Source organism: Dactylosporangium sp. NPDC051485 (assembly GCF_040682015.1).
In the GTDB taxonomy this organism is placed as follows: Bacteria; Actinomycetota; Actinomycetes; order Mycobacteriales; family Micromonosporaceae; genus Dactylosporangium.
This window is the reverse complement of sequence record NZ_JBFAZW010000069.1, coordinates 1-56,365: the sequence shown is the minus strand read 5'-3', so window position 1 is coordinate 56,365 and position 56,365 is coordinate 1. Positions and strand designations below refer to the sequence as shown.

The window sequence follows — 56,365 nt, the reverse complement described above, 5'->3', positions numbered from 1 at the left end:
TGCAGGCCGACCTCCAGCGCCGCCCGGGCCGCCCGGCCCCCGGAGCGGTCGATGGGGACCTGCCCGGTGCCGGCGAAGAACTGCTTCGTCAGCCAGCCCTTGATGCCCTTTCCGGTGAAATACTCCGCTTTGGCCGGGAAGGTGACGCGCCGCCGCACGCTCAGCGGCATGAAGATGGAGTCGGCGAAGGAGAGGTGGTTGCTGGCGATGATCACGGGTCCCTCGGCGGGGATGTGCTCGCGTCCCTCCACCTTCGGCCGGAAGACCAGCTTGAGGCAAGGTCCGAGGACGATGTACTTCAGGAGCCAGTAGAGCACGGCCGGCCTTTCGGGATCGCGCGACAATCGGTGATGACCGTCGCAAAGAGCGTACGAACCAGTACGGCACACCACAACGCACTCCCGGAACGGCGGCCGGGCATGTCAGGATTTCGGTCAGCGGTTTGTTTCGCGGCGCACCCGGCCGCCGCGATGGCCACCGCGGGGAGGGGCGAGCGGTGCCAGGGGGTGGGGCGCGGCGCGGCCGGCGGGACAACGGCCTGGTAGCGCAGGAGTACGCAGTGGTGGGCGACGTCGATCCGCGGGTCGGCGAGCATCTGCTCGAACTGCTGGGCGAGGGCGGCATCGCCGCCTATTTGCAGCCCGCATCGGATCTGCATCCGCTCACCCGCACCACGACGCTGCCGGCCCGGCCCACCGATCGGCTCTACGCCGACCGGGACCACCTGGCCACGGCCCGGGACTTCCTGGCCAAGCTGACCGCCGCGGTGCCCGAGCAGCACACCCCGGTCGAGTCGCCGGTGGAGCAGTCGCCGGTCGAGCGGCAGTCCGAGGACGAGGCCTTCGCCGCGATCGTGGCCGGCTTCCACACGACGGTCGACCCGACGGTGGCCACGCCCTGGCCGGCCGCCGAGAACCTGGACTCCTCCAGCACGGCCGCCGTGGACATGGACACCGAGCCGGCCCCGCGCACGTCGCTGCGCCGCCCGTCGGACGTGGTCGACCGGTCGCTGCTGGACAGCCTGGACACCTTCGGCAACGGGCTGCCGGACGACGCCGAGGAGGAAGAGGGGTACACCCCGCCTCCCCCGCCGCCGCTGCCCCGGGTCGCGCCGGCCACCATCGCCGCCGTGCTGGCCCTGGCGGCCGGGCTGGTGCTGCTCTTCTGGCCCGACCTGCTGCCGCTGGGCTCGCAGACCACGCTGTTCCTGGGTTTCGCCGGCGTGCTGGGCGGCTTCGTCACGCTCGTGCTGCGGCTGCGGCCCGGCGACGAGGAGGACGACGACCCGGACAACGGCGCCCGGGTCTGACGGCGCCCGCCGCCGGCCGCCGGCGGCGCGGCAGCCGCGGAGAGCCGGCCACAGCGCCACGCGCGAACCGCCAGGTGCCGGTCCGCACCCATCCAAGCCGGCCGCCGCCGGGCGGTGCAACGCACCCACGCCTGGTTCAATACCCCCGGCGCCGGTCACAACCACCTCACCCGCCACCCGAGCGCGCCATGCGCCGGTTCTGGCCTTTGCGACAAGTCGGGCGCGGACCGGAGCCCAGAAGCGAATCGCTAGCGAACCTTCTCCAGCCAGTCCGCGATCGCGTCGATCGGCTCCCGCCAGCGCGCGTCCAGCATCAGGTCGTGCCCCATGCCCGGGAAGAGCAGCGGCGAGCCGCCGTAGCGCCGCGCCACCCACTCCAGCGCCGAGCCCGACACCACCCGGTCGTCCGGGCTGCCGACGACGAGCACCGGCGGGGCGCCGACCGGGGACTCCGGCTGGTGGCGGCGCAGCAGCTGGCGCTGGGCGCCGGACGGGACGCGCTGCAGGCGCTGGGCGTAGGCCTGGCCCTGGTTGGCCGGCAGGGCGCGGCTGAACAGCTGCTCCCGCGACAGCTTGACCCGCCCGCCGAAGAGCCCCGGCAGGGTGCCGGCGGGGTTGCGGGCCAGCAGCCCGAAGGCGGCGGCGAGGCCGCCGAAGACCGGGGCGACCAGCACGCCCGCGCGGACCGGGTAGCGGGCCATGGCCATCGCCACCACCAGCGCGCCGGCGCCGTGGCCGACGAGGACGGCCTGGCGGGGCAGGGAGGCGGCGACCTGCGTGACGTCGTGGACGTAGTCGCGCAGCCGGGCGTCCGGGGCGGCGCCGCTGCCGCCGTGGCCGCGCAGGCTCATCGCGTAGGACGGGAAGCCGCGCTCGGCGGTGTGCTCCAGCCAGTGCTGGGCGAACGCCCAGGCACCGTGGCCGTAGCCCGGGACGAACAGCACCGGGGTGGCCGTGCCGTCGGGGTCCGGCTGGGCGTCCAGGACCTCGCGGCGCACCGGCCTCGGCGGGTCCGCCCACTCGTCAGCTCGCATCACCCGCGTGGTCAACGGACCGCCTCCAGCTCGTGCAGGGACTTCTGCAGCTCCTGCAGGTACACGAAGTGGCTCACCTCGAACCAGTGCCGGGTCGAGTCGGTCACCTTCCGCTGGGTGTAGCGGCGGTCACCATCGGCCCGCAGGCGGGCCCAGATGGCCTGGGCCCGGTCCGGCGCGGCGTCGAGCACGCGCAGCCACTGGGCGATGAACACCGTCTGCCAGTGCGCCAGCGTGAACAGCGCCGAGTCGGGCTGCAGCAGGCCCGCCACGGCCAGGGTCGGGTGGCTGCGCGAGAGCATCTGCAGGGCCAGGCGCGGGCGGCCGGCCGTGTCGGCCGACAGCAGCTCCGGGGCCAGGAAGTCGAACTTCGGCAGGTAGCCGGTGGCGAAGACGACCAGGTCGGGGTCGATCACCCGGCCGTCGGCCAGCGTCACCTCGTGCGCGTCGAAGCGCTGCACGTCCGGCACCGCGAGGATGTCGCCGTGGCCCAGGTAGTACGGCAGCTGGCTGTTGACCAGCGGGTGCATCTCGAGGATGCCGTGCTCGGGCCGGGGCAGTCCGAAGCGGGTCAGGTCGCCGACGGTCATGTTGATCGTGCGGTGCAGCAGCCACTGGCGCACCCGCACCGGCAGGCGCATGGCCAGGAGCCGGTCGTTGACCTGGTCGGCCGGGCGGCCGAGGGCGAACTTGGGGGCGTACCAGTAGCCGCGCCGGGTCGAGTGCCAGCACTTGGCCGCCTGCTGGGCCGCCTCGACGGCGATGTCGCAGCCGGAGTTGCCGGCCCCGATCACCAGCACCCGGCGACCCCGCAGCTGGGCGGCGTCCTTGTACTGGCTGGCGTGGATGACCTTGCCGCGGAAGTCGGCCAGGCCGTCGTACTCGGGCATCTTCGGCGACCAGTTGTGGCCGTTGGCCGCCACGACCGCGGCGTAGCGCATGGTGCGCGGGGCCCCGCCGCGGGAGCCCTTGACCGTCACGTCCCAGCGCGGCGGGCCGCCCGCGGGGTCGTCGGCGGGCTCGACCCGGGCCACCTCGGTGCCGAACCAGATGTGCTCGCGCAGGCCGAAGTGGTCGGCGTAGCGCTCGAAGTACGTGAGCACCTGGCTGTGGTGGGGGTAGTCCGGCCAGTCGTCGGGCATCGGGAAGTCGGGGAACTGGGTGAAGGGCTTCGACGAGATGAGGTGGGTGCTGGCGTACACCGGGCTGCGGTCGTGCCGCCAGTTCCACCCGCCGCCGACGCCCGTCTCGCGCTCGTAGCAGTCGACCCCGAACCCGGCCTCGCGGAGGTTCTTGATCGCCGTGAGCCCGGTCCCGCCGGCCCCGATCACGCAGACCGTGTCGCCCCGGTCGTACACGGGCTCTCCGTCCCGCCAGTGCGTCGCGTTTTCGGCAAGGTCGTCGAAGCGACCGTCAGCACTCACCGCGGCATCCTCTGTCGAGGAACCCCGATTTGTCCAGTCTTGGGGCTCAGCCCTCGAGCTCGAGGTCGGCGACGATCGGGAAGTGGTCGCTCGCGGCCCTGGACTGCGGGGTGTCGATCACGTCGTACTGCAGCACCGTGAACCGCTGGTCGGCGAAGATGGCGTCGAGGCGCTCGCGGGCCGCCGTGGCCGGGAAGGTCGGCCGCTCGTCGGTCCCCGCCGCGTCGGTCAGCCCGTCAGCGATCATCCGCCACGCGGCGCCGCCGGAGTTCTCGTTCAGGTCACCGGCGAACAGCAGCGGCTCCGGCACCTCCTCCATGTGCCGCTTGAGCATTTCGGCCTGGGCCGGGCGCTCCTGCGCGTCGGTGGACAGGTGCGAGCCCGCGGCCACGAAGGTGGACCGGCCCACGCGGCACCGCACGAAGGCGGCGCCGCGCATGTGCCGGCCGGGGGTCAGCGGGTAGCTCACGTTCCACGCGTCGACCGCGCGCACCCGCAGGTTGGTGAGGATCAGGTTGCCCAGGGCCGGCAGGCCGCCGCCGGCGATGACCAGCTCGAAGTCGCGGGCCAGGACCGCCGACTTCTGCCGCCACCGGAAGCGCCGCGGCGCCTCCTGCAGGATCGCGACGTCGGGTGCGGCCTCCCGGACCACGGCCGCGAGCGCCTTGCGGTCGTCCTTGCGACCGTGCAGGTTGTAGCTGAGCACCCTGATCTTCGTCATGTGCGGGCCAGGTCCGCCGCTCCGACGACGCCGGCGAGGTTGCCCATGAGCGCGGCGCGCACCTCGGCTACGGGCAGTCGGCCGCGCTGCGCGAGCTGCTCGGCGTAGCTGGCCCGGGCCGGCTCCAGCAGCAGGTCGCCGGCGTCGATCACGCCGCCGCCAACCACGATGACCTGCGGGTCGAGCGTCTGCACCATGTCCGCGAAGGCCACCCCGAGCCAGTGCCCGACCTGCCCGAAGGCGCCGATGGCGACCTCGTCGCCCTGCCGGGCCGCCTCGGTGACGGCCGGGCCGTTGATCGCCTCCGGGGCGCCCCCGGCCAGCTCCAGCAGGCGCTTCGCGTCCGCCGGGCGGGCCTTGGCGTCGGCCTGGGCGAACCGGACCAGGGCCTTGCCGCTGGTGTACTGCTCCAGGCACCCCTTGCGCCCGCAGCCGCACGGGTGGCCGTCCGGCACCATGACCGCGTGGCCGAGCTCGGCGGCCACGCCGTGGGCGCCGCGGATGAGCTTGCCGCCGATGATGATCCCGCCGCCGATGCCGGTGCCGACGGTGTACAGCACCATGGAGTCGTCGGCGTCGTGCGCCGCGCCGAAGCGGAACTCCGCCCAGGCCGCCACGTTGGCGTCGTTCTCCACCACCGTCGGAAGGCCGACGGCCTGCTGGATCCGCTCGCGCAACGGCTCGTTGCGCCAGGCCAGGTTGGGCGCGAACTGCACGATCGAGCGGGTCTCGTCCACCCAGCCGGCCGCGCCGATGCCGACGGCCTGCACGTCGTACGCGGTGGACAGCTCCTTGATCACCTCGATGATCCGGTCGGCGGTCTCCCCCGGGTCCTGGGCCGGTGTGTCACGCCGCGTCTGGACGAGCACGTCCCCCGCGGAGTCGACGACACCGCCGAGCACCTTGGTCCCGCCGATGTCGACGCCGATGGTCAGCCCCACTGCGGCAAGCTCCTCTCGTACCGGCTTACGCCGTGGTTGGGGTCAATCCTGTTCGACGTCGCTGTCGGTGGTATTTGACTGGTTCTGGGTGGCCGCACGCCAGGCGTTCGAGCCACCGAAGCTGCGCAGGAAGGATGCCACGCCCTCGGCGATATCGCCCGCTCCGGTGGCCAGCCGCTCGGCGACCTGCGGGTCGGGGTCGCGGGCGGCGGCGACGGCCTTGCACAGCGGGCAGACGCAGCACTCGGCCGAGCCGGTGGCGAATCCGGTGGTACTGCGGGCCGCCATCGACATCGCGGCCAGCGCGGCGGCCACCAGTCGCTCGGCCTCTTCCCTCGGGTCCCGGCTCATGCCGTCACCTCCGCTTCGCTCCGGCGCCGGCACGAGCCAAGGCTGAGCTCATTCCTCGCGGCCCCTCCGCTTCGCTGCGGACCGCTCATACCGCCACCTCCGCCTCGGACCGGCTCATGCCTGCTCCACCCGCCGCTTGAGCTCCTTGAGGGCCGTGTCCATGATCATCTTCTCGGCCTTGCGCTTGAACATGCCGAGCATGCCGATCGCGAGTTCCACCGACAGCGAATAGGTGACCGTGGAAGTACCGTCCTCATTCACGCTAATGTCGTAGGAGCCGTCCTGCTGCTTCTGCATCTTCGACGGTGCCACGAGGGTCCACTCGATGCGACTCAGGTCCTCGGCGTATGCGTACCGCAGGGTGTACTCGTCGGACACCGGGCCCGAATCGAGCACGAAACGGACCTGGCTGGCGTATCCGTCCTCGTACTCCTCGACCACCTCCGCCGTCTTCACCGCCGCGGCCCACTCCGGATAACGGGCGAAGTCGGCAATGACCGCGGCGACCCGCTCCGGGGTCGCGTCAATGACGATCGACTGCGTCGAAGTGTCGGCCATGCGTGGCAGGCTACCTCTGCCGCGACGGCCGCGGAGCGTCGGCTCGCCACCCCGGCGGGCCCCCGCGCGCCCGAACCCACCTACCGGTAGGTTCCGGGTACGGAACCAGAGCTGAAATGGAGTCGGACGTGCGCGAGTTCTCCGTTCCCGCCGCGGTCATCATCGCCGAGACGGCCACGCTGACCGACCCCGTCTGGGACAACGCCGCCGTTGCCCCGGACGCGGTGCAGTTCCAGCGCCTGATCGACGGTGCGTGGCAGGACGTCACCTGCGCGCAGTTCCGCGACCAGGTCGTGACGCTGGCCCGCGGCCTGCTGGCGGCCGGCATCGAGCCGGGCGAGCGGGTCGGCCTGATGTGCAAGACGCGCTACGAGTGGACCCTCATCGACTACGCGATCTGGACCTGCGGCGCGGTGACCGTCCCCATCTACGAAACCTCCAGCCCCGAGCAGGTGGCCTGGATCCTGCAGGACTCCGGCGCGGTGGCCTGCTTCGTGGAGACCGACGCCCACCGCGACGCCGTGGCGCAGGTGCGCGACGAGGCGCCGGCCCTGGCCCACGTGTGGCAGATCGACGGCGAGCGCGGCGCGGTGGAGGAGCTCGGGGCCGACGGCGCCTCGGTGCCCCGCGAGGACGTGGACAAGCGGCGCACGTCGACGTCCGCGGAGGACCTCGCGACGATCATCTACACCAGCGGTACGACCGGGCGCCCCAAAGGCTGCATGATCACCCACCGCAACATGCTCGCGGACATCGTCAACGCCATCCCGCAGCTGCGCTCGCTGTTCAACGAGGGCGCCCGCACGCTGCTGTTCCTGCCCCTGGCCCACTCCTTCGCCCGGCTGATCCAGATCGGCGTCGTGCAGGCCCGGGCCACCATGGGGCACACGGCCGACACGAAGAACCTGGCCGACGTGCTCAAGAGCTTCAGGCCGACGTTCGTACTGTCCGTGCCCCGCGTGTTCGAGAAGGTCTACAACACCGCCAAGCAGCGGGCCCAGGCCGACGGCAAGGGCGCGATCTTCGACCGGGCCGAGCGGGTGGCCATCGACTACAGCGCGACCCCCTCCCCCGGCCTGGTGCTCAAGGCCCAGCACGCGCTCTTCGACCGGCTGGTCTACAGCAAGCTGCGGGCCGCGCTCGGCGGCCAGTGCACCCGGGCCATCTCCGGCGGCGCCCCGCTCGGCGAGCGGCTGGCCCACTTCTACCGCGGCATCGGGGTGACCATCTACGAGGGGTACGGGCTCACCGAGACGTCCCCGGCGACCAACGCCAACCGGGACACCGGCGTGCGGATCGGCACCGTCGGGCGCCCGCTGCCCGGCGTGACCATCCGCATCGACGACGACGGCGAGATCCTGGTCCAGGGCGACATCGTCTTCAAGGGGTACTGGAACAACCCCGAGGCCACCGCGGAGGCGATCGACGCCGAGGGCTGGCTGCACACCGGCGACCTCGGCGAGCTCGACGACGACGGGTTCCTGCGCATCACCGGGCGCAAGAAGGAGATCATCGTCACGGCCGGCGGCAAGAACGTGGCCCCGGCCGTGCTCGAGGACCGCGTCCGGGCCCACGCGCTGGTCAGCCAGTGCATGGTGGTCGGCGACCGGCAGCCGTTCATCGCCGCGCTGGTCACCATCGACCCCGACGCCCTGCCGGCCTGGAAGCGCGACAACGGCAAGCCCGAGGACGCCGGCGTCGAGAGCCTGATCGACGACCAGCAGCTGCGGGCCGAGATCCAGAAGGCGATCGACGAGGCCAACCAGGCCGTGTCGAAGGCCGAGGCGATCAAGGTGTTCCGCATCCTGCCGCGCGACTTCACCGAGGCGACCGGCGAGCTGACGCCGTCGTTGAAGGTGAAGCGCAACGTCGTCATGAAGGAGTACGCCGCCGACATCACCGCCATCTACGAGCGCTGACCCCCATTCCGTGCTCCTGGTGAGAAGGGACCGCTGTTGACGGAGCTGGCCGCCGCCCCCGCCCGGGCCGAGGACAGAACCAACGTCCACGCCCGCCCGCGCCCGGCGGTCGTCGCGGTGCGCGTGTCCATGCTCGCGCTGGCCGCGACCCTGCTGCTGTCCGACGGCATCCGGGCGGCCGAGCTGCTCTGGCTCGCGCTCCTGGTCGCCGCGGCGATCATCGCCACGGCCGCGCCGCAGGGCCATGAGGTGGCCCGGCTCGGCCGCACGGCGGAGGTCCTCCTCACGGCCTTCGCCGCCTCCACGCTCAACGGGGACGCCGAGGCCCTCCTGGTGTACCTCCCGGTGCCGATCGTCGCCGCCGCGCTCTCCGAGGGCCGCCGGATGGCCGGCGCCTACCTCGCCGCCGCGGGGACGCTGCTGATCGTCGGCGGGGCGGTCGAGGGGCGGCTGGGCGAGCGGGCGTACCTGACCGCGGGCGCCGAGTGGCTGGTGGTCGCCGCCGTGGCCGCCTTCCAGGCCACGATCCTGCAGCGCATCCTGCTGGCCCGCCGGCCGGAGGACCCGCCGCAGCCCTACGCCGAGGCGACCCGCCTGCTCACCCAGCTGCGCAGCGTGGCCCGCCAGCTGCCGGGGGCCACGCTGGACCCGGGCGGCCTGGCCGAGCACCTGCTCGAGGAGGTCCGGGCCCTGGTGCCGTCCGTGCGCGGCGCCGTGCTGTCCGGCAGCGGCGGCGGCCGGCTGGTCGTGCTGGCCCAGGCCGGCGTCGAGCGGCTGGACTGGGAGACCGCGCTGGACACCGAGAGCAAGGTGGCCGACGCCTGGGCCACCCAGCAGCCGATCGTCTCGGGCCGCTCGCAGGCCCGCTCGGTGAGCAGCCGGCAGACCACGTCGTCGATGGTGGTGCCGCTCATCGCCGGCGTGCGCACCGTCGGGCTCATCGTGCTGGAGAGCGACGAGGCCGGGGCGTACCCGCCGTCGCTGGTCACCAAGGTCCAGGCCGTCACCGGCCCGGCCGCCCTGCGCCTGGAGGCGGCCCTGCTCTTCGACGAGGTCCGGTCCCTGGCCACCACCGAGGAGCGGCAGCGCCTGGCCCGCGAGATCCACGACGGGGTGGCCCAGGAGCTCGTCATGGTCGGCTACGGCATCGACAACGCCGTCGCCGCGCTGCCCAACGCCGAGGCGGCCGAGGAGGAGCTGCGCGTCCTGCGCACCGAGGTCACGCGGGTCATCACCGAGCTGCGGCTGTCGCTGTTCGAGCTGCGCAGTGAGGTCGACCGCTACGGCGGGCTCACCGCCGCCATCGCCGACTACGCCCGCACCGTCGGCGCCTCCGCCGGCCTGCGGGTCCACCTTTCCCTCGACGAGACCACCGCCCGGCTACCCGCCGCCGTCGAGGCAGAATTGCTGCGCATCGCCCAGGAAGCCATCACCAACGCACGGAAACATGCCGGCGCGGAGAATCTTTGGGTAACGTGCGCGGTCGATCCACCGTTCGCACAGGTAGAAATCTCCGACGATGGCAGCGGCATCGGTGAGAACCGCCCGGATGGACGCTATGGTCTTGCGATCATGGCCGAGAGGGCGGAACGTATCCGGGGCCGGTTGGAGATCACGCCACGAGTGCCGAATGGGACCACAGTGGCGGTTGTGCTCGGAACCGCACCGCGTGCGCGGTAGCGTGAAGGCACCCAGAGGGAGAGAGCACCGGGAATGTCTACTACCGCGACCCCGACGACTCGCACCAAAGTGCTGCTCGTCGACGACCACGATCTGATCCGCCGGGGGCTGCGGCACGCGTTCGAGCGCGACCGCCAGTTCGAGGTGGTCGGCGAGGCCGCCACCGCGGCCGAGGCGATCCGCCAGGCCGGCGCGCTCCAGCCCGACGTCGTGATCATGGACCTCCGCCTGCCCGACGGCAGCGGCCTGGAGGCCACCCGCGCCCTGCGCAAGACCAGCAACAGCATGGGCATCGTCGTGCTGACCATGTATGCCGGCGACGACCAGCTCTTCGGCGCCCTCGAGGCCGGCGCCTCGGCCTTCGTGCCGAAGACCGCCCCGGCCGACGAGGTCGTGGCCGCGGCCCGGCACGCCGCCTCGGCCCCCAGCGCCTTCACCGCCGCCGACCTGGCCGAGGCGATGAAGCGCCGGCTGGCCCCGAGCGGCCCGCAGCTGTCCCCCCGCGAGGGTCAGGTGCTGCGCCTGCTGGCCGATGGGATGAGCGTGGCCGGCATCGCCAAGCAGCTGTTCGTCTCGGAGTCGACCGCGAAGACGCACATCTCGAAGCTGTACGAGAAGCTCGGCGCCGCCAACCGCGCCCAGGCCCTGATGACGGCCCTTCGCCTGGGCCTGCTCGAGGCACCGGACGCCCCGAGCTTCTAACCTCGTTTCCTACCCCCAACAATTCGCGCGTACGGCCGGCTCGCCGTCACTTACCCCCGGCAGCCGGCCGCGCCAATCGCCGCAATCATTGCCACAAAATGGAATCCCCCTTGTGCTGATTGTCGGGGGCCGATCGGGCACTCATTGTTCACGTGCCTTTTTCACCGGCAAGAAGCGCATTCAGCCGAGCCGCCTGGCTCTCCCACCGCCATTCGGCCTCGACCCAGGCCCGCCCCGCGGCCCCCATTCGCGCCGCCAGTTCCCGGTCCCGCAGCAGGGTGATCAGCCGCTCGGCCACGGCCTTCACGTCCCGCCCCGGCACCACGAATCCGGTCTCCCCGTCCCGCACCGCGTCCGGCGCCCCGCCCGAGTCCCCGGCGAGCACCGGCAGGCCGGTGGCGGACGCCTCGAGGTACACGATCCCGAGCCCCTCGACGTCGAGCCCGCGCCGCCGCGTCCGGCAGGGCATCGCGAACACGTCCCCCGCCGCGTAGTGCGCCGGCAGGTCCTCCCAGGACACCGGCCCGGTGAACACGACGTCGCGCTCGACCCCGTGCTCCCGGGCCAGCCGCTCGAGCGTCCCCCGGTACGGCCCCCCGCTGACGATGAGCAGCGCCGCCCCCGGCACCGCCCGCTTGACCTGCGGCAACGCCCGGATGAGCACGTCCTGCCCCTTGCGCGGCACGAGCCGCGACACGCAGACCACCACCGGCCGCCCCTGTAACCCGTGCCGCGCCCGCACCTCACCGCCGTCGACGCCGGGCGAGTACGCGTCCACGTCCACCCCGGGCGCCAGCCGCTCGAGCGCGGTCAGCCCGCCGATCGCCCGGGCCAGCCGAACCCTCGTGTACTCCCCCAGGTACGTGACCACGTCGGCGCCCCGCGCGATGCGCCGCAGCAGCCCGCGCGCACCCGGCAGCGCCGCCCACCCGACCTCGTGCCCGTGCGTGAGCGCAACGACCCTTGCGATGTCGGCCCGCCGCCGCAGCCCGTCCGCGAGCAGCCCGAGCGGCGCCGCCGCCCCGAACCAGACCCGGTCACACCCCCGCCCGCGCGCGATCTCGGCCGCCCGCCGAGCCACCCGCGGCGTGGGCAGCAACATCCCGGTGCCGTCCCGCACCACCTCGAACGGCTGCCCGGCGTCGAACTTGCCGGCCCCCTTCCAGGTGGACGCGTACACGACGACCTCGTCCCCCGGCACCCGCACCGCAAGGTTGTGCACGAACTGCTGAATCCCCCCGGGCCGGGGCGGAAAATCGTTGGTCACCAGGAGGGTCCGCACCACCAGTGCTTACCAGCGCCAACCCGCCCCGCCCAACCCGGGTCCACTTCCCCGAGCCGCCGCGCACTGCTGCGAATGCCGACTGCCCGGACCGGGCATATACGAGCGTCGAGGCGACAGCCACAGCCCGAACGACCCGAACAGCGCGGGCGGCACAAACAGCGTGGGCGGGACAGACAGCGCGAGCAGCACGGACGACGACACAGACGGCGCGGACGGGACAGACGGCGCGGACAGCGCGGACGGCGATGGAAAGCGGATCAGCGTGCGGCCGGCGCCAGGGAGCAATCGGCGCGCGGCCGGCGCCCTAAACGCGGATCAGCGCGCGCTCGGCGCCTGGGAGCGGATCGGCGCGCGGGCGACCTGGGGCTGGACGCGGATGGGGTCTGGGCAGGAGTGGGGCGGCAACGGTCAGGGCCGAGCGGAACGGGAGCCGGGGCCGCGTGGGTCCGGGTGGGTGGGGACGGGGCAGGGTCAGGGGTGGGCGCGGGCCCAGGCTCGGGCAGCGGCCATGCGTTCGACGGCGGTGGGATGGGTGCCGAAGAGGAACTGCTCGACGGGGTTGGGGTCCGGGTCGCCCAGGTTGACCAGGGACAGGCGGCCCTGCATGGCCTCGAACTCGGCCGGGTCGCGGGTCAGGGCGAGGGCGTGCTCGTCGGCGCGGGCCTCGATGCGACGGGTGACCAGGGACTGGGCGGGGCCGGCGAGCAGGCCGCCGACGGTGGCGACGGCCAGGAGCAGGGCGATGGCGCGAGGCTCGGCGATGGAGTCGACGCGGGCCAGGCGGAGTAAGGCGGACCAGGAGCCCAGCAGGTACAGCACGCAGACCGCGGCGGCGGCGCCCAGGGCGCCCAGCAGGGTGCCGGTCAGGACGTCGCCGTCCTTGGCGTGGCCGAGCTCGTGGGCGACGACGGCCTCGACCTCGTCCGGCGGGGCCTTCTCCAGCAGGGTGTCGTAGACGACGATGCGGCGGGTCGGGCCCAGGCCGGAGACGTAGGCGTTGACCGCGCGCGTGCGGCGGCTCGCGTCGGCGATCAGCACGTCGCGGACCGGGACGCCGTCGCGGGCGGCCAGGTCCATCAGGCGGGTGCGCTGCTCGCCGGCCGGCATCGGGGTGAACTTGTTGAAGACCGGCTCGACCAGGACCGGGAACACGAAGGTGAGCAGCACGGCCAGGGCCGCCGCGCCGGTCGCCGCCCAGGCCCACCACCAGCGCGGGGCGAAGTGGGTGATGGTGAAGAAGCCGACCAGGACGATCGCGCCGATGACGGCGCCGACGGCGTAGCCCTTGAGCAGGTCGACCGTCCAGCCGCCCCAGCCCTGGGTGGACAGGCCGTAACGGCGCAGGATGGACTGGCGCCAGGCGGCCAGTGGCAGGGCCACCACCTCGCCGACCAGCGTCACGGCGAAGCCGCCGAGCAGGGCCCGGGCCAGCCAGTGGCCGCCGAACGGACGGCCGGCCTGCTCGACCAGCCAGGAGCCGGCCGGGGTCAAGCCCAGCAGCAGGGCGACCAGGAGGCCCAGCGCCAGCGACAGGTAGGTGCCGGGGCGCAGCGCGGCGTGGAACGCCCGGCCCTGGGACACGGCGTCGTGCGGCAGCGTGTCCAGGGCCGCCAGCTGGTCGGCCCGCGGGGCCGCCGGCGCCGACCACGGGACCCGCAGCAGCGCGACGACGGCGGCCGCGATGATCAGCGCGACGAGCGTGACGGCGGCCCAGGCTCGAGGGGTCATCGCGACAGCCTATGCATCACAACAGCCTAGGCGGCTCGCCCGCGGCGGCGCCGGGGTGAGGGAACGGGGGTGATCGGCGTCTTGTCGAAGTGGGTGGGCTCCAGCACGGTGACCTCGAAGCCGGCCAGCTCGAAGACCTCGATGGCCCGCACCTCCTCGGCACCGAGCTGGTGGAACGCGGGCGGCGTGTCGAGCAGCAGGGTCATCACGCAGTTGCTGCAGGCGTTGCCCCGCACCGAACAGCTTTCGCAGTCGACGAGCATCGCTCCTCCAAAACCGACGTGCCGGTGAACCGGATAGCACGAACGGTAACGGCGGGGTACGACAAAAATGAGAAACCGCAGCTCAGGACCGTGACAGGCGGCGCAGGAGCGTGTCGGACGCCAGCGGGTACGCCCCGTGCCGGCGCACCCCGTCGACGACCTCCTTGTCGGAGGAGATCACCACGATCGGCCGGCCGGCCGGCTCGGCCCGCACCAGGCGGCGGATGAGCTCGTCGGCGGTCTCGCCCTTCTTGGAGAACAGCACGCGCACGCCGCGCGGCGCCGGTGGCAGGCCGTGGACCCGCTCGGCGCCGTCGAACACCACGGTGACCTCGGCGCGGGTCTGCGCCACGAGCCCGCCGACGCCCGCGATCAGGCGGTTGCGCTGCTGCTCGAGCGAGATCTCGGCGTACCCCCGCTTCGTGACGTTGTAGCCGTCGACGATCATGTGCGCCTTGGGCAGGCTCAGCAGCTGGTCGAGGCGGGCGGGGTCGTCGGCGTCGAGCGCGCGGGCGGAGGCGGCCCCGGAGGCGCTCTCGGGCCGGTCGGCGGCGGTATCGGCGACGAAGTCGGCCGGGAGCTTGTCGGTCGGGTCGAGGGCCAGCTCGCGGCGCAGGCCGACGGCGGCCTGGCCGATGGTCTCCAGCAGCAGCCACAGCCGCGCGTCGTCGACCGCCCGCGCGTCCTTGGCGCTCTGCCGCTGCGCGCCGGCCGCGGTCTCGGCCTCGGCCAGGCGGGCCCGCAGGCGGCGCAGCTCGGCGTCGTGGTCGGCGGCGGTGCGCACCCCCCGGCCCTTCTCGGCCGAGAGCATGTCGGTGGCCTTGCGCTCCTTGGCCTGCGTCTCCCGCAGCGCCTTGCCCAGCGAGCGCACCTCGTCGCGCAGGCCGGCCGCCTCGTCGCGCAGCCGGGCCAGCTCGTCGCGCAGCTTGTCGGCCTCGACCTTGGCCACCGCGCGGTCGTGCTCGGCCCGGGCCAGGCGCTGCTCGACGTCGCGCACGCGCTCGGAGGCGACGGCGCCCTCCACGTCGGCCCGCACGGCCTCGATCGCGTCGCTGACGAGCCCGCGCCAGCCGTCGGGGCGGGCGAGATACGCCAGGGCGGCCACCTCGACCGGGTCGGCCGCCGCCGGCGCGACGCCCTCCAGGATGGCCGCGCCCAGGTCGCCGGCGTCGTTCACGACCCGCGTGGCCAGGCGCTGGCGCAGCAGCGGGTCGCCGGACAGCTGCATGGCGATGACCGGCCCGCCCAGGCGGGCGCGGCGGTTGGGGGCGAACTTGGCCACCCGGCGCAGCGGCATCGGGAGCTCGTCCAGCGGTACGCCACCCATGGCCCCCGCGGCAAGGGCGATCACCCGCTGGCGGACCGGCTCGGGCAGGACTGGCTCCTGGTCATCGGCGGTCTGCGCAGCGGTCACCGCGGCCTCGGGGTCGAGGTCATCGGGAACGTCGTACGCAGACATCACTCCAGTGTCGCATTCTCGACCACATTCGCCCGGGATGGTGTCCAGGACCGCCGCCTTACCCCGAAAGGCTAAAAGCTGACATATCCTTATTTCACCCGATTAGGTGTACGGCTGGTCAGGTGTACGGCTGGGTTCACGCGGAGGCGCAGGAGGTCGGGATGGCGGCACCGGTACCACAGAACGAGGCGGAGCGGCTTTCCGCTTTGCATGCGATGGCCATTCTGGACACGCCCCCGGAGGCCGACTTCGACGACATCGTCCGGATCGCCAGCGAGATCTGCGGCGCGCCAATCTCGCTGGTCACCCTGGTCGACGCCGAGCGGCAGTGGTTCAAGGCCAAGGTCGGCGACGTCGCCGTGCCCGAGACGCCGCGCGAGGTGGCCTTCTGCGCCCACGCGATCATGGGCCGCGACCTCATGGTGGTGCCCGACGCCACCGCCGACGCGCGCTTCGCCGACAACCCCTTCGTCCGCGGCGACGACGGCATCCGCTTCTACGCCGGCGCGCCGCTGCTGACCCAGGGCGGCGCCGCGCTGGGCACCTTGTGCGTGGTCGACCACGCCCCGCACCGGCTCGACCTCGACCAGATGCGCGCGCTGCGGGCGCTGGCCAAGCAGGTCACGGAGCTGCTGGAGCTGCGCCGGCTGGTGATCACCGACGAGCTGGAGCCGCGCCCACAGCCGCGCCCGGTCGACCTGGCGTACCTGACCGAGGCCCGCATCCGCGAGCTGCGCGGCATCGCCGACGCCCGCAACATCGCGATCACGCTGGGCCTCACCGGCGCGACGACGATCCACGCCGACCCGGCCAAGCTGTCCCGCTCGCTCGACTACGTGATCTTCAGCGCACTCAAGGTCGCCCCGGCCGGCGGGCGGATCGCGGTGCGGGTGCTGGCCGAGCCGGTGCCGGCGATCGAGATCAGACACGCCGGCGGCAGCATCCGGCCCGAGTGGCACACCGACCTGGCCGGCCTGCGGGGGGCCGACGAGCCCGTGCCGCGCGCCGTGGCCGGCATCCTGCGCGCGCACGGCGCCACGATCATGGACACCTCGGCCAGCTTCGGCTCGCCGGACGTGCGCTTCGAGCTGCGCTTCCCGCCGCACTGAGCTGCGCGGACGCGTTTTTGTCACACCCTGGCCGTAGGGTTCGGCCGTGGCCGAATACCACCAGGAAACGCTCGACACCCTCTTCGATGATCCCCGCGCGGCAACGCTCTTTTCCACCACGTTCGTCGTGGTCGACCTGGAGACGACCGGCAACGCGCCCGACGGCGGCGGCATCACGGAGATCGGCGCGGTCAAGGTCCGCGGCGGTCAGATCCTGGGCGAGTTCGGCACGCTGGTCAACCCCGAGGAGCGGCTGCCCGCCTTCATCACGGTGCTCACCGGCATCACGGAGATGATGCTGGTGGAGGCCCCGAAGCTGGACACGGTGCTGCCCAGCTTCCTCGAGTTCGCCAAGGGCGCCGTGTGGGTCGCGCACAACGCGCCCTACGACACCGGATTCCTGAAGGCCGCCTGTGCCAAGCACGGCTACCCCTGGCCCAAGCCGATCGTGCTCGACACCGCCGCGATCGCGCGGCGGGCGCTCATCGCCGACGAGGTGCCCAACCACAAGCTCTCCACGCTGGCCCGGCACTTCCGGGCGACGACCCAGCCGATCCACCGGGCCCTCGACGACGCCCGCGCCACCGTGGACGTGCTGCACGGGCTCTTCGCCCGGCTCGGCAGCCTCAAGGTGCACACCGTCGGCGACGTCATCGAGTTCGTGAAGGCGGTCAGCCCGGCACAGCGGCGCAAGCGGCACCTCGCCGACGGGCTGCCCGACAAGCCCGGGGTCTACGTGTTCCGGGGGCACAAGGACCGGCCGCTGTACATCGGGACGAGCTCCTCGATCGCCACCCGCGTGCGCAGCTACTTCACGGCGGCCGAGAAGCGGGCGCGCATCGACGAGATGCTCAACGCCGCCGAGCGGGTCGAGGCGATCCCCTGCGCGCACTCGCTGGAGGCCGAGGTGCGCGAGCTGCGGCTGATCGCCGCGCACAAGCCGCCGTACAACCGCCGCTCGAAGTTCCCCGAGCGCGTCATGTGGCTCAAGCTCACCACCGAGGCCTATCCGCGACTGTCGGTCGTGCGCGACCTGCACGCCGACGGCGGCGCCTACCTCGGGCCGTTCGGCTCGCGGCGCGGCGCCGAGCTGGCCGCCGCCGGGGTGTACGACGCACTGCCCATCCGCCAGTGCACCCACAAGCTGTCCCCGCGCACGCCCACGCCGGCCTGCGCCCTCGCCGAGCTGGGTCGCTGCCCCGCCCCGTGCGAGCACCGGATCTCGGCCGACGACTACGAGGCCGGGGCGGCCGCCCCGTTCCGCGCCGCGACGACCGGCGACCCGAGCCCGATCGTGCGGGGGCTCATGGCGCGGATCGAGACGCTCGCGGCGGCGGAGCGCTTCGAGGACGCGGCGACCATCCGGGGCCGGCTCATCGCGCTCCTGCGCAGCGCGATCCGGATGCAGCGGCTGGCCTCGCTGAGCAGCCTGCCCGAGCTGGTCGCGGCGCGCCCGTCCGCGGCCGGGGGCTGGGAGATCGCGGTCGTGCGGCACGGGCGGCTCGCCGCGGCGGGCGTTTCACCCCCGAGGGTGCATCCACAGCCGACGCTTGATGTGGTGTTGGCCACAGCGGAGACGGTGTTGCCCGGGCCGGGTCCGACGCCGCGGGCCTCGCCGGAGGAGACCGAGCGGATCCTCGCGTGGCTCGAGCGGCCCGAAACCAGGCTGGTCAAGACGGATGTGGGCTGGTCATCGCCGGCCGACGGGGCGGGGCGATGGCGGCCGTTCCTGGCCCGCGCGGAGGCCGCAGCCATGGTTCAGACCGATCTGGATGGGTAGGCACATCGGACGATCGCACATACTCAAATGACCGATCGGATGCCCAAGAGGAAACTAGGCTGGAACCTACCCAAACCCAGGCCCCCCCGGCCCGTTGGTGAGGAGGTGCCGCATGGAGCCCGGTCTGCAGTCCGGCGCGCCCTTCGGTGCGGCCCTCTCCCCGGCCGCTCCGGACAGTTTCCCGCCTGGCCCGGCCGCCGAGCCGTCCCAGCCGCCCCATGCGGCTGAGATATCCGCGCCGGCCGACCTCGGCCAGACCTCCAGTGGCCAGTCACCCGGCGCGGGCTCCGGACAGTTGCCTCCCGTTGGTCATGCGCCTGGCGCGCCGCCCGGTGGGCACGCGCTTGCCGTGAGCTCGGGTCCGTCGTTCGCCGTGCACTCCCCCGGCGCGCCCGGCCCTGACGGGGACTCGGTCAACGGTGGCTCGGTCGATGGCGGCTCGTTCGATGCTGGCTCGTTCGATGCTGGCTCCGCACCCGATGGCTTCCTGAGCGGCGGTGGTCCCGGCGTCGTGGGTGCAGGCGGTTCGCTGGCTGGTGGGTCGTTCGGCGGTGGCCTGGCCGGCCACGGCCCGCATTCCGGCTTGGGGCTCGCTCGTCCGGCTGTCCACCCGGGCGGCGGACTGTCGGGCAGCGGTGGTGTCGGTGATGGTGCGAGTGGCGTTGGTGCGGGTGTCGGGCCGGGTTCGGACCCGCATGCGGATCGGAACGCGACGCACAGCGAGTACATGGTGGACCCAGCGGCGTCGGACGGCAACCCCATGGAGTTCCCGAATTTCCGTGTCGGCCTGGCGACCGGGTTCATGACCGCCGCGACCAGCGACGATGCCCGACGGCTGCGGGACGAGGCGCTCGGCGCCCTCGACGGGGACGGGCCGGGCCGCGGGCCGATGACGATACGGGTCGAGGCGCTCGGCGGTGGGGGGTTCGCGACCAACCCGCCCGGGAGCGTCAAACCACCGGGCAGCAACGCCGCAGCCGGGAACGGGGGTGAGCGGCTCCACGCCGGTGAGATGTTCCTCGGCCCCAAGGGTCTCCCGACCGCCGCGATCAATACGCCCGAGACACCCGCGCGCCGCCGGGCCGCGCCGCCGGGGCCGGGCGACCGGTTGGCCACCGACCGGCAGCCTTCCGGGGGTGCCCCCGAGGAACAGGGCCGCCGACCGGAGCGAATGCCCACCGGGGGCGGCGACCGCGGCCACCAGCACGACCGCGCCCTGAACGACCGCGCCCCGCAAGACCGCGCCCCTGGCGATCGCACCCGGCAAGACCGCGCCTCACAAGACCGCGCCTCACAAGACCGCGGCCCGCAAGACCGCGCGCCCAACGAGCACGCGCCGAACGACCGCGCCCCCCATGCGGACCACGCGCCGAACGACCGCGCGACCCGCGACCCCCACCAAGAGCGCGACGCCCACGCGGACCACGCCGCGAACGACCGCGCCACCCGCACCGGCCGTGACGCCCACAACGACCGCGACGCCCGGCGGGAGCAGGCGAACCGGCAGGAGCGGACCGAGCGACCCGACCAGCCGGGCCAGGGCGGCGAGGGCGGTCAGCCCGAGGCGGCGCAGCAGCGCGGACCGGCGGACTGGCCCGCCAACGACCGGGCCATCGAGAGCCGGGCGCGGGCCGACAAGCCGCGCAACACGCACGGTGACGGCAAACAGCAGGCCTCCGAGGCGGACGAGCCCCGCCGCGCAGACCCTGTGCCGGACGCCAAGCGCTCCGAGGGCGCCGGCTCGCGCAAGCCGGCGGCGGGTGCGCGGGGCAAGGGGCGCGACGCCCAGCCCGACGATCGATATGCGGCGCCCCGGCAGAAGCTGACCGCGCCGCCCACCGACGACTCGCCCGAGGTACCGCCGCCACCGAGTTATGCGGCGCTGGTCGGGGCGTCGGTGCCCGGCGACCCGACGGGCACGTACACGGCGATCATCGGCTCGCGGCTGCGGGCCATGCTGCCGTGGCAGACCAGCGACGACCCCATGGCGCCGATTCTGCGGGTGCACCGGCAGATCCACCCGTCGGCCGACATCGCGTTGCTGCGCAGGGCGTACGGCACGGCGGAGCAGATGCACCGCGGGCAGATGCGCAAGAGCGGGGAGCCGTTCATCACGCACCCGCTCGAGGTCACCGAGATCCTGGCCGACCTCGGGATGGACACCACCACGCTCGTGGCGGCGCTGCTGCACGACACCGTGGAGGACACCGACTACACGCTCGGCGCGCTGGAGCGGGACTTCGGCGGCGAGGTGGCGCTGCTGGTCGACGGCGTCACGAAGTTCGACAAGATGTTCTACGGCGCGGACGCCGAGGCCGAGACGATCCGCAAGATGATCGTGGCGGCCGGGCGCGACGTGCGGGTGCTGGTCATCAAGCTGGCCGACCGGCTGCACAACATGCGCACGATCGACGCGCGGTCGGTGAAGAGCCGGGTGCGCATCGCCACCGCCACCCGTGAGGTACTGATCCCGCTGTGCGAGCGGCTCGGCATCCAGGCGCTGAAGCGGGAGCTCGAGGACTGGGTGCTGCGGGCCGTGTCGCCCAGCGGGTACGCGGTGGTGGCCGACTACGTGAACCAGCGGGTCGGCTGGGAGGGGTACCTGGAGAAGGTCACCTCGGCAATCGGCAGCGACCTGAAGAAGTTCGGCATCGACGCGACCGTGGCGCCCCGGCCCCGGCACCTGTACTCCATCTGGAAGGACACGGTCGACGGCAACTACGCGGAGCCGCACGACCTGCCGCGGGTGGTCATCGTCGTGGACGGGCCGGAGACGGACTGTTACGCGGCGCTGGGCGCGGTACACGGCAAGTGGCGGCCGGTGCCGGGCCGGTTCAAGGACTTCATCGCGACCCCGAAGAACAACAACTACCGGTCGCTGCACACCACGGTGCTCGGGCCGGAGGGCCGCTCGCTCGAGGTGCTGATCCGCACCGTCGAGATGCACCAGGCGGCGGAGTACGGCATCGTGGCGAACTTCCGCTACCCGAGCACCGCCGCGCGGTTCGGGCCGGCGAGCAAGGCCGAGCAGCTGGACTGGCTGCGGCGGCTGCTCGACTGGGAGGCCGCGGCGTCCGACCCGTCGCAGTTCATCGCCTCGCTGCGCTGCGACCTAGCCGAGGACCAGATCCTGGTGCTGACGGCCGGGGGCGGGCGGCCGGTGCTGCTGCCGGCCGACGCGACGCCGGTCGACCTGGCGTACATCCTCGGCGCGGACGTCGGGAACCGATGTATCGGGGCGCGGGTCAACGGGCGGCTGATCGCGGTGTCGTCGCCGCTGGCCGATGGAGACTCCGTCGAGATCATCACGCGGGCCGGCCAGCGCGACGAGTTCGACCTGGACCCGGACGCCCCGGCGCGTGGCCCGTCGCCGGAGTGGCTGGACTTCGTGCGGACGCCGCACGCGCGGCTGCACATCAGCCGGTGGTTCGAGGCGCACGAGGCGCCGTCGATCACCGTGGCCAACAAGGTACGGCTGGGACGGCTGGCGATCGGGCTCGCGCTGCGCCAGCAGGGCCGCGGCCTGGCCAGCGACCTGCCGCTGGTGCGGCTGGCGCCGCGGCTGGGGTACCCGGACCTGGAGACGTTGTTCGTCGCCGTGGCCGACCACGCGCGCAGCGCCGACGACGTCGTAGCCGAGCTGATCGCCCTGGTCGACCACTCGCCGCGATAGCTCACTAGCCTTAGCCGAATGACCCCTTTCCGAGGTCGCGTGCGCGCGCTGACGTACCGCACGTTCTACCGGCTGCCCGGCCGTTGGCGCCGCCGGATCGTGCGCACGTTTCAGCCCACGTACACGATCGGCGCCGTGGCGATCGTCCGCGACCACCAGCTGACCCGCATCCTGCTGCTGCGCCAGCCGCCCGGGGCCGGGTGGTCGCTGCCGGCCGGGCTGATGGACCGCGGCGAGACCCCGGTGCAGTGCGCCGCGCGAGAACTCGCCGAGGAGACGGGCATCAAGCTGCCGCCGGAGCAGATGCGCGCGGCCAACCCCAACGCGATCGTGCACACCCACGGGCAGTGGGTCGACATGGTCTTCCAGACCGAGGTCGAGCCCGGCGCCGAGCTCGTCATCGACCCGGCCGAGGTGATCGAGGCGGCCTGGCACCGGCTGGACAACCTGCCGCCGCTCACCGTGTCGGCGTCGCGGCTGCTCGCCCACTACGACATCGGGCCGTACAAGGACTACCCCGAGGTGCGCGAGGCATGAGCGGTCGGGACGTCTGCGCGGTCGTGCTGGCCGCCGGCGAGGGGCGCCGCCTGCGTCCGCTCACCGAGCACCTGCCCAAGGCGCTGTGCCCGGTCGGCAACGTGCCGCTGCTGGACCGTGCGCTGGCCCGGGTGGAGGCCCTCGGCCTGCCGGTCGCGGTCAACGCCTGCTACCTCGGGCACCTGGTCGCCGAGCACGTCGGCGACCGGGCCCACCTCTCCGTCGAGCCCGGCGACCCGCTCGGCACCGCGGGCGGGATCGGGCTGCTGCGGGACTGGATCGGCGGCCGGGGCGTGCTCGTGGGCAACGCCGACGCCTACCTGGCGTCCGACTCGCTGCCGCCGGGGGCGGACATCGCCGCCCTGCTGGAGGACTGGGACGGGCGGGAGGCGCGAGTCCTCGGGGTGCCCGGCCCGCCGAACGAGTTTGGCGGGCACCGCTTCGCCGGGTTCTCGCTGCTGCCGTGGGACCTGGTGGCCGCTCTGGAGCCGGAGCCGTCCGATCTGGTACGTCTGGTCTGGCGCCCCGCCGAACGACAGGGCCGCCTGCGGGTGGTCGAGTATCCGGGTACCTATCTGGACACCGGCACTCCGGCGGACTATCTGGCGGCGAACCTGCACGCCGTACACCCGGGAAATCTGATCGGCGAGGACGCCCTCGTCACCGGCGCGCTCGACCGGGCCGTGATCGGGGCGCGGGCCGTCGTGGCCGGGGACGTGACCCGCGGGGTGGTGTGGCCGGGCGGCGAGGTGGCGGCGGACGAGAAGCTCACCGACGCGATCCGGGTCGGCCGGGGGCTGACCGTGCCCGCGCACTAACATGACCATGTCCACCACCGGATGGAGGGAGCACCGCAGGTGATCACCGCGATCGTCCTCATCGACTGCGCGACCGACTCGATCCCGGAGGTGGCCGAGAACATCGCCAACCTCGACGGCGTGAGCGAGGTGTACTCCGTCGCCGGCAACACCGACCTGATCGCCATGGTGCGCGTGCGCCAGTTCGACGACATCGCCGAGGTCATCGCGAACGGCATCTCGAAGGTGCCGGGCGTGGTGGACACCGACACGCACATCGCGTTCCGGGCGTATTCCAAGCACGACCTCGAGGAGGCGTTCGCGATCGGCCTGCCCGACGCGGACTAATTCCCACGTTTTTCGGCGGCCCGCGCAAGAAGGCGTGCCGCCGCTGCTCGGGCGGGCCGCAAGAAGCCCTCGTTTGCCCTGGTTAGGGCGTCGACAGTGGGGCAAATCGCATCGAGTGCCGGTCTTCGACCCGGTACCCTCGCCGCCATGAGGATCGGCATCGTAGGGGCCACCGGGCAGGTCGGCAGCGTCATGCGCCACATCCTGGCCGAGCGGCAGTTCCCAGTAGACGAGTTGCGACTGTTCGCGTCCGCCCGCTCCGCCGGGCGGCCCATCGACTGGCAGGACACGCAGGTCACGGTGGAGGACGCGGAGACCGCGGACTACGCCGGGCTGGACATCGTGCTCTTCTCGGCCGGCAAGGGCACGTCGAAGGAGCTCGCCCCGAAGGTGGCCGCCGCCGGCGCCGTCGTCATCGACAACTCCTCGGCCTGGCGGATGGACCCCGACGTGCCGCTGGTCGTCGCCGAGGTCAACCCGCACGCCGCGGCCAACCGGCCGAAGGGCATCATCGCCAACCCGAACTGCACCACGATGGCCGCCATGCCGGTCGTGCGCCCGCTGCACGACGAGGCTTCACTCGTGTCGATGGTCGCCGCCACGTACCAGGCGGTGTCGGGCGCGGGCCTGGCCGGCGTGGCCGAGCTCGACGAGCAGGTCCGCAAGGTGGCCGACGGCGCCGCGGCCCTCGCCTTCGACGGCGCGGCGGTCGAGTTCCCGGAGCCGAAGAAGTTCGCCCGCCCGATCGCGTTCAACGTGCTCCCGCTGGCCGGCGCGATCGTCGACGACGGCTCCTTCGAGACCGACGAGGAGCAGAAGCTGCGCAACGAGAGCCGCAAGATCCTCGAGATCCCCGGCCTCAAGGTCTCCGGCACCTGCGTGCGGGTCCCCGTCTTCACCGGCCACTCGCTGCAGCTGAACCTCCGCTTCGCCCGGCCGCTGTCGGTCTCGCGGGCCACGGAGCTGCTCTCGGACGCGCCGGGCGTGGTGCTCAGCGACGTCCCGACGCCGCTGCAGGCCGCGGGCGCGGACCCGTCCTACGTGGGTCGGATCCGCGTCGACGAGACCGTCGAGCACGGCCTGGCGCTGTTCGTCGCCAACGACAACCTGCGCAAGGGCGCCGCCCTCAACGCCGTGCAGATCGCGGAGCTGCTGGCCGCGTAGTTCGGTTGTGACGCTCCGTCTTGGCTCCGCGATCTTCGGCGGCCCGGATTTTTCGGGCGGCCCTAGACTTAGGTTTGACAAGACGGAGCGGCACCGACGAGCTACACGTGCCGATCGAACCAGTCGACGATCGCGTCGAAGCGCTGGACGCGATGCGACGGCCGGCCGGTGCGCGACAGCTCGTGGCCCTCACCCGGGAAGAGCAGCAGCTCGACCGGCGCGCCGCGGCGCTTGAGGGCCACGAAGAGCCGGTACGCCTGCTCGACCGGGCACCGCCAGTCCTGCTCGGAGTGGATGATCAGCATGGGGGTGGCGATCCGGTCGGCGTAGGTGAGGGGGCTCTGCCGCGCGAACTCGTCGACGTACAGCGAGTCGGCGAAGTACCACCCGATGTCCGACGTCCCGGCGAAGCTGTCGATGGCGTTGACCGCCCGCTCCGACACCGCGGCCCGGAAGCGCTCGCCGTGGTGGGCGGCCAGCCAGGTGGTCATGAAGCCGCCGTGGGACCCGCCGAGCACCCCGACCCGGCCCGCGTCGAGATCGGGGGCCTCGAGCGCGGCGTCGAGCAGGGCCAGCAGGTCGGCGGCGCTGACCTCGCCGACGTTGCCGCGGATGGCGCGGCCGTGGGCCTCGCCGTAGCCGGAGGAGCCGCGCGGGTTGCCGTAGACGACGGCGTAGCCCGCGCCGGCGTAGACCTGGGGCTCGTCGAAGAGGCGCCAGCCGTACTGGGCGAAGGGTCCCCCGTGGATCATCAGCAGGACGGGGTGGGGGCCTGGGGTGGCGGGGCGGACGACCCAGCCGTGGACCGGGTAGCCGTCGGGGGCGGTGGCGGTGAGCTCGGTCTGTTCGAGCGGCTGGATGCCGTTGCTGAAGGTGGTCAGCCGGACCTCGCCCGCGGTCGGGGATGCGGCGGGCGCGTCGGTCGGGAGGGGCAGGGCGTAGCGCTCGCCCGGCTGGATGCCGTTGTTGAAGGCGGTCGGCCGGACCTCGTCCGCGGTCGGGGATGCGGCGGACGCGCCGGTCGGGAGGGGTCGGGCGTCAGGCTCGCCCCGGTCCGACTGGGCGGCGATGGTGGCGGCGTCGGTCGGGAGGGGTAGGGCGTAGAGCTCGCCCCAGTCCGACGGAGTGGCGATGGTGGCGGCCAAGGTGCCGGCGGACCAGGCGAAGCCCGAGACCTGGCGGCGGCCCGAGAGCACGACGCGGTGTGCGCCGCCGTCGAAGGGGACATGCAGCAGGCGGACCTCGCCGCGGTGCTCGGCGGCGAACAGGATGCCGGAAGGGGTCACGTCCAGGTCGCCGCCCGGCATGGCCAGGTGGTACGCGGCCGGGTCCAGCAAGGGGCGGGGCTCGCCGCCGGCCACGGGGACCGACCACAGCGACTCGTTGCGCAGCACCGGGTCGACGCGATGCTCGCCGGACGGGACGCCCGCGAAGACGATCGCGCCGCCGTCCGGGGTGAAGCGCGGGCGGCTCGGGACGAAGGCGGCGCCGGTCAGGGGGCGCAGGGCGGTGCCGTCCGGACGGATCACGCAGACGTCGGCGGCCCGGTCGGCGGACCAGCCGGGATGGCGGGCGGAGACGAAGGTCAGCCACTCGCCGTCCGGGCTCCAGCGCGGGTCGTCGTGGTCGTGGCCGCCCGTCGTGATGCGGGTGACGCCGCCGTTGAGGTCGGCGACGAAGAGGTGGGACGGGCGGTCGCGCAGGAAGCCGACGCCGTCCAGGCGGTTGAACAACTCCGTGATGCGGCGCGGGGGCTCGGCATCGGGGCCGGCGGGGTCGCCGTCGTCGGTGGTGGCGGTGCCGTAGCGGGGCCCTTGCGGTACCCGGGCGGAGAACGCCAGGCAGGTGGAGTCCGGCGACCAGGCGGCCGGGCCCACGCCCAGCGGCTCGTCGGTCAGCTGGCGGCCCTCCCCGCCGGCGGCCGGCAGGACCCACAGCTGGGGTTTGGCGGTCTTGGTGGCCCGGCGCAGGAAGGCGAGCCAGCGGCCGTCGGGCGACCAGCGCGGCTCGCTGTCGTGCCAGCCGTTGGTGAACTGCGACGCGGGGCGCGAGCCGTCGGCCGGTACCAGCCACAGCTGCGACGTGTAGGCGTCGGTGGCCAGGTCGGGGTGGGCGACGGCGACGACGGCGGTGGCGCCGTCGGGGCTCAGGGTGGGCGCGCCGGGTGTGCGCATTTGCGGTAGATCGTCGGGCTTCACGCCCTGCACAGTAACGGGGGTCACTCTTCTGTACCCGTGAGTAATCTCCTACGCCTACCCTACGACCATGGAGCCGACGCTGGAGACGGTGGACCGCGGGAGCGACCGGATCGCGCTGCACGTGTACCCGGCGGACGACGACGCGCCGACGCTGGCCGTGCTCTGGCCGGCGATGGGGGTGCCGGCCCGCTACTACCGGGCGTTCGCCGCGGAGCTGGCCTCGCACCGGCTCGCGGTGGTCGTGGCAGACCTGCGCGGCACCGGGGCGAGCACGCCGGCGCCCTCCCGGGGGTCGCGGTACGGGCTCGGTGAGCTCGTCGCCGACGTGGACGCGGTGCTGGAGCACCTCAAGCCGCGCCGGGCCGGGCGGCGCACGCTGCTCATCGGGCACTCGCTCGGCGGGCAGGCGTGCGCGCTGCACCTCGCCGCGCAGCCGGGTTCCGAGGTCCACGGGCTCGCGCTGCTGGCGGTCGGGCTGCCGCACTGGCGGCGGTATCCGGCCGGCGAGCGGTTCAAGGTGCTGGCGCAGACCCAGACGGTCGCCGCCGCCGGGGCGCTGCTGCGGGTGTGGCCGGGCTGGGGGTTCGGCGGGCGGCAGGCCCGCGGCGTGATCCGGGACTGGGCGCACACGGCCCGGACGGGGCGCTATCCGGCGCTGCTGGGCGTGGACGTGGAGGCCGGGCTGGGCAGGGTCACCACGCCGGTGCTGGCGGTGGACATGGCCGGCGACCAGTACACGCCGCCCGGCACGGTGTCGCAGCTGCTGGAGAAGCTCGCCATGGCCCCGGTCACCCGCGAGCGCTACGAGCCGGGCCCGCCGATCGACCACTTCCGCTGGGCGAAGCACGGGGCCGACCTGGCGGCCCGCGTCGCCGCCTGGAGCCTTCAATAACGAACGGCCCCCGGCAGTCGCCGGGGGCCGTTTGCGTAAACCAGACTCAGTGGCCCGAGGTGATCTCCTCGCGCTCCCCCTCGCCGATCTGGGGCGGCGCCGGCGGCGCGGCCTTCTCGATCGGGAAGAAGAAGCCCTTGACCGTCGGGGCGAGCGCGCCGATGCGGTTCATCTTCTTCGGCACGACCCATCCCGCGTACTCCAGGCCGTGGTGCTCCTCGCCCTCGGCGTGGCTGACCGCGGCGCTGGGCAGCGGCTGGTGGACCTCGATGAACCGGCCGTCCGGCAGGCGCCGGATGATGCCGGTCTCGACGCCGTGGGCCAGCACCTCGCGGTCGTGCTGCTGCAGACCCAGGGCGATGCGGTAGGAGACGTAGTAGGCCAGCGGCGGCAGCACGAGGATGCCGATGCGGCCCGCCCAGGTCATCGCGTTGAGGCTGATGTCGAACTTGTCGGCCAGCACGTCGTTGCCGCCGGAGACCAGCAGCACGACGTAGAACGTGATCGCCATGGCGCCCAGCGCGGTGCGCAGCGGGTTGTCCCGCGGGCGCTCGAGCAGGTTGTGCACGGCCTTGTCCTTGCTGAACCGCGCCTCGATGAACGGATAGAACAGCGGGAGCATGGTCAGGATGCCGGGCAGCACCACCGTGGGCCAGAAGATCGGCGGGATCGTGTAGCCGTCACCCCAGCCGAACAGGTCGAACCGGATCTCCCAGGCCGGGAAGAGACGGGTCGAGCCGTCGAGGAACATGACGTACCAGTCGGGCTGGCTCGCCGCCGAGACGACCGCGGCCTTGTAGGGGCCGAACAGCCAGATCGGGTTGATCTGGATCAGGCCGGCCAGCGCGGCGATCATCGCGAACACGATCATGAAGAAGCCGCCGGCCTTGGCCGCGAAGCCGGGGAACATCCGCACGCCGACGACGTTCTCGTTGGTGCGGCCGGGGCCGGGCCACTGGGTGTGCTTCTGCTTCACCAGCAGGCCCATGTGGACGCTGATGAGCGCGAGCAGCGCGCCCGGGATGAGCAGCACGTGCGCGATGTAGAGCCGGTCCAGGATCACGTCGCCCGGGAACTCGCCGCCGAAGAGGGAGGTGGTCACCCAGGTGCCGACGATCGGGATCGACAGCATGATGGCGCTGGCGATGCGCAGACCGGTGCCGGACAGCGCGTCGTCGGGCAGGGAGTAGCCGGCGAAGCCCTCCAGGAAGCCCATCCAGAACAGCAGCACGCCGACGATCCAGTTGGCCTCGCGCGGCTTGCGGAACGCGCCGGTGAAGAACACCCGGAACATGTGCACGACGATCGCGGCCATGAACAGCAGCGCCGACCAGTGGTGCATCTGGCGCATGAACAGGCCGCCGCGCACGTCGAACGACAGGTGCAGCGCCGTGTTGTACGCCTGCGACATCTCGACGCCCTGCAGCGGCGTGTAGCTGCCGCTGTACGTCACCTCGGCCATCGACGGGTCGAAGAACAGCGCCAGGAAGATGCCGCTGAGCAGCAGCACGACGAACGAGTAGAGCGCGATCTCGCCCAGCAGGAACGACCAGTGGTCGGGGAAGACCTTGTTCAGCAGCCGCCGCAGCGGAGTGGCCGCCTGGAAGCGCTCGTCGAGCGCCTCGGCCGACTTGGCCGGGAGGGCCCGGACGTCGAACTTACGCCGTTTCATGGCCGCTCCCAGAAGGCCGGTCCGATGGCGACCTTGTAGTCGGACACCGCTACGAAGTATCCCTCATCGTCCACCGTGATCGGCAGCTGCGGAAGCGACCGGCTGGCGGGGCCGAAGATCGGCCGCGCGTTGTCGGTGATCTGGAACTGCGACTGGTGGCACGGGCACAGCAGGCGGTTGGTCTGCTGCTCGTACAGGCTCGCCGGGCAGCCCGCGTGGGTGCAGATCTTCGAGTAGGCCACGAAGTTCTGCCACTGCGAGCCGTGGTTGACCGGCTTGGCGTGCTTCAGCGTTTCCTGCGCGTCGCCCTCGCGGAGGTGCAGGAGCAGGGTGGGCGAGTCGGCGTACTTGTTCGTCGCGCCGCCCGGGATGCCGGGGAAGACGGTGATCTGGCCGCCGATGCTGACGTCGGCCGGGCGGATCGGCGTGCCGTCCTCGTGCGTGAGACGGACCGGCTTGCCGCCGTTGTTGGCCGGGTCCCAGCCGGTCGTGAAGAACACGTTCTTCCCGTTCTGGGTCGGCGCCTTGATCATCGAGCCGACCAGCAGCGCGCCGGCCACCGCGCCGAGCGGGGCCGCGCCGGCCGCGAACGCCAGGCCGACGAAGCGGCGGCGCTTGAGGCCGAGCTCGTCGCCCATGTTGACGATGGTGGCCGCGGTGAGCAGCTGCTCGGTGCGGTCCGACGCGCCGTCGTGGCGCTCCTGGATCGAGACCTCCTCGGGGAGGAGCTTCTTCGACCAGGTGATGATGCCCAGGCCCAGGGTCAGCAGCGCGAGGCCGAGCGTCGCGCCGAGCACCGGGTTGTAGTAGGGGTACAGCTTCTGGTACGTCTCGTCGCCGTGCCCGTAGCGCCAGGGCCACGCGATGTAGGCGACCACGAACGCGGTCCCCATGAGGCCGGTGAGCAGGAACAGGAAGGCGAGCACGCGCTCGATGCGCTTCTCCGCCTTCGTCCCCGGCACCGGGAAGCGCGGCGCGTAGTGCACGATCTCGACACCGTCCCGGCGCGCGCCCTCCTTGACGAGGTCGAACCGGGTGAGGTTCGGGTCGCTGACGTCGAACGGCTCGACGGCCGCGTCGGTGTGCGTGGTCATGACTTCCCTGCAATCCACAGCGTGGCGAACACGAGCGCCGCGATACCGATGAGGAAGATGACGAGACCCTCAGGGACCGGGCCGTAGCGACCGATGTTCCAGCCACCGGGGTCTGTCTGCTGGTTCTTGTTGAGGTGCTGGATGTACGCGATGATCGCGGCCTTGTCGTCCGGGCTCAGCTGGTTGTTGCCGAACACCGGCATGTTCTGCGGGCCGGTCAGCATCGCGCCGTAGATGTCGCGGTTGGTGGAGTGCTCCAGCGTCGGGGCGAACTTGCCCGAGGACAGCGCGCCGCCGCCGGTGGAGAAGGCGTGGCAGGAGGAGCAGTTGACCCGGTAGAGCTCGCCGCCGTGGGCGAGGGTCTTGGGGTCGGACTGCGCCTTCTTCACGTCCGCGTCGAGGCTGCTCGCGCTCGGCAGCTGCGGGCCGCCGCCCAGCTCCTGGATGTAGGCGCCGAGGTCGGCGGCCTCGGCCGGGCTGAGCGCCGGCTGCTTGCGCTCGGCCTGGGCCTCCTGGCGGGCCAGCGGCATGCGGCCGGTGTTGACCTGGAACTCGACCGCGGCCGACCCGACGCCGATGAGGCTGGGGCCGCGGTCCTGCACGCCCTGGGCGTTGCCGCCGTGGCAGGTGATGCAGGAGGTCTCGTAAAGCGCCTTGCCGCGCTTCGCCTGCTCCGACAGGACCGGCGCGTCCTCGGCGCGGCCGACGCCGGGGGCGTATGCGCTGTAGAGGCCGCCGACAATTGTGAGCGCGGCGATCAGCCGCACGGCCGCCTCCAGCCGCCGGCGAAGCTTGCTCCGCGCCGCGCGCCTGCTCCCCGGGACCAGCCGGGCAAGCGGCCGCTTGCTCTGCTCAGAAGTCATGGCCTCACCTTTGTCGTCATCACCTATGTCGTCTCGGTGGTAGTAGTCAGCAGAAGGGGTCGAGGAGCGTGACGCGGCCCGACGGCTACTGCAGGAAGTAGATCATCGCGAACAGCGCGATCCAGACCACGTCGACGAAGTGCCAGTAGTAGGACACGACGATCGCCGCGGTCGCCTGGGCCGGGGTGAAGCGACCCATCGTCGTGCGGATGAGATAGATGATGAAGGCGATGAGGCCGCCCGTGACGTGCAGGCCGTGGAACCCGGTCGTCAGGTAGAACATCGAGCCGAACCCGTCGCCGTTGATCTTGACGCCCTCGTGGACGAGGTTGCGGTACTCGTTCACCTGGCCCAGCACGAAGACCAGACCCATGATGAACGTCAGCGCGAACCAGCGCCGCAGGCCGTGGACATCACCGCGCTCGGCGCGGAACACGCCGATCTGGCAGGTGATGGACGACAGCACGAGGATGATCGTGAATGTCAACGCGTAGGGGATCTTCAGCGCATCGGTGTGCCTCTCCCACAGCTCCGGCGCGGCTGCGCGGATGGAGAAGTACATCGCGAACAGCGCCGCGAAGAACATCAGTTCGCTGGAGAGCCACACGATCGTCCCGACACTGACCATGTTGGGCCTGGTCAGTGAGTGGATCTGGCTCTTGGCAATCGCTGGGGCCGCAGTCACAGCGCCATTATTGCCTCCGATCATCACCAGCTTTCCTCGGGGTCCACCAGACAGGGACTATCCGGGCGACGGCATAGTCTGGGGGCGTGTTCCACGCACTCGTCATCGCAGGTGAACCCGGCCCTCCGTCGGCCTCGTCGCTCCTGGGCTCCTTCCACGTCTCGTGGCTGACGCTGGCGCTGTTGACCGCGGCCGGGCTCTACCTCGCCGGGGTGGTCAAGCTGCACCGCCGGGGCGACCGCTGGCCGGTCGCGCGCACGGTGTTGTTCCTGTTCCCGGGCCTGGGCTCGATCGCCGCGGTGACGATGAGCGGGCTCGAGGAGTACGACACCGCGCTGCTGTCGATCCACATGATCCAGCACATGATCCTGTCGATGATCGCGCCGATCTTCCTGGCCCTGGGCGCGCCGGTGACGCTGGCGCTGCGCACGCTGCCGGCCGGCGGGCGCCGGGTGCTGCTGGCGGTCGTGCACTCGCGGGCGGCCAGGATCCTGGCGTTCCCGCTGGTGGCCTTCGGCTTCTTCGTGGTCACGCCGTTCGTGCTCTATTTCACGGACATCTACGGCCTCACCATGCGCCACGCGTGGGTCCACGAGCTGACCCACGCGCACTTCATCGCCGTGGGCTGCCTGTTCTTCTGGCCGCTGGTCGGCCTGGACCCGCTGCCGGGGCGGTGGCCGTACCCGGCCCGCGCGCTGCTGATGTTCCTGTCCACGCCGTTCCACACGGTGCTCGGGCTCACCATCATGCAGAGCAAGACGCTGCTGGGCGGGGACTGGTACCCGTCGCTGCACCTGAGCTGGGCCGACCCGGTCGCGGACCAGGTCACGGCGGGCGGCATCCTGTGGGCCGGCGGCGAGTTCGTGTCGGTGACGATGCTCGCGGTGCTGGTCGTGCAGTGGATGCGCCAGTCCGACCGCGAGGCCAAGCGGATCGACCGCCAGCTGGACCGCGAGGAGCGCCAGCGGCACGAGGAGGCCGAGTGGTCGGCCCGCACGGGAATCGCCATCACCCCGGACGGTACGATCCCCGAGGCAGACGCCACACGAGGAGCAGCACGCACATGAGCGAGCACATTGTCCTGCTGTACAGCGACGACCCCGAGGTCCGCGACCGCATGCGGCTGGCCATCGGCACCCGCCCCGCGGCCGACCTGACGGTGAAGTTCGTCGACGCCTCGACGTACGCCGAGGTCGTCAAGCTGGTCGACACCACCGACATCGACCTCCTGGTCCTCGACGGCGAGGCCACCCCCGGCGGCGGGCTGGGCATCGCCCGGCAGCTCAAGGACGAGATCACCGACGCGCCCCCGGTCGTGCTGGCCATCGCCCGCGCCGCGGACCGCTGGCTCGCCTCCTACGCGAAGGTCGAGGGCACGATCATGTACCCGCTCGACCCGGTCACCACCGGGGAGACCGTCTCCGCCCTGCTCCGCGCGTACCCCGCGATCCGCCGGTAAGCCGCATCCCCCGGTACGCCGCATCTCCCGGTACGACACCCCCCACTCCTGGAGGCCGCCATGGGCGAGCGCACCTGGCCGACGCTGCTCACCGCCCTGCTCCGCGGGGACGACCTGTCCACCGAGGACACCAAGTGGGCGATGGGTGAGATCTTCACCGGGTCGGCCACGCCCGTGCAGACGGCCGCCTTCGTGATCGCGCTGCGCGCCAAGGGCGAGACGGCGGCCGAGGTCGCCGGGTGCGCGGAGATGATGCTGGCCCACTCGACCCCGGTGCCGATCTCCGACGACCTGCGCAACGCGGCCGTCGACATCGTCGGCACCGGCGGGGACCGGGCCAACACCGTGAACATCTCCACCATGGCCGCGGTGGTCACGGCGGCCGCCGGGGTGCCGGTGGTCAAGCACGGCAACCGGGCCGCGTCCTCCTCCACCGGCGCGGCCGACCTGCTCGAGGCGCTCGGGGTCACGATCGACCTGGGGGCCGAGGAGGTGGCCCGCTGCGTCGCCGAGGTCGGCATCGGCTTCTGCTTCGCCGCACGGTTCCACCCCGGCATGCGCCACGCCGGCGTGCCGCGCCGCGAGATGGGCGTGCCGACGGTGTTCAACTTCCTCGGCCCGCTGACCAACCCGGGCCGGCCCACGGCGGCCACCATCGGCTGTTTCGACCTGCGGATGGCGCCGGTGATGGCCGGGGTCATGGCCGGCCGGGGGTACTCCGTGCTGCTGGTCCGCGGCGAGGACGGCCTCGACGAGTTCACCACCGCCGCCCCGACGAGGGTCTGGGTGGTCACCGGCGGCACGGTCACCGAGACCGTGCTCGACAGCGCCGACCTGGGCCTGCCCCGCTCCGCCCCGGGCGACCTGCGCGGCGGCGACTCGGCCCACAACGCGGACGTGGCCCGGCGGATGTTCGCCGGCGAGCCCGGCCCGGTGCGCGACGCGGTGCTGCTCAACGCGGCCGCCGCGATCACGGCTCGGGGCGGCATCGACCCGGAGAACCTCCAGGGCCAGCTCAAGGCCGGCCTCGAGCGCGCGGCCGCGGCGGTGGACTCGGGGGCGGCGACGGCCCTGGTCGAGCGCTGGGCGGCGTTCGAGCCCACCGAGTAACGCGTCAAGGCCGCCGAGTCCCGAGCCGCGCATAACCGACAAGCCGGGCCGCGCGTTGTTTGGGGCATGGCCGAACTGCCGCGCAACAACCCGAAGAAGGCGCTACTCTCCGCCGTCGTGGCCGGCGCCCTGACGATCGGCTTCGTCGGCATGGTTGCCCGCTCCTGCAGCGCGCCGGCCAAGCAGCAGGCCGAGTCGGCCAACGAGGCCCTGGAGATGGTCGACTCGCTCGCCTCCCGGCTCGTGCTCGGGCTCGACTCGGACGCGACGATGCAGTACGGCACGCCCACCGGCGCGGTCGTGACGGTGTCGCAGTCGGCGCCGCGGCGGGCGTACCGCAGCGGAGCCGTGACCTACATCTCGACGCCCGACGGCACGTTCCTGTGCCTGACCGGCCCTGCCCCCTCCCCCGCCAAGGGCAAGAAGCCCACCACGGTGCCCGTGACATGCCAGCAGGGCCCGGGGGCGGACACGATGTCCCCCACCGAGGCCAAGGCCATCAGCGAGGCGTTCGGGGGCGAGTTCCTGGCCCCCGAGGCGGCCCTGGGGCGCCTGGCCACGATCGCCCGGGGCCAGGGGGTGCGGGCCGGGGCCTCCAAGCGCGGCGACGCGCAGTGCGTCTCGGTCACCGCCACCGGGATTCGCACCGAGACCGCGTGCGTGAACCCGGCCGGGCTGCTCGCCTACTTCCAGGGCACGTCCGACGCGGGCAAGGCGACCGAGCTGGTGCTGCAGTACACCACCCCCAGCGTCAGCGAGGAGGCCTTCCAGCCGCCGCGGGCGGTCGGCCCCTCCCCCACGCCGTCTTCCGCGAAAGCGTCCAAACCGTAACCCGACACGCGGGCGAGGATCCGGCCCACGGCCGCGCGGCGATGGCACGGTGGCGGCATGGAGCTGCACTGCGACACCTGCGGCCAGGTGCGGACCTTCGAACGCCCGCCGTGCCCCGACCACTCGCCGGCGAACCGCGCGGACCGGGCCTGCACGGGCTGCGGCACGGTCGTCGCGATCGCCCCGGTGATCCTGCTCATGGACCGGCGTCCGCGGGTGCTGCTGCGCCGGCCGAGCCACCGCGCCGCCTGAATCCCGCTCGGCTATTGAACGCAGACTTCCCACCACGGACGGCATCGACAGACAGCAATCAGTCGTGCACTACGACCTGAAGGCCAAGGCACGAAAAAGGGGGCCCCGAGGGCCCCCTTTTTCGCGAAGCTCAGTGCTCGGCGCCGCGGCGGGTGCCGGTGTAGTACTCGAACATCAGGCCGGAGGTGGTGAGCAGCACCGACACCAGGCCGACGGCCACGAGCCACCACTGGTCGAACGCCAGGCCGAGGCTCGCGATCATGGCCGAGAAGGCCAGGCCGACGGGCCAGTAGCTGCCCGGGCTGAAGAAGCCCAGGTCGCCGGCGCCCTCGGCGATCTCCGCGTCGGGGCGGTCCTCCGGACGCGGCTCGATGCGCCGGGAGATCAGGGCCAGCGCGCCGCCGATCATGGTCAGCAGCAGGCCGGACAGGATCAGCGCGATCACGCCGATCCACTCGACGCCGCGGTGCCCGGTCTGCTCGGGCGACGCGGCGCTGGTCCACCAGCCGTAGAGCCCGGCCATGGCGAAGATGAACAGCGCCAGCACGAAGAAGAGACGGTTCTCAGCCTTCATTTCCGTGCCCCTGTCAGCTCGAGGACCGCTTGGTGCGGTCGGTGTCGAACGGGTGCGTCGTCGTGGCGTAACCCTTGTTCGGGAAGCCGAGCGACGCGAGCGCCTCGGGGGTGCTCTTGCCCGCGGTGCGCAGGGACAGGTACTGCGTGTACTGGTCCGGGTCCACGACCCGCAGCTCGAAGTTCATCATCGAGTGGTACGTGCCGCACAGCTCGGCGCACCGGCCCACGTAGGCGCCCTGGGCGTTGTCCTTGAGCTTGATCTCGAACCGGTTCTCCACGCCCGGGATGACGTCCCGCTTGAACAGGATGTCCGGCACCCAGAACGAGTGGATGACGTCCCGCGAGGTCTCCTTGAACTGCACCGTCTTGCCCGCCGGCAGCACCAGCACCGGGATGTAGTCGTCCGAGCCGACCGTGCTGATCTCCTTGCCGTCCGGGCCCTTGGTGTTCGTGTAGACGAACTGCCAGTTCCACTTGGAGGCGACGACCTCGACGTTGACGTCCGGATTCTTGGAGAGCCGGTCCACGTCGGTCTGGATGATCGCGGTATAGAAGAACAACACGGCGATGACCACGAACGGCGCCACCGTGTAGAGAATCTCGAACGGCATGTTGTAGCGCGTCTGCGGCGGCAGCGCGTCGCCCCGCTTCCGGTAGCGCACGACGCACCAGAAGATCAGACCCCAGACGAAGACACCGACGGCGAGCGCCGCGACGACCGACCCGATCCACAGGTCGAACATCCGGTCGCCCTGCTCCGTGATGCCCTTCGGCCAACCGAAGCCGTTGAACGTGTCCTCGACGGAGCATCCGGCGAGCAGGGTCGTCACCCCAACGGCCGAGACGGCGAGCCCGATGGCGCGCGCGGGGCTCAAACCTCTTGAGACCACCTGCTCCTGCCTCCTTAGCAGCGCCGTGAAAGCGATCTTCAGATAGCTTCGCACGGCAAGCCTCACCAACGCTGGCGAGCGTACTCGACCATGTGCGGTCCGCCCGGCTTGGGGTGGCCGTGTCCGGGTCGCGATACCGTTGCCCGGGTGGGCGTCTACTTGGACTCGGCCACCGCCGCTCCCCCTCATCCCGTTGCCAGGCAAGCATTTCTGGCCGCCGCCGAGGACGGCTGGGCCGACCCCGGGCGGCTCTACACACCCTCCCGCCGGGCCCGCCGGCTGCTGGACGCGGCCCGGGAGACGGCCGCCTCGGTGCTGGGCGTGCGCCCGGACGAGCTGCACTTCACCGCCGGTGGGGCGGACGCGGTCCGGCGGGCCGTGGAGGGCGTGCGGCGCTCCCGCGACCGGCGCGTGGTGGTGCACACCGCGGTCGAGCACTCGTCGGTCATCAAGGCCGCCGGAGACGCCGCGGTGAGTGTGCCGGTGTCGCGCACCGGGGTGGTCGACCTGTCCGCCCTGGGATCCGCGGTCAATTCCCCGGAAGTGGCCCTGGCCGCCGTCCAGAGCGCGAATCATGAGGTGGGGACGGTGCAGCCGGTGGCCGCGGCGGCCGAGCTGTGCGCCGCCGCCGGGGTGCCGCTGCTGGTCGACGCCGCCCAGTCGATCGGCCGGGTGCCGCTGCCCGGGGGCTGGTCGCTGCTGGCCGGCAGCGCCCGCAAGTGGGGCGGGCCGGCCGGGGTGGGCGTGCTCGCGGTCCGCAAGGGCACCCGGTGGGAGTCCCCCTGGGACGACGGGGTGCCGGACGTGCCCGCGGTGGTCGCGGCCGCGGCGTCGCTGCGGGCCGTGGCCGAGGAGGCCCGGCAGGAGTCGGTACGGCAGGCCGCCCTCGTCGCCGAGATCCGCCGCGCGGTCGCGCAGACCGTGCCCGACGTGGAGGTGGTCGGCGAGCCGGACGAGCGGCTGCCCCACATCGTCACCTTCTCCTGCCTCTACGTCGACGGCGAGGTGCTGCTGCAGGCCCTCGACCGGGCCGGCTTCGCGGTGTCCTCGGGCTCGGCCTGCACCTCGGACACCCTGCGGCCCTCGCACGTGCTCGCCGCGATGGGCGTGCTCACCCACGGCAACGTGCGGGTCTCGCTCCACGGCGGAGTATCCGCCGGGGACGTCCGCGAGTTCCTCGGCGTGCTGCCGGGGCTGGTCGCGCAGGCGCGGGCGGAGGCCGGGCTGTGAGCGGTCCGCAGCGCGGCGGAGGTCCCGTGACCCATGTCATCGATGCGCTCGGCAAGCGGTGCCCGCTGCCGGTGATCATGCTGGCGAAGACGGCCGCCGGCCGGCCGCCCGGGACCGAGATCGCGGTGCTGGCCGACGACCCGGCGGCGGCCGTGGACATCCCGGCCTGGTGCCGGATGAAGGGGCACACGTTCGTGGCGACCGAGGGCGACCGCCACACCGTGCGGCTCTAACCCCGCCCTTCGACGGTGGACCCAGGCGGGCGTCGACGGCGGAACGCGGCGGGACGGGCGGAGGCGGGCGCGCGGACGTCTCACGTGACCTTCACGGGGACACCTTGCGCGCGGGGGTCAGGCGGCCTGGGCGATGATGACGCCGGTGCGGCCGAAGGGGACACCTTGCGCGCGGGGTCAGGCGGCGGTGGGGCCGCCCGAGCCGCGCAGGCGGCGGATGAGCAGGTATGCCTCGCAGCCCAGGCACAGGCCGAAGAAACCGTTGAGGAACGCCGCTACCAGGGCGAACGCCGCGAAGATGACGCCGAGGACCGTGGCGCCGGACAGGTAGCCCGCCGCGGCGACGACGGCGAAGACCAGGCCGACGGTCTGAGCGAAGCGGACCGGGGCCGGGTCCTCGCGCTCGGCCGGCGGCGCGAGGCGGGGCGCCACGAGATGGCGATAGACGAGGCCGTACGGCGTGCGGCGCGGATCGTAGGCGCCGATGGCAAAGATCACAGCCTGGGCGAGGGCGAGCCAGCCGCTGCCCGTGAGCAGGACGACCACGAAGACGATCGTGGTGAGCACGGCGGCGAACCTCGGTCCGCGGGGGTCCAGTCCTGTCGTGTTCATGCCGCCATGACCTCCGTGACCGTGCGGCGTAGCTCGGATCTGTCGGGGACGCCGACGGTGCGGCGGGCGATGCGGCCGCCGCGGTCGACGATCAGCAGCGTGGGCAGGCGCCAGATGTCGAGGGACTTCACGGCGTCGAGGTGCGCGTCGGCGTCGACCTCGACGTGCCGTACACCTGGAAGGGTCTGGACGAGGTCGGCACAGACGGCCTTCACCTGGCGGCACGGGGCGCAGGTGGCCGAGGTGAAGTGCAGCAGGACGACGCCGTCGGCGGCGCCCGGGGGCAGCAGGCCGGTCGGCAGGGGCGGGCGCTGCAGGTCGCCGGCCGACACGCGGAGGCGACCGTAGCGGGCCCGGTAGAGCAGGCCGGCGACGGTCGCCGCGGCGAGGACCGCCAGGACCAGGTACGTCACGGCGGCCACGATACTCCGATCCCTATCTAGTCGATAGGGATACGTTGATCACGCGGGGAGGTGGGCGCGGATCTCGTCGGCGGCGGAGTCGCCGTAGGTGACGGCGATGCGCTTGGCGAAGTCGTCACGCTGGATGGCGTACTCCTGGGGGCCGACGGTCTCGAGCACCAGCGCCGCCACCGTCGAGCCGACCTGGGCCGCCCGCTCCAGGTCCAGGCCCCACGACAGGGCGGCGAAGAAGCCGGCCCGGAACGCGTCGCCGACGCCGGTCGGGTCGACGCTCTGCACCCCGCGCAGCGCCGGGACGCGGATCTCGGCGTCGAGGCTCGCGCTGCGGATGAGCGCGCCGTCCTTGCCCAGCGTGGTGACGATGATGCCGACCTTGTCCAGCAGCACTTCCGTGGTCAGGCCGGTCTTGGACTGCAGCAGCTCGAACTCGTATTCGTTGGTGAGCAGGTAGGCGGCGTCGTCGACGAGCTTGGCGATGTCCGGGCCGGACATGAAGGCCAGCTGCTGGGAGATGTCGGCGGCGAAGGGGATGCCCAGCTCGCGGCACTCCTCGGTATGGCGGATCATGCCGACCGGGTCGTTGGCGCCGATGATGACCAGGTCGAGGCCGGCGGCGCGGCTCGCGACCGGGGAGAGCTCGATGTTGCGGGCCTCGGACATCGCGCCCGCGTAGAACGAGGCGATCTGGTTCATGTCGTCGTCGGTGGTGCAGACGAAGCGGGCGGTGTGAGCAATCTCGCTGATGTAGATCGACTCGCAGTCCACCCCGTGGCGGGTGAGCCAGCTGCGATAGTCGTCGAAGTCGGCGCCGACCGCGCCGACCAGGATCGGGCGCAGGCCGAGCTGGCCCATGCCGTAGGCGATGTTGGCGGCGATCCCACCGCGGCGGACCGTGAGGTCGTCGACGAGGAACGACAGCGACACCTTGTGCAACTGGTCGGCCAGGAGCTGCTCGGCGAAGCGGCCCGGGAAGTGCATCAGGTGGTCGGTCGCGATCGAGCCGGTGACGGCGATCTTCATAGGAAACCCTCGATGGATTCGGGCGGGTGAAACGAGCCTGAACAGACTACCCTCCGGACCTTTACTTTCCCGTTATACGCAGAACGACCACCCGACCTGGGTCGGGTGGTCGTTCTGCGTTTTTTTCTCAGCCTTTTTGAGGCTCAGCGTTCTCGAGGGCTTAGTGGAACGAGTCGCCGCAGGCGCAGGAGCCCTGGGCGTTGGGGTTGTCGATGGTGAAGCCCTGGGCGTCGATGCGGTCGGCGAAGTCGATCGTCGCGCCGGTCAGGTAGGGCACGCTCATGCGGTCGACGACGACCTCGAAGCCGTCGTAGGTGCTGATCTTGTCACCGTCGAGCGAACGCTCGTCGAAGAACAGCTGGTAACGCAGGCCGGAGCAGCCACCGGGCTGCACCGCGACGCGCAGCCGCAGGTCGTCCCGGCCCTCCTGCTCGAGCAGCGCCTTCACCTTGAGAGCGGCATCCGCGGTGAGGCCGATGCCGGCCGGGTTGTCCGTCTGAACGGGCTCGGCAAGCTGCGAAGCGGTCACGATCAAGCTCCCTGCGGTGATGTCTACAGTTCCTTCAGAAGCCAACACCGCGGCTTCCGATGGCATTCCCTCTCATACTGACACGGTTTCTGCTAGCGGCTCCACTGCCAGGGCTTTCCGTTCCCGGACCCACCCGCGGCCCCTGTGGCCCCACCTGCGGCAAGTGGCCCTACGACCTGTGGCCAGCGGCTCCCCGCTTCGCGAGGCGGCGGCCCGGCCGGCGCGGGCGGCGGCTAGCGGCTCCACTGCCTCGCGAGGCGCCGGCCCAGCTCACGCAGGCCGTCGCCAGGGCGGGCGAGGGCCGTGGCCACGCTGCCGAAGTGCTCCACCAGGCTGTGGGCCTCGGTGACGCCGATCGAGGCGGCCTCCCGACGCCCCGCGTCGACCCGGCCGGCCAGCACCACGCAGGGCACGCCGAGGTCGCGTGCGGCGTTCGCCACACCGGCCACGACCTTCCCGCGCAGCGACTGCTCGTCGAAGGAGCCCTCGCCGGTCACCACCAGCCCGGCCTCCTCCAGCTCGGCGTCGAGCCCGGTGAGCCGCCGGACCAGCCCGATCCCGGACTCGACCCGCCCGCCGAGCGCGAGGATCGCCGCCCCGAGCCCGCCGGCCGCCCCCGCCCCCGGCAGGCCCGCGAGGCCGGCCGGCGCTGCCGGGAGCCCTCCCAGCACCTCGGCGAAGCGGGTCAGCGCCCCGTCGAGCACGAACACGTCCTCGCGGCCGGCGCCCTTCTGCGGCCCGTACACCGCGCTCGCCCCGTGCAGGCCGAGCAGCGGGCTGTCCACGTCGGTGGCGGCCACCAGCGTGGCCCCGCGCAGCCGGGGCTCGCCGCCGAGCGCCGCGACGCCGGCGAGGGCCGCTCCCCCGTACGGCAGCGCGTACCCGGCCGCGTCCAGCGGCGCCGCCCCGACCGCGGCGAGGAAGCCCGCCCCGCCGTCGTTGGTCGCGCTGCCCCCGAGCCCGATGACGACCTCCCGAGCCCCGGCCTCCAGCGCGGCGAGGACCAGCGACCCGAGGCCGAACGTCGTGGTGTGTTTGGGATCACGCTCCGCCTCGGCGAGCAGGTGCAGGCCGCAGGCCTCGGCGCTCTCGACGTACGCGGTCTCGCCGTCCAGCAGCACGTGGCCCTCGACCGGGCGGCCGAGCGGGTCGGTGGCCGGCACGGCGAAGCGCTTGGCGTCGGGCAGGGCCGCGGCCAGCACCTCCCCGAAGCCGGGGCCGCCGTCGGAGAGCGGGCGCAGCACCAGCTCGTCGCCGGGCTTCTCGGACCGCCAGCCCTCGGCGAACGCCTCGGCCGCGCCGACGGCCGAGATCGTGCCGGCAAACTTGTCGGGACACACGAGCACGCGCATTCGGACATTGTGCGCGCCGCCCGCGCTCACGGTCGCCGCGCGGTCTCTGTTGCGTCGATTCCCGACATGTCGGGCGCTGGCGCGCCACGACATGTCGTATTTATACCCCGGCAGGCGGAATTTCGGGGCGAGACACCATCCGGCGTATCGGGTGAAGGGTTTATATCGCCCGTCGGGCGAAAAGTCGGATAAGTCGTGGCGCGGAGCGCCCGACTTATCCGAAAAGCCAGTTTTGCCGGTCATCGTGCATGTCACAGTTCCCGCCGCGGCGCAGCGTGGGACGATCAGGACGTGACCTGGGCTGAACCTTCGTCTACCGCCACCGCGTTGCTGTTGCTGGGGCGTGGCACCGATCCCGACACCGAAAAAGGGGTCGAGTGTCCCGGCGACCTGCCCGCGCCCAGCGATCCTGGGCTGGTCGAGCGCGCCCGTGCCGCCAAGGCCGCGCTCGGCGATCGCGTCTTCGTGCTGGGACACCACTACCAGCGCGACGAGGTGATCCAGTTCGCCGATGTGACCGGGGACTCCTTCAAGCTCGCGCGGGAGGCCGCGGCGCGGCCCGAGGCCGAGTACATCGTGTTCTGCGGCGTGCACTTCATGGCCGAGAGCGCGGACATCCTCACCTCCGACGCGCAGCGGGTCGTGCTGCCCGACCTGGCCGCCGGGTGCTCGATGGCCGACATGGCCGTGCTCTCGCAGGTCGAGAAGGCCTGGGAGCGGTTCGTGGCGCTGGGGATCGCCGAGGACGTCGTGCCGGTGACGTACATGAACTCCTCGGCCGACATCAAAGGCTTCGTCGGGCGCAACGACGGCGTCGTGTGCACCTCGTCGAACGCCGAGACGGCGCTGCGGTGGTCGTTCGAGCAGGGCAGCAAGGTGTTCTTCCTGCCCGACCAGCACCTCGGGCGCAACACCGCCGTGCTCAAGCTCGGCTTCGAGCTCTCGGACTGCGTGCTCTACGACCCGCACAAGGCCAACGGCGGGCTCACGGACGAGCAGCTCCTCGCGGCCAGGATGATCCTCTGGCGGGGGCACTGCTCGGTGCACGGGCGGTTCTCGCTCGACGCCGTGCAGGACGTGCGCTCCCGGGTGCCGGGGGTCAACGTCCTGGTCCACCCCGAGTGCCGACACGATGTCGTCACCTCGGCCGACTACGTGGGCTCCACGGAGTACATCATCCGCATGATCGACAACGCGCCGGCCGGCTCGGCGTGGGCGATCGGGACCGAGCTCAACCTGGTCCGGCGGCTCTCGCTGGCGCACCCGGACAAGCAGATCATGTTCCTGGAGCGCAACGTCTGCTACTGCTCGACGATGAACCGGATCGACCTGCCGCACCTGGTGTGGGCGCTCGAGGAGCTCGTCGCCGGGCGGGTGCCCAACCAGATCACGGTCGATGAGCAGACGGCGCACTACGCGCGGGTCGCCCTCGACCGGATGCTCGCGCTGCCGTAGGACTCACCCGTTGCGCCGGGATGCCGGCGCCCCCGCCGAGGGGCGCCGGCGTCTGCTGAGCGCATAGGGGGCCGTCACCCTCTGTGGTGATCTGTGTCCGAGTCCCGTCTTCGTGCCAGGGCTGACGTGCGCCCGACTTTTGCATGCAGTAGATGTGGATATGCTGCGCGGGCGATGCGGCGCGATTTGCGCGCTCGGTCACGCTGTGTCAGCGTCTTGCTTCTATTTCCTGCCTGCAGGAGGGGTTTCGTGACCAACTACGACGCCGGTGACGTCCTCACCGTGCACGGCGGCGCGCCGCTCAACGGCGACCTCCGTGTGCGCGGTGCCAAGAACCTCGTCTCCAAGGCGATGGTGGCCGCGGTGCTCGGTGAGACCCCGAGCCGGTTGTACGACGTCCCTGCGATCCGCGACGTCGAGGTGGTCACGGGCCTACTGGAGCTGCACGGCGTGAAGGTCACGCGGGGCAAGCTCGACGGCGAGCTGCACTTCGACACGTCCGACGTCGAGTCGGCCAACGTCGACGAGATCAACGTGCACGCCGGCTCCAGCCGCATCCCGATCCTGTTCTGCGGCCCGCTGCTGCACCGGCTCGGCCACGCGTTCATCCCCGACCTCGGCGGCTGCAACATCGGCGGCCGGCCGATCGACTTCCACATTCAGGCGCTGCGCGAGTTCGGCGCGGTCGTGGACAAGTCCGAGAAGGGCATGGACATCACCGCGCCCGACGGGCTCAGGGGCGCGAAGCTGGAGCTGCCGTACCCGTCGGTCGGCGCCACCGAGCAGATCCTGCTCACCGCGGTGCGCGCCGAGGGCGTCACCGAGCTGCGCAACGCCGCCGTCGAGCCGGAGATCATCGACCTCATCTGCGTGCTGCAGAAGATGGGCGCGATCATCAAGGTGCACACCGACCGGGTCATCGAGATCCAGGGCGTGCCCCGCCTGACCGGCTACACCCACCGGCCGATCCCGGACCGCATCGAGGCGGCCAGCTGGGCCGCGGCGGCGCTGGCCACCCGCGGCGACGTGTTCGTCAAGGGCGCGCGGCAGGCCGACATGATGACCTTCCTCAACCTGTACACGTCGGTCGGCGGCGCGTTCGAGATCGACGACACCCCGGGCGAGGGCGGCATCCGCTTCTGGCACCCGGGCGGCGAGCTCAAGGCCGTGGCCATGGAGACCGACGTGCACCCCGGCTTCATGACCGACTGGCAGCAGCCCATGGTCGTGGCGCTCACCCAGGCCCGGGGCCTGTCGATCGTGCACGAGACGGTGTACGAGCGGCGGCTGGGCTACACGGCGGCGCTCAACCAGATGGGGGCGACGATCCAGACGTACCGCGAGTGCCTGGGCGGCACGCCCTGCCGCTTCGGCCGGCGCAACTTCATGCACTCGGCGGTCATCGCCGGGCCGTCCAAGCTGCACGCGGCGGACCTGGTGATCCCCGACCTGCGGGCCGGCTTCAGCCACCTGATCGCGGCCCTGGCCGCCGAGGGCACCTCCCGGGTGTACGGCGTGAAGCTCATCCAGCGCGGCTACGAGGACTTCGAGGCCAAGCTCAACGGGCTGGGTGCCCACGTCGAGCTTGGCTGAGCGCACGGTGCGTAACAGCCACCCGGCCGGCGCGTTGCGGGAAATCGGCTGAGAGGTAGCCGACGCTGCTGATCTTCCGCAGCGTCGGCTACCCTTCGTGTCGTGCCGTCGCTGTTTCGTCGTAAGCCAGAAGAGCCCGAAGCCTCCGTTGCCGTCTCCGAGCCCGAGACGTCGGCGACGCGGAAGGGCTACACCCCCAGCAAGGAAGAGCTGGGCGTGAAGACGCCCAAGCGCGTGATCGCCGGGCGTCGGGTCGCCGAGCCGCCTGCGGCCAACCGCAAGGAGGCCGTCAGGAAGATGCGCGAGAAGCAGCGGCAGGAGCGGCTCGAGGCCCGCGAGGGCATGGCCAACGGCGAGGACCGCTTCCTGCTGGCCCGCGACAAGGGCCCGGTCCGCCGCCTGGTGCGCGACATCGTGGACTCCCGCCGCACGATCGGCACCTTCTTCTTCGGCACCACGTTCCTCGTCATGATCGTGGGCTTCAACCGCTCGCTGGACCCGAGCATCTACATCGCCGCCAACGCGCTGTTCTTCGTGATGCTGCTGGCCACCCTCGTCGACGGCTTCATGATCTCCCGCAGCGTGAAGAAGCTGGTCAAGCAGCGTTTCCCGGACGCCAAGGACAAGATGGGCTCGCTGTACCTCTACGCGGTCATGCGCTCGATCTCGTTCCGTTTCATCCGCAACCCGAAGCCGCAGGTCAAGATCGGTCAGCCCATCTGATCCCCTGCCGGCCGCCCGGACACGTTTCGGCGGCGGCGGTGGCGGTGGAGGGGCTCCAAGCCGTAGTCTCCCTTCGCGACCGGACCACAGTGTCACCGGTAGGCGCGTGGTGGGCGCCGGTGCAGCATGGTTGCCGGAGTGTGGCGAGGAGAGCGAAGCTGTGAGCGACGAGTACCCGGGAGAAGAGCCGGGAACCGCCGCGCCCACCTGGGCGGCCGTGCCGACCGTGCCCTGGGGCCGAGTTCCGGAACAGCGACGCGACGAGGCCGACCGAATCGGGCGCGGCCAGCACCGCGGCCAGGCCCCTGACCAGGGTGGATACGACTCGCGCGGCCGCGGCTACGACGACCGCCGCCCGCACGCCGACCCCCGCGGCTACGACGACGGGCGCGACCACGGCGCCGCGCGGGAGTATGACGAGCGCCGCGCCCCCGACCGCCCTCGCGGCTATGACGAGCCCCGCGGCTACGACGACCGCCGGGGGCACGGCGACCAGCGCCCCCACGACGACCGCCGTGGATACGACGAGCCCCGCGGCTATGACGACCGGCGTGGATACGACGGCCCCCGTGGTTACGACGACCGGCGCGGCTATGACGAGCCGCGCGGCTATGACGACCGGCGCGGGTACGACGAGCCGCGCGGCTACGACGACCGGCGCGCCCGCGACGACCGCCGCTACGACGACCGCCGGGACCACGGCGACCCCCGCGGCCGCGGTGACCAGCGCGGCTACGGCGACGGCCGGGACTCCACCGACGGCCGCAGGTACGACGAGCGCCGCGACCACGACGACCGCCGCGACTTCACCGACGGCCGCGGATTCGCCGACCCGCGCGAACACAGCGACCCGCGCGACCACGACGACCGCCGCGACTTCACGGACGGCCGCGGGTTCGCCGACCAGCGCGACCACGGCGACCCCCGCGACCCCCGCGACTTCACCGACGGCCGCGGGTTTGCCGACCGGCGCGACCACGACCAGCGCGGGGCCGATCCTCGCGATCCGCGCGGGTACCCGCCGGGCCGCGGTGCGGAGCCGGGCGGCTACCCGGCGCGACCGGCGCAGGGCATTGCGTACGGGCGGCCGCGCAGCCGGGCGCTCGACGAGCCGACCGACGAGGTGCCGCGGGTACGGCGGAGCAATCCCGGGCATCCCCGGACCGTGAACCCGCAGGCCGGGACGTCGGCGCCGGTGCGCTCCTCCGGGCGGGCCACAGTCGGCCGGGCGACGCCGGGCGTCTACGGCACGCCCGAGAACGCCCCGGTCAGCTCGGCACCCGTGAGTTCGGCCCCCGTCAGTTCCGTGCCCGTGAGTTCGGCCCCGGTCAGCTCCGCGCCCGTGAGCTCAGCTCCCGTCAGCTCGGCCCCCGTGAGTTCGGCCCCGGTCAGCTCGGCGCCCGTAAGCTCGGCTCCCATGGGTTCGGCCCCCATGAGTTCTGCGCCAGTCAGCTCGGTGCCGGTCAGCTCGGCGCCGGTCAGCTCGGCGCCGGTGAGCGCTGCTCCCGTGAGTAGTGCGCCAGTGAGTTCGGCGCCTGCGGGGCCGGGTCCGGTCGTGTACGGGCCGATCACCCCGAGGCGGAACAACCCCGGGCAAATCCCCCACGGACCAGTCGACTCCAGGTCGGGCAGCCCCGAGCCGTTCACCCCGGCGGAGGCGGCTCCCGAGCCGCCGCGCAACGCGCCGGTCAGCGCCGCGCCCGTCAGTAGTGCACCCGTGAGCAGCGCGCCCGTCAGTAGCGCGCCGATGGCGGGGGCGCACGCGAGCGATGCCCCGGAGGCGCCGGCCGGTAGCGGAGCACACGCGGCCGGGCCGCACGCCGCCGGAACGCATACTGCTGGGACACACGCTGTCAGCGCGCACTCCGCTGAAGCGCATGCTGCCGGTACGCATACTGTTGGAGCGCACGCTGTCAGTACGCACGCCGGAGCCCACGCCGCTGGTGGCCATGTGGCCGAGGGGCCTGCGCGCGACGCCGAGAGTGAGGGCGACGGGGAGGCCGCGCACGGCGCGCCCTCCGGGGGCGAGGGTGCCGGTGGGGGTGTCGAGGTCAACGCGAGTGCGACGGGCGGAAGCGTGAGCTCAGGCGGTACGAGTGCCGGGTCCTCCGGTCCTGGGATCCGCGTCGAGTTCGTGGAGGTCGGCGAGCCGCCGGCGCCCGCCGTGGCGTCCGGGGACTCCATGGGGGCGTATCGCTCGGCGCAGCTGACCGGGGCCGGGGTCGACGGGCTGCAGGCGACCGGGTACCTGCCCATCGTGCGGCCGGGGGCCGAGGGGTTCCCGCCCGAGCTGGCGGCGATCGCGCCGACCTCGCCGCCGGGGCCGCGGGCCGAGCCGGCGGCCGGGCCCGATCCGGAGCAGGTGCTGGCGTCGTTCGTCTGGCGGTTCGATCCCGACACGCTGCGTGAGCAGGTCGAGGGGGACGAGGCGGTGCGGGTCACCGAGATCCGCGACCAGCTCACGGCGAAGCTGAACGGGGTCTCGGACAACCCGACGCGGGCGCGGCTGCTCAGCCTCCGGGCGGTGGTGTCGCGGATCCTCGGGGACCTGCCCAAGGCGTTCGCCGACGGCAAGCTGGCGCTCGCGCACGCGGAGGCGACCGGCGAGCTGCGGCGCATCGCGATCGCGCAGGCGCGCCTGGCGCACGTGCTGCAGTGGCAGGAGGAGTTTGACGAGGCCGACCGGCTGTTCACGCTGGCCAACTCCTCGGAGCTGCCGGACCGGCTGCGGGCCACCATGCACCAGCACGCCGGCAAGTGCGCGTACGACCAGGGGCGCTACATGGAGGCCTGCAACCACTTCGAGCGGGCGCTGGACCTGCGCAAGGAGGAGGATCCGGAGCTCATCGCGCAGACCGAGCTGGCCCTGGACGCGGTGTTCCGGCGGGTGGCCGAGAAGGGATGGGGGCCGTATCCCCGCAGCCGCGACGAGATCCTGCAGATCCGCAAGGCGCCCTCCCCCGCGTTCGACGAGCAGACCCAGCGCTGGGGGTACATCGAGGCCGACGGCAACTTCGTCATCGGGCCCGGGTACCTCGATGTGCAGCCGTTCCGCGACGGCGTGGCCTGGGTGCAAGGACAGGGCGCGCAGAACTGGCAGCTCATCGACGACGGCGGCGGGGTGCTGATCGAGCCCGCGGACGGGTACATCGGCGTGGGCAGCTTCTCCGACGGCGTGGCCTGGGTGTCGCGCGACGGCACCACGCGGTGGATCGCCATCGACAAGAACAACACCGTGCTGATCTCCACTGGGTACGACGACGTGCGGCCCTTCCGCCGGGGCGTCTCGGCGGTGCGCCGGGGCCGGCACTGGGGCGCGGTCGACAGTGTCGGGCGGGTCGTGGTCCAGTTCCAGTACGACGGCTTCGCCACGGCGCTGCTCGACGGGCGGTACATCGACGGCTTCAGCGACGAGGGCCTCGCCGTCGTGTCGCTGGACGGGCGCAAGGGCGTGGTGGACCGCTCCGGGCGGGTGCTGGTGCCGCCGGTGCACCACACCATCATGATCCACCCGGTGGCGTTCCTGATCGTCGACGACGCCCAGCGCTGGGGCGCGCTGGACCGGCGCGGGCGGACCATCATCCAGGCCACCTTCACCAGCCGGACCGGGGTCACGGACGAGATCGACCGGCTGCTGGCCGACACCCGCCCGGTGATGTAGCGGCGGCCCGGCATAGGGTCGTGACATGGAGTTTCGACACCTCGGCCGTTCCGGTTTGCTCGTCAGCGAGATCTCGTACGGCAACTGGATCACTCACGGCTCGCAGGTCGAGGCGGAGCAGGCTACCGCATGCGTGCACACCGCCCTCGACCTCGGCATCACGACCTTCGACACCGCCGACGTCTACGCGGGCACGCGCGCCGAGGTGGTGCTCGGCGACGCGCTCAAGGGCCAGAACCGCGACGGCCTGGAGATCTTCACGAAGGTCTTCTGGCGCACCGGAACCGGCCGCAACGACAGCGGCCTGTCCCGCAAGCACATCATGAAGTCGATCGACGGGTCGCTGCGCCGGCTGCAGACCGACTACGTCGACCTGTACCAGGCGCACCGCTACGACCACCACACGCCGCTCGAGGAGACCATGGAGGCGTTCGCCGACGTGGTCCGGGCCGGCAAGGCGCTGTACATCGGCGTGTCGGAGTGGCGGGCCGAGGAGATCCGGGCCGCCGCGGCGCTGGCCAAGGAGCTGCGCATCCAGCTGGTGTCGAACCAGCCGCAGTACTCGGCGCTGTACCGGGTCATCGAGGCCGAGGTCGTGCCGGCCAGCGAGGAGCTCGGCCTCGGGCAGATCGTGTGGTCGCCGCTGGCGCAGGGGGTGCTCACCGGGAAGTACAAGCCGGGCCAGCCGCCGCCGTCGGGCTCGCGGGCGACGGACCAGAAGTCGGGGGCCGGCTTCATCGCGCGGCTGCTCCAGGACGATGTGCTGGAGGCGGTACAGCAGCTGCGTCCGCTGGCCGAGCAGGCCGGGCTGTCGATGGCGCAGCTCGGATTGGCCTGGGTGCTGCAGAACCCCAACGTCTCGTCGGCGATCGTCGGCGCCACCCGGCCCGAGCAGCTCGAGGACAACGTCAAGGCGTCCGGGATCAAGCTCGACGCGGAGCTGCTCAAGCGGATCGACGAGGCGCTGGAGCCGGTCGTGCAGCGGGACCCCGCGCTGACGCAGAGCCCCGCCACGCGGCCGTAGCCGTCCGGCGGGAACGGCCGGACGCCCTAGACCGGCCGGATAGCTAGAAGGACCAGAACCGGAACAGCGAGAGGCCGTAGCTGACCTGGTAGGACGGGAGTCCTATCAGGTCGCCTATGCCGTACACGACCGAGAAGAACCAGCCGCCGATCCGCGGCGACCACAGCAGCGCGATGAGGATCAGCATGCCCCAGGGCGCCACGTGGCTGAAGCCGCGCTGCCACTGCGGGGACAGCCATGGGTAGACCAGATTGCCGCCGTCCACGCCCGGCATCGGCACGAAGTTGAGCACGCTGGCCGTGAGCTGCAGGAAGGCCAGGAACGCCAGCCCCGCCCAGAACTCCGGCTGCCCGGACGTGTCCAGGCCCAGGGAGAACGGCACGACCAGCAGGATCGCCAGCACGAGGTTCATCGCGGGCCCGGCGAAGCTGATGAGGCTGTCGACGAACCGGCTGCGGATGGCCCCGTGGTTGACCCAGACCGCGCCGCCGGGCAGGCCGATGCCGCCGATCATGACGAAGACCAGGGGCAGCACGATCGACAGCAGCGGGTGGGTGTACTTCAACGGGTTGAGCGTCAGGTAGCCCCGATGCGCGATGTCGTGGTCGCCGCCCTTGAACGCGACCAGCGCGTGGGAGTACTCGTGCAGGCAGAGCGAGATCGTCCAGCCCGCGGCGACGAAGAGGAACACGTTGATCCGCGGGTTGCCGTAGCCCGCGAAGGCCATCCAGCCGCTGACCGCCAGCAGCGCGAGCAGCCCGAGGAAGATCGCGCTCGGGCGGAACGCCTCCTTGGGCAGCCGGCTGGTCCGGCTGCCGAATTGCCCGTAGTACGACACCTCAGCCCCCGGCCGGCAACAGACTCATCCGATACTCGGTGCGGTCGTCCTCGGTGAGAATCGCCGTAGTCGCGCCCTTGGCCACCAGATCACGCCAGCCCTGGCCGAGCCACGACTCCGCGTCGGACTGGCTGGAAAACGCCTCGTTGGGCCCATCGACGGGCCTGCGCTCAGCGTCTTCGAACTGCCACGTCCACGCCATGGTCACACTCCTGTCGCAGTGAGAAGACTTCGAGCGTATCGGCCCGCTGGCCCTGAGCCGACTCCGGCCACGGGTGTCCCTCTAAAGTACGGGGCATGCGGTTGCTGGTGCTCGGAGGAATCCGGTCCGGAAAGTCGGAAGTGGCTGAGGCGCTCGTCGCCGGGTCCGGCGTGGTGCGGTACGTCGCGACCGCCCGGGACAGCACGTCGGACGGCGGCTGGGCGGCGCGCATCGCCGCGCACCGGGCCCGCCGGCCTTCGGACTGGCGGACCGAGGAGATCGGCTGGGAGCCCGAGCGGCTGGCGCAGCTGCTGGCCGAGGCGAAGCCCGAGGAGACGATCCTCGTCGATGACCTCGGCGGGTGGCTCGGCGCGGTGTACGACAGCGGCGGCGACTGGTCCGATCCGTCGTACGCAGACGGCCCGATCGGCGCCCTCGCCGACGCGGTGCGCTCGTGCGCGGCCGGGCGGCTGGTGCTCGTGAGCCCGGAGGTGGGCCTGGGCGTGCTGCCGGTCACCGCCTCGGGCCGCACCTTCGCCGACGCCAACGGCCTGCTCAACCAGCGCGTGGCGGCCGCCTGCGACGGCGTGGGCCTGGTCGTGGCGGGCCAGCTCACGTGGCTGCGCGGCGGCGAGGGTCCGCGGCCCGCTCCCGTGGTGGCGGTGGCCGAGCCGTTCGTCTTCGAGGCCGCCGGTGCGGGGACGGTGCTGTCCACGGCGGACGGCGGCGACGCCCTCTCCTTCTCCCCTGGCATGGAACTTCCGCTGCCGGACGAGTCGACCGCCCACGAGGCCGGCGAGCGGCTGCGGACCCTGCGGCTCAACGGCGCCGGCCTCGGCGGGCTCACCCCGGTCGTGCGCTTCGCCGGCGGCGTGCAGGGCCGCCCCGACCCGCGCCCGTTCCAGCGCCCGCGGGTGCTGGTGCTGCGCGGCGACCGCACCGGCGGGTTCTCCGCCGGGGACACGGCCGAGGCCGCCGACCGCCGCCTGCAGGAGGTGGTCGACGGCACCGGCACGATCGCCATGCTCGCCGCCACCGCCGGGGCGAGCGTGCAGGCGATCGACTGCCCGGACGCCGGCCCGGCCGAGGTGCACGACTCGCTGGACGACTCCACCGTGGACGCCGCGCTGACCCTGGGCTGGCGCCTCGCCGACGCCGCCGCCAACGAGGGCGTCGACCTGCTGGTCCTGGCCGCCTGCGGCGCGGGCTCGGACGCCGCCGCGGCCGCCGTCGTGGCGGTGCTCACCGGCGCCGAGCCGGCCGCCCTGCTCGGCCGGGTGGTGAACGCCTCCGGCTTCGTCGACGACGCCGCCTGGATTCGCAAGATCGGTGCGGTGCGCGACGCCCGGCACCGCATCCGCGCCCGCAGCCGCGCCCCGCACGTCATGCTCTCGATGGTCGGCGGCGGCGACATCGCCGTGGCCACCGGCGCCATCCTCGGCGCCGCCTCCCGCCGCCTGCCGATCATGGTGGACGGCCCGGTCGCCATCGCCGGCGCGCTCGTGGCCCGCGACTACGGCGCCCAGACCCGCCACTGGCTGCTGATGCCCGACCACGGCGAGAACCCGACGGTCAAGCTCGCCGCCGACGTCCTCGGCGCCGTGCCGTTCCTGCAGATGGGCCTGGCGCTGGGCGAGGGCGCGACGGCGCTGACCGCCCTGCCGCTGGTCAACACGGCCCTGACGATCGGGGCGGCCACTCCCGTCCGGGTCGACCCGCCCGCCCAGCCCACGGACGGGCTGAGCGAGCAGGAGCGCATCGAGGCGGAGATCCAGCGCGTGGTGGCCGACTCGCCGACGGCGGAGATGCCGTACGTGAAGCCGTCGTGGGAGGGCTGAGGCTCGCGCTGAGCCTGTTCACGGTCGCGCCGGTCCGGGCGTCGCGTCTGGACCGCCCGGCCGTACGCCACGCCATGCTCCTGGCGCCCCTCGCCGGTGCGCTCCTGGGGCTGGTCCTGGGCCTGGCCGGCCGGGGGCTGGTCCTGGCGGGGGCGGCTCCCCTGCTGGGGGCCGCCGTGCTGGTCGCCCTGTCGCTGCTGCTGACCCGCGGGCTGCACGTGGACGGGCTGGCGGACACGGCGGACGGGCTGGGCTCGTACGCCGCTTCCGACAAGGCCCTCGAAATCATGAAGAAGTCGGACATCGGGCCGTTCGGCGTGGCGGCGATCGCGGCGGTGCTGCTGATCGACGCGGCCGCGGCGGCCTCGCTCCTGGCCCGGCCGTTCTGGATCGGCGTGGCGGCGGTGGCGGCGGCGTTCGCCGCCGGGCGGCTGGGGGCGACGGTGGCCTGCCGCCGGGGGTTGCCGGCGGCCCGCCCGGAGGGCATGGGCGCCCTGGTGGCCTCCACCGTGCCGCTCGCATGGCTGGCCGTAGTGACATTGGTCACCGCCGCGGCGACGTCGCTGGCCTTCCCGTGGCGGGGACCGCTCGCCGTGCTGGTGGCGGTGGGCGTCTCCTGGGCACTGACGACCCACGCCCGGCGGCGGTTGGGCGGCCTCACCGGGGACGTGATCGGGGCGGCCGTCGAGCTGTCCACGGCGGGCGCGCTGATCGTGCTGGCGGTGGGGTGACGGGTAGCGGCGTGCGGCCGCCCGTCACCCGGGACCAGGCGGAGGGGCTCAGCGGACGGAGGACTTGACGAACGGGGGCTTCACCACGCGGATGGCCGAGCGCCTGCCCCGCACGTCCAGCGCGACCTCGTCGCCCTCCGAGATGCCGGCCGCCGTGTCGATCAGGGCCAGGCCGATGCCCACCTTGCGGGTCGGGGAGAAGGTGCCGCTCGTGACCTCGCCGATGGCCGTGTCGCCCGACAGGACCGTCATGTGGGCGCGCGGGATGCCCCGGTCCAGGGACTCGATGCCCCACAGCAGGCGGCGGGGGCCCTCGGCCTTCTCGGCCAGCAGGGCGTCGCGGCCCCAGAAGGCGGGCTTCGACCAGCCCACGGCCCAGCCCGAGCGGGCCTGGACCGGGGTGATCTCCGGCGACAGGTCCTGGCCGTGCAGGGGGTAGCCCATCTCGGTGCGCAGGGTGTCGCGGGCGGCCAGGCCGCATGGGCGGGCGCCCGCCTCGACGATGGCGTCCCACAGGGTGTGCGCGTCGTGGGACGGGACGACCAGCTCGTAGCCGTGCTCGCCGGTGTAGCCGGTGCGGCAGACGACGACGTCGGTGCCGGCGTGCTCGGCCACGGTGAAGCTCATGTAGTCGTGGTCGCTCGGCAGGCCCAGCGAGTCCAGCAGGGGCTTCGAGCGGGGGCCCTGCACGGCCAGGACGGCGAAGAGCTCGTGCTGGTCGACCACGCCGATGCCGGTCGGGGCGGCCTCGGTCAGGCGGCGGACCACCTCCGCCGTGTTGGCCGCGTTGGGGATGAGGAACATGTCGTCGTCGCCGAAGCGGTACGCGATGAGGTCGTCGACCACGCCGCCGTCGTCGGCCAGGCAGAGGGTGTACTGCGCCTGGCCGGCGCTGATCCGGTCGAGGTCGTTGCTCAGGCAGGCGTTGACGAAACCGGCGGCGCCGCGGCCCCGGACCCGGGCCTTACCCAGGTGCGACACGTCGAACACGCCGACGTCCTCGCGGACGGCCGCGTGCTCCTTGAGCACGCCGCCGCCGGCGTATTCGAGGGGCATCTCCCAGCCACCGAACGCCGCGAACTTGGCACCGAGCGCCGTGTGGCGGTGATACAGAGCGGGGTGCCGCAAGGGTTGGGTCATGCCCGCAACCTATCGCGTTGGTTATCGTGACCTGCACCCGATTCGGCGGCATGCTGAAGCTGTGCCAAAAGCACAGTGAACCAGCGCCGCCGTGTATCCGGCTGCCTCAATACGCACACGAACCACGAGTGATGTGGAGCATCAGTGACCTCCCTGACCCTGGTCGACACCGACCCAGCCGACCTCGCCGCCGACGCCGTCGTCATCGGGCTCTACGCCGAGGAGGGCGGCGACGCGAAGCCGCAGCTCGCCGCGGGTGCCGAGAGCGTGGCGGCGGCCTTCAGCGACCGGCCGGGCGGCGGGCTCGCCGAGACCCTGCGGGTGCTCGGTGCGACCGGCGCGCTCGGCGAGGTGACCAAGCTGGCCGCGTTCGGGGCGGTGCCGGCGCCGCTCGTGGTGGCGGTCGGCCTGGGAGCGGCGCCCGCCGGGGACCCGGCCCAGGCGCCGGCGGCCGAGTC

General features: G+C 72.4%; 54 protein-coding genes and 1 pseudogene (1 of these 55 cut by a window edge). 27 read left to right on the top strand and 28 right to left on the bottom strand.

The genetic code is table 11. The features are described from left to right. Positions 1-317, bottom strand: partial view of a lysophospholipid acyltransferase family protein gene (locus AB0M46_RS32825; RefSeq protein WP_363342404.1) — the beginning only. 391 nt of this gene lie to the left of the window's left edge; the window shows 317 of its 708 coding nt (coding positions 1-317); the start codon lies at positions 315-317; its stop codon lies beyond the left edge, outside the window. A 179-nt stretch (positions 318-496) separates the two neighbouring features. Between AB0M46_RS32825 and AB0M46_RS32820 the strand changes: the two genes are divergently transcribed. Then, a complete protein-coding gene (locus AB0M46_RS32820) occupies positions 497-1,309 on the top strand; it encodes a DUF308 domain-containing protein (protein WP_363342402.1) in 813 nt (270 codons plus the stop codon). Positions 1,310-1,557: 248 nt separating this feature from the next. On the opposite strand, the gene AB0M46_RS32815 is transcribed toward AB0M46_RS32820, so the two are convergent. The 6 genes and pseudogenes from AB0M46_RS32815 to AB0M46_RS32790 form a co-directional block, all read right to left on the bottom strand. Continuing rightward, a complete protein-coding gene (locus AB0M46_RS32815; protein ID WP_363342400.1) occupies positions 1,558-2,343 on the bottom strand; it encodes an alpha/beta fold hydrolase in 786 nt (261 codons plus the stop codon). Positions 2,344-2,354: 11 nt separating this feature from the next. Continuing rightward, the gene (locus AB0M46_RS32810; RefSeq protein WP_363342398.1) at positions 2,355-3,767 is read right to left on the bottom strand and encodes an NAD(P)-binding domain-containing protein; all 1,413 of its coding nucleotides are present in this window, start codon (positions 3,765-3,767) and stop codon (positions 2,355-2,357) included. A 46-nt stretch (positions 3,768-3,813) separates the two neighbouring features. Beyond that, on the bottom strand, positions 3,814-4,488 hold the full coding sequence (locus tag AB0M46_RS32805; RefSeq protein WP_363342396.1) for an endonuclease/exonuclease/phosphatase family protein: 675 nt from the start codon (positions 4,486-4,488) through the stop codon (positions 3,814-3,816). Then, on the bottom strand, positions 4,485-5,429 hold the full coding sequence (locus tag AB0M46_RS32800) for an ROK family glucokinase (protein WP_363342394.1): 945 nt from the start codon (positions 5,427-5,429) through the stop codon (positions 4,485-4,487). The genes AB0M46_RS32805 and AB0M46_RS32800 overlap by 4 nt, the downstream gene beginning before the upstream one ends. A gap of 117 nt (positions 5,430-5,546) precedes the next feature. Then, positions 5,547-5,780: pseudogene (locus AB0M46_RS32795) on the bottom strand (hypothetical protein); the annotation flags it as partial. Between the two features lie 114 nt (positions 5,781-5,894). Beyond that, positions 5,895-6,338 (bottom strand): SRPBCC family protein, encoded by a 444-nt coding sequence (locus tag AB0M46_RS32790; protein ID WP_363342392.1) that lies wholly within the window; start codon positions 6,336-6,338, stop codon positions 5,895-5,897. A 128-nt stretch (positions 6,339-6,466) separates the two neighbouring features. Here AB0M46_RS32790 and AB0M46_RS32785 point away from each other — a divergent pair, with 128 nt between their 5' ends. From AB0M46_RS32785 to AB0M46_RS32775, 3 genes are all read left to right on the top strand, one after another. Further along, a complete protein-coding gene (locus tag AB0M46_RS32785) occupies positions 6,467-8,257 on the top strand; it encodes a long-chain fatty acid--CoA ligase (RefSeq protein WP_363342390.1) in 1,791 nt (596 codons plus the stop codon). 129 nt (positions 8,258-8,386) lie between these two features. Continuing rightward, the gene (locus AB0M46_RS32780; protein WP_363342416.1) at positions 8,387-9,937 is read left to right on the top strand and encodes a GAF domain-containing sensor histidine kinase; all 1,551 of its coding nucleotides are present in this window, start codon (positions 8,387-8,389) and stop codon (positions 9,935-9,937) included. A gap of 33 nt (positions 9,938-9,970) precedes the next feature. Further along, positions 9,971-10,639, top strand: a complete 669-nt coding sequence (locus AB0M46_RS32775; protein WP_344610478.1) for a response regulator transcription factor — start codon at positions 9,971-9,973, stop codon at positions 10,637-10,639. Between the two features lie 148 nt (positions 10,640-10,787). Here the strand turns inward: AB0M46_RS32775 and AB0M46_RS32770 are convergent, their stop codons facing one another. The 4 genes from AB0M46_RS32770 to AB0M46_RS32755 all read right to left on the bottom strand — a co-directional run bounded on the left by AB0M46_RS32770 (position 10,788) and on the right by AB0M46_RS32755 (position 15,374). Then, positions 10,788-11,924, bottom strand: a complete 1,137-nt coding sequence (locus tag AB0M46_RS32770; RefSeq protein WP_363342388.1) for a glycosyltransferase family 4 protein — start codon at positions 11,922-11,924, stop codon at positions 10,788-10,790. Between the two features lie 471 nt (positions 11,925-12,395). Continuing rightward, positions 12,396-13,652, bottom strand: coding sequence for a M48 family metallopeptidase (locus tag AB0M46_RS32765; protein WP_363342386.1), 1,257 nt, complete (start codon positions 13,650-13,652; stop codon positions 12,396-12,398). 26 nt (positions 13,653-13,678) lie between these two features. Continuing rightward, entirely contained in the window at positions 13,679-13,915 is a 237-nt protein-coding gene (locus tag AB0M46_RS32760) for a hypothetical protein (RefSeq protein ID WP_363342384.1), read from the bottom strand. Between the two features lie 82 nt (positions 13,916-13,997). Continuing rightward, positions 13,998-15,374: an NYN domain-containing protein gene (locus tag AB0M46_RS32755; RefSeq protein WP_363342382.1), complete on the bottom strand. Its 1,377-nt coding sequence runs from the start codon at positions 15,372-15,374 to the stop codon at positions 13,998-14,000. 215 nt (positions 15,375-15,589) lie between these two features. Here AB0M46_RS32755 and AB0M46_RS32750 point away from each other — a divergent pair, with 215 nt between their 5' ends. From AB0M46_RS32750 to AB0M46_RS32720, 7 genes are all read left to right on the top strand, one after another. Then, complete coding sequence (locus tag AB0M46_RS32750) at positions 15,590-16,483, top strand: GAF domain-containing protein (RefSeq protein WP_363342380.1); 894 nt, start codon at positions 15,590-15,592, stop codon at positions 16,481-16,483. Between the two features lie 46 nt (positions 16,484-16,529). Continuing rightward, positions 16,530-18,263, top strand: a complete 1,734-nt coding sequence (locus AB0M46_RS32745) for a DEDD exonuclease domain-containing protein (RefSeq protein ID WP_363342378.1) — start codon at positions 16,530-16,532, stop codon at positions 18,261-18,263. Between the two features lie 1,882 nt (positions 18,264-20,145). Further along, positions 20,146-21,936: an HD domain-containing protein gene (locus AB0M46_RS32740; RefSeq protein ID WP_363342414.1), complete on the top strand. Its 1,791-nt coding sequence runs from the start codon at positions 20,146-20,148 to the stop codon at positions 21,934-21,936. 18 nt (positions 21,937-21,954) lie between these two features. Further along, positions 21,955-22,473, top strand: a complete 519-nt coding sequence (locus AB0M46_RS32735) for an NUDIX hydrolase (protein ID WP_363342376.1) — start codon at positions 21,955-21,957, stop codon at positions 22,471-22,473. After that, positions 22,470-23,291 carry a sugar phosphate nucleotidyltransferase gene (locus AB0M46_RS32730; RefSeq protein ID WP_363342374.1) on the top strand — a complete coding sequence of 274 codons (822 nt, stop codon included), beginning with the start codon at positions 22,470-22,472 and terminating at the stop codon, positions 23,289-23,291. Before AB0M46_RS32735 ends, AB0M46_RS32730 begins: the two co-directional genes overlap by 4 nt. A gap of 39 nt (positions 23,292-23,330) precedes the next feature. After that, on the top strand, positions 23,331-23,618 hold the full coding sequence (locus AB0M46_RS32725) for an Lrp/AsnC ligand binding domain-containing protein (protein WP_363342372.1): 288 nt from the start codon (positions 23,331-23,333) through the stop codon (positions 23,616-23,618). A 147-nt stretch (positions 23,619-23,765) separates the two neighbouring features. Beyond that, positions 23,766-24,782 carry an aspartate-semialdehyde dehydrogenase gene (locus tag AB0M46_RS32720; protein WP_363342370.1) on the top strand — a complete coding sequence of 339 codons (1,017 nt, stop codon included), beginning with the start codon at positions 23,766-23,768 and terminating at the stop codon, positions 24,780-24,782. 101 nt (positions 24,783-24,883) lie between these two features. Here AB0M46_RS32720 and AB0M46_RS32715 read toward each other — a convergent pair whose 3' ends face one another. After that, positions 24,884-26,980 carry a S9 family peptidase gene (locus tag AB0M46_RS32715; RefSeq protein ID WP_363342368.1) on the bottom strand — a complete coding sequence of 699 codons (2,097 nt, stop codon included), beginning with the start codon at positions 26,978-26,980 and terminating at the stop codon, positions 24,884-24,886. A 67-nt stretch (positions 26,981-27,047) separates the two neighbouring features. On the opposite strand from AB0M46_RS32715, the gene AB0M46_RS32710 reads away from it, so the two are divergent. Continuing rightward, positions 27,048-27,872, top strand: coding sequence for an alpha/beta fold hydrolase (locus AB0M46_RS32710; protein WP_363342366.1), 825 nt, complete (start codon positions 27,048-27,050; stop codon positions 27,870-27,872). A gap of 46 nt (positions 27,873-27,918) precedes the next feature. Here AB0M46_RS32710 and AB0M46_RS32705 read toward each other — a convergent pair whose 3' ends face one another. The 4 genes from AB0M46_RS32705 to AB0M46_RS32690 all read right to left on the bottom strand — a co-directional run bounded on the left by AB0M46_RS32705 (position 27,919) and on the right by AB0M46_RS32690 (position 32,186). After that, complete coding sequence (locus AB0M46_RS32705) at positions 27,919-29,544, bottom strand: ubiquinol-cytochrome c reductase cytochrome b subunit (RefSeq protein WP_363342364.1); 1,626 nt, start codon at positions 29,542-29,544, stop codon at positions 27,919-27,921. Next, positions 29,541-30,638: a Rieske 2Fe-2S domain-containing protein gene (locus AB0M46_RS32700; protein ID WP_363342362.1), complete on the bottom strand. Its 1,098-nt coding sequence runs from the start codon at positions 30,636-30,638 to the stop codon at positions 29,541-29,543. Before AB0M46_RS32700 ends, AB0M46_RS32705 begins: the two co-directional genes overlap by 4 nt. Beyond that, complete coding sequence (locus AB0M46_RS32695; protein ID WP_363342360.1) at positions 30,635-31,501, bottom strand: cytochrome c; 867 nt, start codon at positions 31,499-31,501, stop codon at positions 30,635-30,637. The genes AB0M46_RS32700 and AB0M46_RS32695 overlap by 4 nt, the downstream gene beginning before the upstream one ends. Positions 31,502-31,586: 85 nt before the next feature. Then, the gene (locus AB0M46_RS32690) at positions 31,587-32,186 is read right to left on the bottom strand and encodes a heme-copper oxidase subunit III (RefSeq protein ID WP_363342358.1); all 600 of its coding nucleotides are present in this window, start codon (positions 32,184-32,186) and stop codon (positions 31,587-31,589) included. Between the two features lie 104 nt (positions 32,187-32,290). On the opposite strand from AB0M46_RS32690, the gene AB0M46_RS32685 reads away from it, so the two are divergent. The 5 genes from AB0M46_RS32685 to AB0M46_RS32665 all read left to right on the top strand — a co-directional run bounded on the left by AB0M46_RS32685 (position 32,291) and on the right by AB0M46_RS32665 (position 35,838). Then, positions 32,291-33,253, top strand: coding sequence for a cytochrome c oxidase assembly protein (locus tag AB0M46_RS32685; RefSeq protein ID WP_363342412.1), 963 nt, complete (start codon positions 32,291-32,293; stop codon positions 33,251-33,253). After that, positions 33,250-33,645 carry a hypothetical protein gene (locus AB0M46_RS32680; RefSeq protein WP_363342356.1) on the top strand — a complete coding sequence of 132 codons (396 nt, stop codon included), beginning with the start codon at positions 33,250-33,252 and terminating at the stop codon, positions 33,643-33,645. Before AB0M46_RS32685 ends, AB0M46_RS32680 begins: the two co-directional genes overlap by 4 nt. Before the next feature lie 60 nt (positions 33,646-33,705). Further along, on the top strand, positions 33,706-34,755 hold the full coding sequence (gene trpD / locus AB0M46_RS32675; RefSeq protein WP_363342354.1) for an anthranilate phosphoribosyltransferase: 1,050 nt from the start codon (positions 33,706-33,708) through the stop codon (positions 34,753-34,755). A 66-nt stretch (positions 34,756-34,821) separates the two neighbouring features. Then, positions 34,822-35,586 (top strand): hypothetical protein, encoded by a 765-nt coding sequence (locus tag AB0M46_RS32670; RefSeq protein ID WP_363342352.1) that lies wholly within the window; start codon positions 34,822-34,824, stop codon positions 35,584-35,586. Positions 35,587-35,643: 57 nt separating this feature from the next. Continuing rightward, positions 35,644-35,838: a hypothetical protein gene (locus AB0M46_RS32665; RefSeq protein WP_363342350.1), complete on the top strand. Its 195-nt coding sequence runs from the start codon at positions 35,644-35,646 to the stop codon at positions 35,836-35,838. Between the two features lie 130 nt (positions 35,839-35,968). On the opposite strand, the gene AB0M46_RS32660 is transcribed toward AB0M46_RS32665, so the two are convergent. Both AB0M46_RS32660 and coxB read right to left on the bottom strand, forming a co-directional pair. Then, complete coding sequence (locus AB0M46_RS32660) at positions 35,969-36,412, bottom strand: cytochrome c oxidase subunit 4 (RefSeq protein WP_363342348.1); 444 nt, start codon at positions 36,410-36,412, stop codon at positions 35,969-35,971. Positions 36,413-36,425: 13 nt separating this feature from the next. Then, positions 36,426-37,244 (bottom strand): cytochrome c oxidase subunit II, encoded by an 819-nt coding sequence (gene coxB, locus AB0M46_RS32655; RefSeq protein WP_363342410.1) that lies wholly within the window; start codon positions 37,242-37,244, stop codon positions 36,426-36,428. 150 nt (positions 37,245-37,394) lie between these two features. Between coxB and AB0M46_RS32650 the strand changes: the two genes are divergently transcribed. Next, positions 37,395-38,534, top strand: a complete 1,140-nt coding sequence (locus AB0M46_RS32650; protein ID WP_363342346.1) for an aminotransferase class V-fold PLP-dependent enzyme — start codon at positions 37,395-37,397, stop codon at positions 38,532-38,534. Between the two features lie 26 nt (positions 38,535-38,560). Continuing rightward, positions 38,561-38,767, top strand: a complete 207-nt coding sequence (locus AB0M46_RS32645; protein ID WP_363342344.1) for a sulfurtransferase TusA family protein — start codon at positions 38,561-38,563, stop codon at positions 38,765-38,767. Between the two features lie 177 nt (positions 38,768-38,944). On the opposite strand, the gene AB0M46_RS32640 is transcribed toward AB0M46_RS32645, so the two are convergent. The 5 genes from AB0M46_RS32640 to AB0M46_RS32620 all read right to left on the bottom strand — a co-directional run bounded on the left by AB0M46_RS32640 (position 38,945) and on the right by AB0M46_RS32620 (position 42,702). Further along, positions 38,945-39,379, bottom strand: a complete 435-nt coding sequence (locus AB0M46_RS32640) for a DUF4395 domain-containing protein (RefSeq protein ID WP_363342342.1) — start codon at positions 39,377-39,379, stop codon at positions 38,945-38,947. Continuing rightward, positions 39,376-39,792, bottom strand: coding sequence for a thioredoxin family protein (locus AB0M46_RS32635; RefSeq protein WP_363342340.1), 417 nt, complete (start codon positions 39,790-39,792; stop codon positions 39,376-39,378). Before AB0M46_RS32635 ends, AB0M46_RS32640 begins: the two co-directional genes overlap by 4 nt. Before the next feature lie 48 nt (positions 39,793-39,840). Beyond that, complete coding sequence (locus AB0M46_RS32630; RefSeq protein ID WP_363342338.1) at positions 39,841-40,821, bottom strand: carbohydrate kinase family protein; 981 nt, start codon at positions 40,819-40,821, stop codon at positions 39,841-39,843. 160 nt (positions 40,822-40,981) lie between these two features. Continuing rightward, positions 40,982-41,350: an iron-sulfur cluster assembly accessory protein gene (locus AB0M46_RS32625; protein WP_363342336.1), complete on the bottom strand. Its 369-nt coding sequence runs from the start codon at positions 41,348-41,350 to the stop codon at positions 40,982-40,984. A 233-nt stretch (positions 41,351-41,583) separates the two neighbouring features. Continuing rightward, on the bottom strand, positions 41,584-42,702 hold the full coding sequence (locus AB0M46_RS32620) for a glycerate kinase (RefSeq protein ID WP_363342334.1): 1,119 nt from the start codon (positions 42,700-42,702) through the stop codon (positions 41,584-41,586). A gap of 291 nt (positions 42,703-42,993) precedes the next feature. Between AB0M46_RS32620 and nadA the strand changes: the two genes are divergently transcribed. The 3 genes from nadA to AB0M46_RS32605 all read left to right on the top strand — a co-directional run bounded on the left by nadA (position 42,994) and on the right by AB0M46_RS32605 (position 46,473). After that, a complete protein-coding gene (gene nadA / locus AB0M46_RS32615) occupies positions 42,994-44,157 on the top strand; it encodes a quinolinate synthase NadA (RefSeq protein WP_363342332.1) in 1,164 nt (387 codons plus the stop codon). 249 nt (positions 44,158-44,406) lie between these two features. After that, entirely contained in the window at positions 44,407-45,750 is a 1,344-nt protein-coding gene (gene murA, locus AB0M46_RS32610) for a UDP-N-acetylglucosamine 1-carboxyvinyltransferase (protein WP_363342330.1), read from the top strand. A gap of 102 nt (positions 45,751-45,852) precedes the next feature. Then, positions 45,853-46,473: a DUF3043 domain-containing protein gene (locus AB0M46_RS32605; RefSeq protein ID WP_363342328.1), complete on the top strand. Its 621-nt coding sequence runs from the start codon at positions 45,853-45,855 to the stop codon at positions 46,471-46,473. On the opposite strand, the gene AB0M46_RS32600 is transcribed toward AB0M46_RS32605, so the two are convergent. Both AB0M46_RS32600 and AB0M46_RS32595 read right to left on the bottom strand, forming a co-directional pair. Then, on the bottom strand, positions 46,451-47,389 hold the full coding sequence (locus AB0M46_RS32600) for a hypothetical protein (RefSeq protein WP_363342326.1): 939 nt from the start codon (positions 47,387-47,389) through the stop codon (positions 46,451-46,453). The two genes, AB0M46_RS32605 and AB0M46_RS32600, sit on opposite strands and share 23 nt — an antisense overlap. Positions 47,390-47,715: 326 nt before the next feature. Next, positions 47,716-48,060 (bottom strand): pentapeptide repeat-containing protein, encoded by a 345-nt coding sequence (locus AB0M46_RS32595; RefSeq protein ID WP_363342324.1) that lies wholly within the window; start codon positions 48,058-48,060, stop codon positions 47,716-47,718. A 547-nt stretch (positions 48,061-48,607) separates the two neighbouring features. On the opposite strand from AB0M46_RS32595, the gene AB0M46_RS32590 reads away from it, so the two are divergent. Together AB0M46_RS32590 and AB0M46_RS32585 are read left to right on the top strand one after the other, a co-directional pair. Continuing rightward, positions 48,608-50,134 carry a WG repeat-containing protein gene (locus AB0M46_RS32590; RefSeq protein ID WP_363342321.1) on the top strand — a complete coding sequence of 509 codons (1,527 nt, stop codon included), beginning with the start codon at positions 48,608-48,610 and terminating at the stop codon, positions 50,132-50,134. A 25-nt stretch (positions 50,135-50,159) separates the two neighbouring features. Beyond that, entirely contained in the window at positions 50,160-51,158 is a 999-nt protein-coding gene (locus AB0M46_RS32585) for an aldo/keto reductase family protein (protein ID WP_363342319.1), read from the top strand. A gap of 43 nt (positions 51,159-51,201) precedes the next feature. Here the strand turns inward: AB0M46_RS32585 and AB0M46_RS32580 are convergent, their stop codons facing one another. Together AB0M46_RS32580 and AB0M46_RS32575 are read right to left on the bottom strand one after the other, a co-directional pair. Beyond that, entirely contained in the window at positions 51,202-51,996 is a 795-nt protein-coding gene (locus tag AB0M46_RS32580) for a site-2 protease family protein (RefSeq protein WP_363342317.1), read from the bottom strand. A 1-nt stretch (position 51,997) separates the two neighbouring features. Next, positions 51,998-52,198, bottom strand: coding sequence for a hypothetical protein (locus tag AB0M46_RS32575; protein ID WP_363342315.1), 201 nt, complete (start codon positions 52,196-52,198; stop codon positions 51,998-52,000). 95 nt (positions 52,199-52,293) lie between these two features. On the opposite strand from AB0M46_RS32575, the gene AB0M46_RS32570 reads away from it, so the two are divergent. Together AB0M46_RS32570 and cobS are read left to right on the top strand one after the other, a co-directional pair. After that, a complete protein-coding gene (locus tag AB0M46_RS32570) occupies positions 52,294-54,036 on the top strand; it encodes a bifunctional adenosylcobinamide kinase/adenosylcobinamide-phosphate guanylyltransferase (RefSeq protein WP_363342313.1) in 1,743 nt (580 codons plus the stop codon). Further along, positions 54,024-54,767: an adenosylcobinamide-GDP ribazoletransferase gene (gene cobS, locus AB0M46_RS32565; RefSeq protein WP_363342311.1), complete on the top strand. Its 744-nt coding sequence runs from the start codon at positions 54,024-54,026 to the stop codon at positions 54,765-54,767. The genes AB0M46_RS32570 and cobS overlap by 13 nt, the downstream gene beginning before the upstream one ends. Positions 54,768-54,815: 48 nt before the next feature. Here the strand turns inward: cobS and gcvT are convergent, their stop codons facing one another. Further along, a complete protein-coding gene (gene gcvT, locus AB0M46_RS32560; protein WP_363342309.1) occupies positions 54,816-55,907 on the bottom strand; it encodes a glycine cleavage system aminomethyltransferase GcvT in 1,092 nt (363 codons plus the stop codon). Between the two features lie 144 nt (positions 55,908-56,051). Here gcvT and AB0M46_RS32555 point away from each other — a divergent pair. After that, the coding region (locus AB0M46_RS32555) for a M17 family peptidase N-terminal domain-containing protein (protein WP_363342307.1) at positions 56,052-56,365 on the top strand (314 nt) is incomplete at its 3' end.

Excerpts from the sequence above, each read along its gene's own strand:
- AB0M46_RS32815 (WP_363342400.1), bottom strand. The coding sequence starts at position 2,343 with ATGCGAGCTGACGAGTGGGCGGACCCGCCGAGGCCGGTGCGCCGCGAG.
- AB0M46_RS32805 (WP_363342396.1), bottom strand. The coding sequence starts at position 4,488 with ATGACGAAGATCAGGGTGCTCAGCTACAACCTGCACGGTCGCAAGGAC.
- AB0M46_RS32790 (WP_363342392.1), bottom strand. The coding sequence starts at position 6,338 with ATGGCCGACACTTCGACGCAGTCGATCGTCATTGACGCGACCCCGGAG.
- AB0M46_RS32780 (WP_363342416.1), top strand. The coding sequence starts at position 8,387 with ATGCTCGCGCTGGCCGCGACCCTGCTGCTGTCCGACGGCATCCGGGCG.
- AB0M46_RS32775 (WP_344610478.1), top strand. The coding sequence starts at position 9,971 with ATGTCTACTACCGCGACCCCGACGACTCGCACCAAAGTGCTGCTCGTC.
- AB0M46_RS32765 (WP_363342386.1), bottom strand. The coding sequence starts at position 13,652 with ATGACCCCTCGAGCCTGGGCCGCCGTCACGCTCGTCGCGCTGATCATC.
- AB0M46_RS32760 (WP_363342384.1), bottom strand. The coding sequence starts at position 13,915 with ATGCTCGTCGACTGCGAAAGCTGTTCGGTGCGGGGCAACGCCTGCAGC.
- AB0M46_RS32755 (WP_363342382.1), bottom strand. The coding sequence starts at position 15,374 with ATGTCTGCGTACGACGTTCCCGATGACCTCGACCCCGAGGCCGCGGTG.
- AB0M46_RS32750 (WP_363342380.1), top strand. The coding sequence starts at position 15,590 with ATGGCCATTCTGGACACGCCCCCGGAGGCCGACTTCGACGACATCGTC.
- AB0M46_RS32735 (WP_363342376.1), top strand. The coding sequence starts at position 21,955 with ATGACCCCTTTCCGAGGTCGCGTGCGCGCGCTGACGTACCGCACGTTC.
- AB0M46_RS32730 (WP_363342374.1), top strand. The coding sequence starts at position 22,470 with ATGAGCGGTCGGGACGTCTGCGCGGTCGTGCTGGCCGCCGGCGAGGGG.
- AB0M46_RS32720 (WP_363342370.1), top strand. The coding sequence starts at position 23,766 with ATGAGGATCGGCATCGTAGGGGCCACCGGGCAGGTCGGCAGCGTCATG.
- AB0M46_RS32710 (WP_363342366.1), top strand. The coding sequence starts at position 27,048 with ATGGAGCCGACGCTGGAGACGGTGGACCGCGGGAGCGACCGGATCGCG.
- AB0M46_RS32705 (WP_363342364.1), bottom strand. The coding sequence starts at position 29,544 with ATGAAACGGCGTAAGTTCGACGTCCGGGCCCTCCCGGCCAAGTCGGCC.
- AB0M46_RS32700 (WP_363342362.1), bottom strand. The coding sequence starts at position 30,638 with ATGACCACGCACACCGACGCGGCCGTCGAGCCGTTCGACGTCAGCGAC.
- AB0M46_RS32695 (WP_363342360.1), bottom strand. The coding sequence starts at position 31,501 with ATGACTTCTGAGCAGAGCAAGCGGCCGCTTGCCCGGCTGGTCCCGGGG.
- AB0M46_RS32680 (WP_363342356.1), top strand. The coding sequence starts at position 33,250 with ATGAGCGAGCACATTGTCCTGCTGTACAGCGACGACCCCGAGGTCCGC.
- trpD (WP_363342354.1), top strand. The coding sequence starts at position 33,706 with ATGGGCGAGCGCACCTGGCCGACGCTGCTCACCGCCCTGCTCCGCGGG.
- AB0M46_RS32670 (WP_363342352.1), top strand. The coding sequence starts at position 34,822 with ATGGCCGAACTGCCGCGCAACAACCCGAAGAAGGCGCTACTCTCCGCC.
- AB0M46_RS32665 (WP_363342350.1), top strand. The coding sequence starts at position 35,644 with ATGGAGCTGCACTGCGACACCTGCGGCCAGGTGCGGACCTTCGAACGC.
- AB0M46_RS32660 (WP_363342348.1), bottom strand. The coding sequence starts at position 36,412 with ATGAAGGCTGAGAACCGTCTCTTCTTCGTGCTGGCGCTGTTCATCTTC.
- AB0M46_RS32650 (WP_363342346.1), top strand. The coding sequence starts at position 37,395 with ATGTGCGGTCCGCCCGGCTTGGGGTGGCCGTGTCCGGGTCGCGATACC.
- AB0M46_RS32640 (WP_363342342.1), bottom strand. The coding sequence starts at position 39,379 with ATGAACACGACAGGACTGGACCCCCGCGGACCGAGGTTCGCCGCCGTG.
- AB0M46_RS32630 (WP_363342338.1), bottom strand. The coding sequence starts at position 40,821 with ATGAAGATCGCCGTCACCGGCTCGATCGCGACCGACCACCTGATGCAC.
- AB0M46_RS32620 (WP_363342334.1), bottom strand. The coding sequence starts at position 42,702 with ATGCGCGTGCTCGTGTGTCCCGACAAGTTTGCCGGCACGATCTCGGCC.
- AB0M46_RS32585 (WP_363342319.1), top strand. The coding sequence starts at position 50,160 with ATGGAGTTTCGACACCTCGGCCGTTCCGGTTTGCTCGTCAGCGAGATC.
- AB0M46_RS32575 (WP_363342315.1), bottom strand. The coding sequence starts at position 52,198 with ATGGCGTGGACGTGGCAGTTCGAAGACGCTGAGCGCAGGCCCGTCGAT.
- AB0M46_RS32570 (WP_363342313.1), top strand. The coding sequence starts at position 52,294 with ATGCGGTTGCTGGTGCTCGGAGGAATCCGGTCCGGAAAGTCGGAAGTG.
- gcvT (WP_363342309.1), bottom strand. The coding sequence starts at position 55,907 with ATGACCCAACCCTTGCGGCACCCCGCTCTGTATCACCGCCACACGGCG.